Origin of the sequence: Nostoc sp. KVJ20 (genome assembly GCF_001712795.1) — a bacterium.
GTDB lineage: Bacteria > Cyanobacteriota > Cyanobacteriia > Cyanobacteriales > Nostocaceae > Nostoc.
Map to the genome: position 1 here is coordinate 1 of NZ_KV757553.1, position 57671 is coordinate 57671.

Annotated in this window: 49 protein-coding genes and 1 pseudogene (1 of these 50 running past the window's edge); 11 read left to right on the top strand and 39 right to left on the bottom strand. The window is 41.8% G+C overall.

What is annotated here, in order from left to right:
- Positions 1-865: 865 nt before the first annotated feature.
- The gene (locus tag A4S05_RS03375; RefSeq protein WP_069068414.1) at positions 866-4561 is read right to left on the bottom strand and encodes a WD40 domain-containing protein; all 3696 of its coding nucleotides are present in this window, start codon (positions 4559-4561) and stop codon (positions 866-868) included.
- Positions 4562-4680: 119 nt separating this feature from the next.
- Between A4S05_RS03375 and A4S05_RS03380 the strand changes: the two genes are divergently transcribed.
- Positions 4681-6522 carry an adenylate/guanylate cyclase domain-containing protein gene (locus tag A4S05_RS03380; RefSeq protein WP_069068415.1) on the top strand — a complete coding sequence of 614 codons (1842 nt, stop codon included), beginning with the start codon at positions 4681-4683 and terminating at the stop codon, positions 6520-6522.
- Between the two features lie 241 nt (positions 6523-6763).
- Entirely contained in the window at positions 6764-8347 is a 1584-nt protein-coding gene (locus A4S05_RS03385; protein WP_069068416.1) for an alpha-amylase family glycosyl hydrolase, read from the top strand.
- An 82-nt stretch (positions 8348-8429) separates the two neighbouring features.
- On the opposite strand, the gene A4S05_RS03390 is transcribed toward A4S05_RS03385, so the two are convergent.
- Positions 8430-9014, bottom strand: coding sequence for a hypothetical protein (locus A4S05_RS03390; protein ID WP_069068417.1), 585 nt, complete (start codon positions 9012-9014; stop codon positions 8430-8432).
- A gap of 155 nt (positions 9015-9169) precedes the next feature.
- Between A4S05_RS03390 and A4S05_RS03395 the strand changes: the two genes are divergently transcribed.
- Positions 9170-9841: a Coq4 family protein gene (locus A4S05_RS03395; protein WP_069068418.1), complete on the top strand. Its 672-nt coding sequence runs from the start codon at positions 9170-9172 to the stop codon at positions 9839-9841.
- Positions 9842-10153: 312 nt separating this feature from the next.
- On the opposite strand, the gene A4S05_RS03400 is transcribed toward A4S05_RS03395, so the two are convergent.
- From A4S05_RS03400 to A4S05_RS03425, 6 genes are all read right to left on the bottom strand, one after another.
- Positions 10154-10528, bottom strand: coding sequence for a hypothetical protein (locus tag A4S05_RS03400; protein ID WP_069068419.1), 375 nt, complete (start codon positions 10526-10528; stop codon positions 10154-10156).
- Positions 10518-11525 (bottom strand): LLM class flavin-dependent oxidoreductase, encoded by a 1008-nt coding sequence (locus A4S05_RS03405; RefSeq protein ID WP_069068420.1) that lies wholly within the window; start codon positions 11523-11525, stop codon positions 10518-10520. The genes A4S05_RS03400 and A4S05_RS03405 overlap by 11 nt, the downstream gene beginning before the upstream one ends.
- Before the next feature lie 136 nt (positions 11526-11661).
- Positions 11662-12024, bottom strand: a complete 363-nt coding sequence (locus A4S05_RS03410) for a hypothetical protein (RefSeq protein ID WP_069068421.1) — start codon at positions 12022-12024, stop codon at positions 11662-11664.
- A 423-nt stretch (positions 12025-12447) separates the two neighbouring features.
- Positions 12448-12759: a hypothetical protein gene (locus A4S05_RS03415; RefSeq protein WP_069068422.1), complete on the bottom strand. Its 312-nt coding sequence runs from the start codon at positions 12757-12759 to the stop codon at positions 12448-12450.
- Between the two features lie 2 nt (positions 12760-12761).
- Entirely contained in the window at positions 12762-13043 is a 282-nt protein-coding gene (locus A4S05_RS03420; protein ID WP_069068423.1) for a hypothetical protein, read from the bottom strand.
- A gap of 39 nt (positions 13044-13082) precedes the next feature.
- Positions 13083-13505 carry a hypothetical protein gene (locus tag A4S05_RS03425; protein ID WP_069068424.1) on the bottom strand — a complete coding sequence of 141 codons (423 nt, stop codon included), beginning with the start codon at positions 13503-13505 and terminating at the stop codon, positions 13083-13085.
- 1162 nt (positions 13506-14667) lie between these two features.
- On the opposite strand from A4S05_RS03425, the gene cysK reads away from it, so the two are divergent.
- Complete coding sequence (gene cysK, locus A4S05_RS03430) at positions 14668-15627, top strand: cysteine synthase A (protein ID WP_069068425.1); 960 nt, start codon at positions 14668-14670, stop codon at positions 15625-15627.
- Between the two features lie 74 nt (positions 15628-15701).
- On the opposite strand, the gene A4S05_RS03435 is transcribed toward cysK, so the two are convergent.
- The 9 genes from A4S05_RS03435 to fdxB all read right to left on the bottom strand — a co-directional run bounded on the left by A4S05_RS03435 (position 15702) and on the right by fdxB (position 23512).
- Positions 15702-16172: a GAF domain-containing protein gene (locus A4S05_RS03435; protein WP_084226965.1), complete on the bottom strand. Its 471-nt coding sequence runs from the start codon at positions 16170-16172 to the stop codon at positions 15702-15704.
- Positions 16173-16798: 626 nt separating this feature from the next.
- Positions 16799-17278 carry an ArsC/Spx/MgsR family protein gene (locus A4S05_RS03440; protein ID WP_069068426.1) on the bottom strand — a complete coding sequence of 160 codons (480 nt, stop codon included), beginning with the start codon at positions 17276-17278 and terminating at the stop codon, positions 16799-16801.
- A gap of 95 nt (positions 17279-17373) precedes the next feature.
- On the bottom strand, positions 17374-17985 hold the full coding sequence (locus tag A4S05_RS03445; RefSeq protein WP_069068427.1) for a cysteine dioxygenase family protein: 612 nt from the start codon (positions 17983-17985) through the stop codon (positions 17374-17376).
- Positions 17986-17990: 5 nt separating this feature from the next.
- Positions 17991-18161, bottom strand: coding sequence for a hypothetical protein (locus A4S05_RS41315; protein WP_176726902.1), 171 nt, complete (start codon positions 18159-18161; stop codon positions 17991-17993).
- 129 nt (positions 18162-18290) lie between these two features.
- The gene (locus A4S05_RS03450; RefSeq protein WP_069068428.1) at positions 18291-18776 is read right to left on the bottom strand and encodes a hypothetical protein; all 486 of its coding nucleotides are present in this window, start codon (positions 18774-18776) and stop codon (positions 18291-18293) included.
- A gap of 135 nt (positions 18777-18911) precedes the next feature.
- Positions 18912-19508 (bottom strand): cytochrome c oxidase subunit 3, encoded by a 597-nt coding sequence (locus A4S05_RS03455; protein WP_069068429.1) that lies wholly within the window; start codon positions 19506-19508, stop codon positions 18912-18914.
- 351 nt (positions 19509-19859) lie between these two features.
- A complete protein-coding gene (gene ctaD / locus A4S05_RS03460) occupies positions 19860-21548 on the bottom strand; it encodes a cytochrome c oxidase subunit I (protein WP_069068430.1) in 1689 nt (562 codons plus the stop codon).
- Between the two features lie 153 nt (positions 21549-21701).
- Entirely contained in the window at positions 21702-22691 is a 990-nt protein-coding gene (locus A4S05_RS03465; protein WP_069068431.1) for a cytochrome c oxidase subunit II, read from the bottom strand.
- A gap of 527 nt (positions 22692-23218) precedes the next feature.
- Complete coding sequence (gene fdxB / locus A4S05_RS03470) at positions 23219-23512, bottom strand: ferredoxin III, nif-specific (protein ID WP_069068483.1); 294 nt, start codon at positions 23510-23512, stop codon at positions 23219-23221.
- Positions 23513-24441: 929 nt separating this feature from the next.
- Between fdxB and A4S05_RS03475 the strand changes: the two genes are divergently transcribed.
- The gene (locus tag A4S05_RS03475; protein ID WP_069068432.1) at positions 24442-26031 is read left to right on the top strand and encodes a helix-turn-helix domain-containing protein; all 1590 of its coding nucleotides are present in this window, start codon (positions 24442-24444) and stop codon (positions 26029-26031) included.
- A gap of 186 nt (positions 26032-26217) precedes the next feature.
- Here A4S05_RS03475 and A4S05_RS03480 read toward each other — a convergent pair whose 3' ends face one another.
- Positions 26218-27195 carry a sucrase ferredoxin gene (locus tag A4S05_RS03480; RefSeq protein WP_069068433.1) on the bottom strand — a complete coding sequence of 326 codons (978 nt, stop codon included), beginning with the start codon at positions 27193-27195 and terminating at the stop codon, positions 26218-26220.
- A gap of 1285 nt (positions 27196-28480) precedes the next feature.
- Here A4S05_RS03480 and A4S05_RS03495 point away from each other — a divergent pair.
- Complete coding sequence (locus A4S05_RS03495) at positions 28481-29095, top strand: Uma2 family endonuclease (protein WP_069068436.1); 615 nt, start codon at positions 28481-28483, stop codon at positions 29093-29095.
- Between the two features lie 32 nt (positions 29096-29127).
- The gene (locus A4S05_RS03500) at positions 29128-30117 is read left to right on the top strand and encodes an ROK family protein (RefSeq protein WP_069068437.1); all 990 of its coding nucleotides are present in this window, start codon (positions 29128-29130) and stop codon (positions 30115-30117) included.
- Here A4S05_RS03500 and mazF read toward each other — a convergent pair.
- The 13 genes and pseudogenes from mazF to A4S05_RS03565 form a co-directional block, all read right to left on the bottom strand.
- Complete coding sequence (gene mazF, locus A4S05_RS03505; RefSeq protein ID WP_069068438.1) at positions 30083-30439, bottom strand: endoribonuclease MazF; 357 nt, start codon at positions 30437-30439, stop codon at positions 30083-30085. The two genes, A4S05_RS03500 and mazF, sit on opposite strands and share 35 nt — an antisense overlap.
- Positions 30426-30662: an AbrB/MazE/SpoVT family DNA-binding domain-containing protein gene (locus A4S05_RS03510; protein ID WP_069068439.1), complete on the bottom strand. Its 237-nt coding sequence runs from the start codon at positions 30660-30662 to the stop codon at positions 30426-30428. The genes mazF and A4S05_RS03510 overlap by 14 nt, the downstream gene beginning before the upstream one ends.
- A gap of 356 nt (positions 30663-31018) precedes the next feature.
- Positions 31019-32122 (bottom strand): glutamate 5-kinase, encoded by a 1104-nt coding sequence (proB, locus tag A4S05_RS03515; RefSeq protein ID WP_069068440.1) that lies wholly within the window; start codon positions 32120-32122, stop codon positions 31019-31021.
- A 286-nt stretch (positions 32123-32408) separates the two neighbouring features.
- The gene (locus A4S05_RS03520) at positions 32409-32948 is read right to left on the bottom strand and encodes a YqeG family HAD IIIA-type phosphatase (RefSeq protein ID WP_069068441.1); all 540 of its coding nucleotides are present in this window, start codon (positions 32946-32948) and stop codon (positions 32409-32411) included.
- A gap of 53 nt (positions 32949-33001) precedes the next feature.
- Positions 33002-33259, bottom strand: a pseudogene (locus tag A4S05_RS03525) (hypothetical protein); the annotation flags it as partial.
- Complete coding sequence (locus A4S05_RS03530) at positions 33238-33780, bottom strand: hypothetical protein (RefSeq protein WP_256090808.1); 543 nt, start codon at positions 33778-33780, stop codon at positions 33238-33240. The pseudogene A4S05_RS03525 and the gene A4S05_RS03530, both read right to left, overlap by 22 nt.
- A 233-nt stretch (positions 33781-34013) precedes the next feature.
- On the bottom strand, positions 34014-34586 hold the full coding sequence (locus tag A4S05_RS03535) for a DUF3727 domain-containing protein (RefSeq protein WP_069068442.1): 573 nt from the start codon (positions 34584-34586) through the stop codon (positions 34014-34016).
- Between the two features lie 143 nt (positions 34587-34729).
- Positions 34730-35206 carry a Holliday junction resolvase RuvX gene (gene ruvX / locus A4S05_RS03540; RefSeq protein ID WP_370684387.1) on the bottom strand — a complete coding sequence of 159 codons (477 nt, stop codon included), beginning with the start codon at positions 35204-35206 and terminating at the stop codon, positions 34730-34732.
- Position 35207: 1 nt separating this feature from the next.
- Positions 35208-36464, bottom strand: a complete 1257-nt coding sequence (locus A4S05_RS03545) for a GNAT family N-acetyltransferase (RefSeq protein WP_069068444.1) — start codon at positions 36462-36464, stop codon at positions 35208-35210.
- A 204-nt stretch (positions 36465-36668) separates the two neighbouring features.
- The gene (locus A4S05_RS03550; protein WP_069068445.1) at positions 36669-36875 is read right to left on the bottom strand and encodes a hypothetical protein; all 207 of its coding nucleotides are present in this window, start codon (positions 36873-36875) and stop codon (positions 36669-36671) included.
- 150 nt (positions 36876-37025) lie between these two features.
- A complete protein-coding gene (locus A4S05_RS03555; RefSeq protein WP_069068484.1) occupies positions 37026-37517 on the bottom strand; it encodes a hypothetical protein in 492 nt (163 codons plus the stop codon).
- A gap of 112 nt (positions 37518-37629) precedes the next feature.
- A complete protein-coding gene (locus A4S05_RS03560) occupies positions 37630-39768 on the bottom strand; it encodes a pentapeptide repeat-containing protein (RefSeq protein ID WP_069068446.1) in 2139 nt (712 codons plus the stop codon).
- A 182-nt stretch (positions 39769-39950) separates the two neighbouring features.
- Positions 39951-40295, bottom strand: a complete 345-nt coding sequence (locus A4S05_RS03565) for a hypothetical protein (RefSeq protein WP_069068485.1) — start codon at positions 40293-40295, stop codon at positions 39951-39953.
- Positions 40296-40508: 213 nt separating this feature from the next.
- On the opposite strand from A4S05_RS03565, the gene A4S05_RS03570 reads away from it, so the two are divergent.
- On the top strand, positions 40509-40709 hold the full coding sequence (locus tag A4S05_RS03570) for a hypothetical protein (protein WP_069068447.1): 201 nt from the start codon (positions 40509-40511) through the stop codon (positions 40707-40709).
- A 236-nt stretch (positions 40710-40945) separates the two neighbouring features.
- Entirely contained in the window at positions 40946-41377 is a 432-nt protein-coding gene (locus A4S05_RS03575) for a hypothetical protein (protein ID WP_069068448.1), read from the top strand.
- Positions 41378-41419: 42 nt separating this feature from the next.
- Here the strand turns inward: A4S05_RS03575 and A4S05_RS03580 are convergent, their stop codons facing one another.
- The 6 genes from A4S05_RS03580 to petB form a co-directional block, all read right to left on the bottom strand.
- Positions 41420-41791, bottom strand: coding sequence for a hypothetical protein (locus A4S05_RS03580; protein ID WP_069068449.1), 372 nt, complete (start codon positions 41789-41791; stop codon positions 41420-41422).
- Positions 41792-41835: 44 nt separating this feature from the next.
- Positions 41836-43023: a glycosyltransferase family 4 protein gene (locus A4S05_RS03585; protein WP_069068450.1), complete on the bottom strand. Its 1188-nt coding sequence runs from the start codon at positions 43021-43023 to the stop codon at positions 41836-41838.
- 10 nt (positions 43024-43033) lie between these two features.
- A complete protein-coding gene (locus A4S05_RS03590) occupies positions 43034-44047 on the bottom strand; it encodes a GDP-mannose 4,6-dehydratase (RefSeq protein ID WP_069068451.1) in 1014 nt (337 codons plus the stop codon).
- A 546-nt stretch (positions 44048-44593) separates the two neighbouring features.
- Positions 44594-45037, bottom strand: a complete 444-nt coding sequence (locus A4S05_RS03595) for an ATP-binding protein (protein ID WP_069068486.1) — start codon at positions 45035-45037, stop codon at positions 44594-44596.
- 430 nt (positions 45038-45467) lie between these two features.
- Positions 45468-45950: a cytochrome b6-f complex subunit IV gene (gene petD / locus A4S05_RS03600; protein ID WP_069068452.1), complete on the bottom strand. Its 483-nt coding sequence runs from the start codon at positions 45948-45950 to the stop codon at positions 45468-45470.
- Between the two features lie 255 nt (positions 45951-46205).
- Positions 46206-46853, bottom strand: a complete 648-nt coding sequence (petB, locus tag A4S05_RS03605) for a cytochrome b6 (RefSeq protein ID WP_069068453.1) — start codon at positions 46851-46853, stop codon at positions 46206-46208.
- Between the two features lie 406 nt (positions 46854-47259).
- On the opposite strand from petB, the gene ctpA reads away from it, so the two are divergent.
- The gene (gene ctpA, locus A4S05_RS03610; protein WP_069068454.1) at positions 47260-48504 is read left to right on the top strand and encodes a carboxyl-terminal processing protease CtpA; all 1245 of its coding nucleotides are present in this window, start codon (positions 47260-47262) and stop codon (positions 48502-48504) included.
- Between the two features lie 138 nt (positions 48505-48642).
- Here ctpA and A4S05_RS03615 read toward each other — a convergent pair whose 3' ends face one another.
- Positions 48643-54969, bottom strand: a complete 6327-nt coding sequence (locus tag A4S05_RS03615) for an ATP-binding sensor histidine kinase (protein ID WP_069068455.1) — start codon at positions 54967-54969, stop codon at positions 48643-48645.
- Between the two features lie 362 nt (positions 54970-55331).
- Positions 55332-56066 (bottom strand): MBL fold metallo-hydrolase, encoded by a 735-nt coding sequence (locus A4S05_RS03620; RefSeq protein ID WP_069068487.1) that lies wholly within the window; start codon positions 56064-56066, stop codon positions 55332-55334.
- A gap of 270 nt (positions 56067-56336) precedes the next feature.
- On the opposite strand from A4S05_RS03620, the gene A4S05_RS03625 reads away from it, so the two are divergent.
- Positions 56337-57671, top strand: the 5' portion of a protein-coding gene (locus A4S05_RS03625; protein WP_069068488.1) for a site-2 protease family protein. It continues 192 nt past the right edge of the window; only the first 1335 of its 1527 coding nucleotides appear in the window; its start codon is at positions 56337-56339; the stop codon falls past the right edge of the window.

The following is a 57671-nucleotide window of genomic DNA, read 5'->3' on the forward strand; positions in this document are numbered from 1 at the left end:
ATATTCAGTCTACTTCAGTAGACTTTAGCTATGAGCCAGAGAATTCATTCTCTGGTGGGTTATGAAGCCCGCAGCGAAGCTATTTTTGGCTTAAGTTGACACCAGTGAGCAATGTGCTTTACCCCTATATTTGGTATTTTCTGTCAATGCGTAAGTCCTAAAATTATCAATCTTCAAGTCATTTTGACAAAATTTAGCTTGCTGGTTTAATCAAAGCTATGATTTTAAATTTTTGCTAAGGAACCTCATACGAATAAATTACCTTTTTTAATCGCTGAACCCCTACTAATCAAGGTTATTTTTTTTTCAAAGGAAAGTTATTTCACGACTCCTAATGTACTTAAATAGTTTTTTGTAATTTGATAACTTTCTTCTAAAAATGTATTAGATTGATTATATAACCTAACTTGTTAATTACAAAAGTGCCTATATAAGGTAAAGACAAAGATAAAAGCTCTCAGGTTAAGCATAAAACCTTTACTGGTGACTACATGAATTGATTTGGGTAATTTTTGAGTAATGATACTAAAAGTCGTCTAAATATCAATACCTTATTCCCCAAAGCAAATCCTCACAACATTACAGGCAAGCAAAACGGGGCAATTAATGAACATGCGTGTCAACTTAAGCCAAAAATAGCGTACTGATTAGTTGTTCACCCGCCAGGGAATATAATTAAGAGACTAAATTGCTCAAGTTTACTGAAGTAGACTGAAAATTTTCGCGCTCTTTAGTCCTCTTCAGAGGAATTTAGCTATGAGACGGGGATTTACAATCCCTGGCGGACGTGAGGTTTCGCGTTAAGTTGACACCAATGATTAATGAATTGCCCCCCGTTATGACTATTGTTTGCGTAAGTCCTGAATTAAATCTCGAAAGCACCTAACGCTTTGAGGACATCTTTTTGAGCTATCGTGATTCCTGTTACGCCTGTAATATTGGTTCCTTGATAAGGTCTGTCAGGATTGAGTGTTTTCAAAGATTCACCCGTTTGGGCATCCCAAATCTGAATAGTTCCGTTTTGGCTGCCGCTAGCGATCGCATAATGTTCTGTAGATTTGCCAAATGCGATATGCGATCGCATTGCATGAGGCAGGACAGGCAACACTTTCAGGCAAACTCCTGTATGTCTATCCCAAATTCTCACTGTTTGATCTAAGCTGCTACTTGCCAAAATATCACCTTCTGGACTAAAGGCGACTGACCAAACACTATTACTGTGTCCCTGAAATATATTCAGACATTCACCTGTATCAACCGACCACAGGCGCACTGTTTCATCTTCACTAGCGCTACTGAGAATTTGCCCATCTGGACTAAAAGCGATCGCTTGGACTCTACTAGTGTGTCCTTCTAAAATTTGGAGACATTCACCAGTGGAAATAGACCACAAGCGAATGGTTTGGTCTTCGCTACTGCTAGCGAGGATTTCACCATTGGGGCTAAAGGTAACGCACCAAATCCAACTGGAATGACCTTGCAATATATTCAGGCATTTTCCTGTATTGATAGACCATAAGCGAATGGTTCGGTCGTCACTGCCGCTTGCTAAAATTTGTCTATCAGGACTAAAGGCAACTGATTGCACCCAATTTACATGACCTTTCAAAATTTGCAGACATTGCCCTGTGCTAACTGACCAAATACGAACGGTGCGATCGGCGCTGCTACTGGCTAGCAAATCTCCATCTGGGTGAAACACTACGGAAGTTACCCAGCCACTATGTCCGGTGAATTTTTTCAGGCAAGTCCCCGTAATGACATCCCATAATCTCACGGTTTGGTCTGTGCTACCACTGGCAATTTGACCATCTGCATTAAAAGCAACTGAAAATACCGAATTACTATAGCCTTTTAAGGTTTTAAAGCATCTACCTGTGCTGACATCCCATAGCTTTACAGTTTGGTCTGTGCTACCACTGGCAATGGTTTGACCATCTACGTTAAAGGCAACTGAAAATATAGAATTGGTGTGTCCTGGTAAAATATTTAGGCATTGCCCTGTACTAGTTTCCCAAATTCTGACTGTTTTATCGTCGCTGGCGCTGACTAGCATTTGAGCATCGGGGCTAAAGGCTACTGAGCGGACGCGATCGCTATGTTCTTGTAATATATTGAAGCACTTTCCAGTACTAACTTCCCAAAGTCGAATCGTGAAATCGGCGCTACCACTGGCTAGGGTTTGCCCATCTGGACTAAAGGAAAGTGACCAAATGCGATCGCTATGTCCTTCTAAAATGCGATCGCATTCTCCGCTAATTTTCCAAAGTCGAATCGTGAAATCGGCGCTGCCACTAGCTAGAGTTTGACCATCTGGACTCCATGATACTGAGAGAATTCGATCAGTATGACCCGACAAAATTTTATGACAATCCCCAGTGTTGACATTCCATAATCTTATTGTTGGTTCATCGCCTCCACTAGCGAGGATTTGACCATCGGCACTAAAGGCAACTGACCAAATCGAACTTGTATGTCCTGACAAAGTTCTCAGACATTTACCAGTGTTGACATCCCACAGCCGAATCGTTTTATCACTACTACAACTTGCTAATAATTGCCCATCTGGACTAAAAGCAACTGACCAAACCCAACCCAGATGTCCGGCAAAATTGACAACAAGTTTCCCTGTTGCAACTTCCCAGATCCGAAGCCCACCTTCTGCATCTCCCGTAGCTAACAATGTTCCATCTGGGCTATAAGCAATGCCAGCAAACACCATACCAAAGGTTTCAGCAAAAACACACTGACTCAAATCAGAATATTCAAAATTAACATTATACAAATTCACATCTTGTAAATAGGCTTGCCAAATCGTTAAATTTGAAAAATTGTAGTTAGTTAAAGTTGATTGTAATTGACAAAGTAAATTTAAAATATTACCACCTGCGTATCCAGTTTTAAGTGACGATGTGCCTCGTAGCTTTGTTAAACATTGAGTTAGTATATTTTCAATTGCAAGCTTTTCACTTACTTCTATTAATAAGGTATCAAGTAATAAGCGTTCCAGAATCGGCTTCAGGATGAAACGAACTTGCGTTTCTCGCACATAATCTTTTGCAGTAGCTCTGAGTAACGCATGAGTTTTGAACAGCAGATTTTTTTGTTCAGCATTTGCTTCTAAACCTGCCAGAATTTCTTGACACACTTGAGTAACTAATTTCTCAGTGACATATTCCATCACCATCGGCTGAAGTGAAAACTGTGCCGGATGTTTTGCAATCAGTGTCAGCTTGTTTTTCTCAATTAAAGAGCGCTGCTCTAACGATTCTAGAACGTCAATTAATTTCTGTGGCGATATCGGGGGAAAAATATCTGATCGCAGTTCTGAAAATGAAGCAGAATCACGATAGATAGCCAGCCAATAAATCACTGCTTTCTCAGATTCAGAAAGCCGTTCAAATTGCTGATCAATTAGATTACGAATATTACCAAAAACAAATGTTTGCTGATTAAGAAAATCAGAAAGACTGCCATCAAACAAGTTTTGAATCGTAGTCGCTATAATTTTCAATGCTAGAGGATTTCCTGCATAACCTTCAATCAGCCGATTCCATTCTGTTGTTGAGCCTTGAAAGTTACCCTTTAACTGCAAAAGTTCTTGTGCTTCTGTTTTCTGCAATCCACCCAATTGAAAAACTCGAACGGGTAAGCTTGCTCCTTCTAGGAGGCGAACTTCTGGAGGCTGATCTCGACTTGTTAGTAGTAAACAGCTTTGATGACGAATTTCTCCAATTTGTCTAAATATTTCGCCATAAGCTTCATAGCCTTCGATATAAGATGATTTAGATTTATCGTTGTGTTGTAAGATGGTTTCAACATTATCAAATATTACTAAACAACGCTGCGATCGCAAATAATGCAACAGACGCGAAATTTTGCCTTCAACGGTTTCTGGATAATCAATTTCTTGTTGATTGGATAATAATTTCAATAACTCGGTTAATATCTCTTGTACAGGTGGCGCATTTCGCAGACTTCGCCAAATTACCCATTTAAACTCGCTCTGTAATTGTTGCGCCAGCTTGATAGATAGAGAAGTCTTTCCCATCCCACCCATTCCTAACAAAGCCACAAGCCGACAACGATCGACTAAAATCCACTGCTGTAACTGAGCTAGTTCTGCTTGTCTTCCGTAGAAAAAATCAACATCGATTGCATCTCCCCAATCTTGATACGAAGTCTTGACTTCTGTAATCAGTAAATTATTAGTAACTTTTACTCTCGTTTCTTCTTCGTGATTATTAAATATATTCTCTTTCTCTGGAATCGATTGTGCCGTCACATTTTCTATTTTAAATCGACGCTCAATTGCGGTTCTAAAACTTGTCTTATTAACTTTTTCTCCTAACACTTCTGAAAGGAGCTTCCATAGCTTCGGGCCAATATCATGTTTTAAGTAAGTTGGAGAATAGCCATAAATATCGGCAATGCGATCGTAACTTTGGCGTTCCAAAGACCAAGACTCACGCAACATAGCTTGTTGGAGATCGCTCAAATGAATTCTTGACTTGGCGAAAACGAGAGAGTCTGTAAATGCGAGTGCTTGATCGATATCCATTGCTGCGATCGACAAAAGTTAAATCCACTTAAAATTCTATAAGTAGAATGTGATAATTTATTTATCAGATAATAGCAAAAATAATATGCAATATTTTACAACTTCTTTACATAAAGCTTATGATTCAGTCATTAATTAGTCGAATTTGGGAATCACTTTTACGCTTACTATTACAGAGAATTACTCTTGTACTCACGCTGATGTTATGTGCTGCGATCGCGATCGCAATTTCTAATATGTCTGGGCTTTCATCGAGCTTGATTAAATCCCAAGCAGTTCAAAATGCTGCCTTAAATGTCCAATCATTGACTCAAGCTTTTGACCTCTATAGCGCCGCCGCCGCAGATCGAGCTAAACTCGTGCCTGGAGTTACCGTTACCCACGCTTACCTCAATACCAAGGGTGCAATCCCCTTACCCTCAACTTTTGCGATCGAGCTTGGTGAGCAAATTAGTGAAAAAAATTCTGAAATGTCTGTACGACTGTACAGTAACTATCCATATCCTTGGCGCACGACAGGGGGAGCAAAAGACGAATTTGAGCGCGATGCACTCAACTTCTTGAGAGAAAACCCTCGTCAAAAATTCTATCGTCTTGAGAAGAAAAATGGAAACACCACTTTGCGCTATGCACAAGCCAGTCTCATGAAACCAAGTTGCGTAACTTGTCATAACACAGACATCAATAGTCCAAAGAAAAACTGGGAAGTAGGAGATGTTGCTGGAGCCTGGGAGATTTCTCAATCTCTCGATAATTTAGTAACCAAAACCAACCAAAGTCTCCAAGGAACCTTCGCTATGTTAGGCGGTATGTCAGTCTTAGGACTCTCAGGATTGACACTTGTTGTTGGGAAACTCCGAGAAAACGCGAGAAGTTTAGAGCATAGAGTTAGAGAACGAACCACAGATTTAGCAGAAGCCAACACTGAATTAGAAAAAAGAAACGAATTAATTCGCCAAGTTTTCGGACGATATTTGAGTGATACGGTTGTTGCTAACTTGTTAGAAAGCCCTGAAAGATTAAAACTTGGTGGTGAACGACGCAAAATTACTATCCTCACCTCCGACTTACGAGGCTTCACATCTCTCTCAGAACGCTTTCCTCCAGAAGAGGTAATTCACATTCTCAACCTCTATTTAGAATACATGGCGGATGTGATTAATCATTATCAAGGCACTATTGATGAGTTTATGGGAGACGGTATTTTAGTCTTATTTGGTGCCCCGATCGCTAAAGAAGATGATGCCCTCAGAGCAGTTACCTGTGCTTGTGCCATGCAGTTAGCAATGGGTGGCGTGAATGAAAAAATGAAAACCCTCGGCTGGCCACCATTAGAAATGGGGATTGGGATTAACACAGGTGAAGTTATAGTCGGCAATATTGGTTCTGAGAAGCGGACTAAATATGGAATTGTCGGCAGTCAAGTAAATCTCACCTATCGAATTGAGTCATATACTAGTGGCGGTCAAATTCTCATTTCCGAGCAGACTTTTCAAGAAGTCGGTTCAAGCGTCAGAATTATTGGACAAAAGCAAGTTCAGCCGAAAGGTGTGAGCCAAGAAATTACCATTTATGAAGTATATGGTGTGGGTGGACGATACAATCTTTATTTGCCCAAAGAAGAAGAACTATTTTTTCCTGTTCCTCAAGAAATTCCGCTTTTATACACTATTTTGCATGACAAGCAAATGGGGAATCCGGTCTTTTCCGGGCGTTTAGTCAAACTATCAACAAAAGGAGCCGAATTACAGGTAGATATTCCCAATGTGATACCACCTAAATTAACGAACATTAAAATTAATCTTTTTACGTCTAAAAATTCAACCCAAGTGAGTGAAGATATCTATGCCAAAGTTTTAGAAAAAGTGGCAGGTAGAGGAAGCTTTTATATTCATTTTACGGCTGTTCCTCCTACACTATTAACTCAGTTTAATAATCTCTACCAGATAATTTCTCAATAACTTAATTCAACAGAATATCAACTAGAACATTCTTGTATAATTTTGCCTCATTTTAACAAATAGACAGTCCGCTTTATAGGAAAAACTCTGCATCTCTTTGCGCTTTTATTGGCGTTTAAACTAAAACCTATCATTAAAAAATTGAGTTGCAAAATACCTCTGTGGGTTCATGAAAACTGTAGGTACTTTTTATAACATTTAAAATGCATACTTCCATTTTCCTATCTGTGCGTAGATCCTCATGGCTAAAGTTGAAGAATTGACACCGCAGCAACTCTCCGAAACAGACCTGAAACCACGAGGGAGAGTTTATACGAGTCCTATCAGTTGGCGCGACCAGTTTTTGTACCAATTGGTATTAGATAGATTCAGTGACGACAATGAAAATCAAAGGGAACTGTTTGATCACACCAACCTTTCAAAATTCCAGGTCAAAGACAAAGCCGACTGGATGGCAGCAGGGACAAAGTTTGTTGGCGGTACTCTCAGGGGAGTTAAGAGTAAGTTAGATTACTTGCAACGATTGGGAGTAACAACACTGTGGATTAACCCACCTTGGCGACAACGTTCTGATTTAGAAGCTTACCACAGCGATCGCATTCAAGAATTTTTAGATGTTGACCCCCACTTTGGCACTCGTCAAGATTTAAGAGATTTGATTGATGCTGCCCACGATCGCAGGATGTATGTCATCCTAGATGTAACATACAACCAGAGTGCTGATAACTGGTTTCACAGAAATGATGTAATTGCAGCTTTAGCCAGAGTTTATCAATATTGGATTGCTCTTTCTGACTGCGATGGTTTGCGGATAGATAGCCTCAAGCACGTTTCTCCCGAAGATTCCCGCAAATTCTGCACAGCTATCCGCGAGTATGCCGAATATATCGGTAAAGACAACTTTTTACTGACTGGGGAAATAACCTCCGGTAGTATGGCTGGTGCATACATAGATATTATTGCCCGCAATCTCAGTGCTGTATTAGACATCGCGCAGACTCCTAATGAATTGGCTGCATTTGCAAAAGGTTTAGTACATCCCAAGCAATTTTTCGATTTGTATAGCGAAAACAATCTCGCTGGAGAATACCGCCAAACGGGGATATATCATGTCTCCATCTTGGATGATTATGAGATGTCATCCCGGACTAATAAGCAGCGATTTGCCGCAAACAGTAATGTCCCTAATCTCTATGAACAAGTTGCTCATGCTGTCGGTGTGCAATTAACTATGCCAGGAATTCCTGCTATTTATTATGGAACAGAACAGGCTTTTGATGGCAATGAAGGCTATCACGATTCCAGCATAGAAGGCGGAAGGTTTGCGGAAGATAGATATATCAAAGAAGCAATGTTTGGCGGTGCTTTTGGCGCATTTCAAACAGCAGACTGTCACTTCTTCGATATCGATCATCCTACCTATTTGCGGATAGCTGCGATCGCACGTATCCGTAACAGTCACGATAAAATTGGTAAAGCATTGCGCCGTGGACATCACTACCTGCGCGAAACATCCTTTTATAACTCCCCCTTTTCGATTCCCGGACAAGGCGAATTAGTTGCTTGGTCACAGACTTTATTTGACACAGAAGTGTTGATGGTACTAAATACCAACGGCTTAGAAAATCGCGGTGCAGAAGTGACAGTAGATACTTATATGCATCCTCAAGACTCTACTATGACCTTTTTATACAAAAGCGATTGGAGCGATGCCGATTTACGCAATCCACGACAGCACCAAACTGTACGTGTAGAACATCATAATGACCGTCGCGCAACTGTGCGAATTGATTTGCCTCCTTCGGGAATGGCGATTTTGGCGTAAGCTAACACCAGCATTTGGGCAAAGCTTTGGTTTTATCAAAATGCTTTGCCCCTGCAATTAAGAAATATCTACATTCTAATTTTCATCGAAATTTTCGTAATGGTTTATGTCCTTCTTGTAGACAATTTGTAGGCAAATCATTGCCACTCACTTTAAAGTCAAAACATGACAAAAAAAGATAGTTATGACTACCAACGAAATATCCGATACAGCCAATAATTAAAGTGATCGCAATCAATTTTATAATCAGATTTTTAGACAGATGAATAATGTCTTCATTAATAATTGCAAAAACCATGTAGAGGGTATAAGGTAGGCAAATCACATAAACAACAATTCCTAAGCCGAGACTAAGTATTTTTCGCAAAGCACCCGTCGTAGAAATTTCATGGAAAGGCACAAAAGGCAGGATAAACCACAATGTAGGGATACTCATCAGCAGTAATCCTGGCCATCTAATTGGTGAACGGTTGCGTGGAAGTAAAAGGCACGCTAGGAGAGTTGCTGATGAAGCTACCCAAATCAAGAAGATTTTCTCAAAGAAAATAACTTTAAAGGCTCCCAAGTTAAAGCTGAGATCCCACATACTTAGAGCTAATGTAATAGCAGCTAAGAGAAAGATCTTGATTTTTAGCTTAGTGTACTGCTCCATTTTTTTATCATTCATCTCTTCTTTGAGATAGTGTTTTTACTTAAACATATTTCTAGCAAAAACTTTCACTAAATACCTCTGAAGATTCATGAAAAACTGGATAACTATATTCCAAAATTGAATACTCAGATTTAAATGAGCCAAATTATATCTCCAAGTAGATAATCACTATGGACAATATAATTAATTACAACAACGATAAAGGACTCCTTGCTTACATTCAATTTCTAGCATCTAGCGCCCAAAAAATTGGAGATGGTAATACTGATAGAGTATTTGACTTCGAGGACGCACTCGACCAAACAGAAATGGCACAGCTAGCTGTTGATGAACTAAAAAAAATCCCTGAAGTCAAGGCATTATTTACAGAACGCTGGCTACCAGCCCCTTTCAATTTAGATGATTTAGCCAAACTCCCAGAAGGGACTTTAGGTAATGTTTATGCCAGAGGAATGAAAGCCAGAGGATTTGATCCCTATTTTTACAAAAAAGTTCCTGTTGTTGATGACATTTCCTATCTCAAAATGCTTTGGAGATCCACTCATGACATATATCATGTAGTTGCTGGATTTGACACCGATTTAGTTGGTGAAATTGGTCTACAAGCTTTTTTCTTAGCTCAGACTCCAATACCTATCAGCGTCATGCTTTTGAGTTTGAGTATGGTAATAATTAGCCTTTATCAACCGACTAATTTTAAAGCTTTAATGACAGAAATATCTCGTGGCTACAAGGTGGGTTCTCATACTCCAGGCAAGTTTATCGCGCAAAAATGGGATCAACTTTGGGATGTACCAGTCAGTGAAATTCGTGAGCATCTGGGAGTATATTCTACTCCGTAAAACTGCTAATTTAAGAACAGATATGTTGAAGAAGAAAATTCTAGATCCAAAGACGCGATAAATCGCCGTCTCTACAAGGATCAATCTTTCTGTCTTGATGACGATTTATCGTGTCTCTTGTCTTAACCGAACCATATTGAGAGTACGCGGACTCGTTAACGCTGCAAAGCACTGCTTTTTCGGTCAAAATTAATTCTGACTCCTGAATTCTGACTCCTGAATTCTGTTCGAGAAAAATTGCAACACCCTGCACTTTAGGAGTACAGGGTGTAAGACAGCTATATTTTGTGTGATTCCCAGCTTCTATTTACCTCAAAGCCAATCTCGATAAGCTGATATTTCATTTACGCTGATTTCAAATGGCATTCCCTTGCCAAATGGCGGATAAACGCGGATTTTACCATTGCTAGCAAACCGCTCTAACCTATTACCCAACTGGGCAATATTGCTGACAATATGCCAGTAAGATACTAAGTCAGGGCAATCAATAATTAATGTGAGGATGCTAGCATTTGTTGTGAGATACCACTGACAATTAGACAATAGGACTCGCGTAATGCGATCGCAGGCTAGAAAAAAGCATCTGCCAGCAGACTGTTCTAGCTCCATTTGCAGCATTCCATCCTGTTTTGTTACCTCAGTGGGAGGTAAATCATCGGGAGGAAGCAAGTATAGTTTAGAAGACATAATTTCGCACCTCTTGGTTGTAGCGCGTCAAACTGTCCAGGTTTTTTTGCAAATCCGCAGACGAGGGTTTGAGTGCTAGCGTACCTAAATCTAATTCGTCCTGAAATTTCTTGATTTTGTCTCGACAAGTCTCCACATCACCGATAATTGAATTCTCAATCAAATAATCTTCATCGAAACAAATATTTGTGCGATCAAATGGTTTTTGGTTGGGATTCGCACTATTTTGCAATACTTGAGCCGTATTAGCTTTCATTTTCTGGCTAAATTGGCGAACGAAAGGCAATGCCTCACTCACAGCCTCATCAAATGTTTTGCCAACAAAAAAGAAGCGTGCCAGCACCAACTTTTCCGCACCACTAGAATTTAAGGCTCGATATTTGGCAACAGTATCCTTCAATCTGTGTAGGGAAAATGGCGGCCCACCCATCAAGCTGAAGGAATGTTTAGCGGCAAACTCGATACCATCATCCCCACCAGTGGCAACATACACTGGTATTTGACTCTGCAATGGTTTTGGGTATATTGTCAGGCGATCGCACTGATAATACTTACCGTTAAATGATACATCAGTTTCATATAACAGCTTGTGAATCAGTGCGATCGCCTCTAGCATTTTAGGACGGGCTTCACTGGGGAGTGTCGCAAAATGCTTGTTTTGTTGGGGAAAGGGGCCGCCTTTCGCAACTCCAAACAATAATCGTCCATTGCAAAGGTTATCCAGAGTGGCAATATCTTCCGCTACCCGAATCGGGTTATGGAATGGCAGTAACACCGCCGCCGTCCCCAATTGGATAGTTGAAGTCAATCCCGCCAAATGTGCCATTAACAGCAACATAGACGGGCTGAGATTGGATTCACTAAAATGGTGTTCACTCACCCAGGCTTCCTCAAAACCTAAGCTTTCTGCCTGTTTTACCAGCGCGACTTGCTCAAACATGGCACGACGAGCATCTTGGTGATAATTATCGTAATTGCAGAAAATTCCAGTTTTCATTACTTGCGTTAATACTTTGTACTCACCGTAGGTGCTGGCTATTCTGGTTTGTAGTAAGCACTTTAGTGCTTAAATATTTGAAGACTAAATTCCTCTCTACAAACACATTTCCCCTCTTAATTAATGCGATGAATTACTAAGTTGCAACCCACTGCAACTCCAACCATAGGCGTGGGTTGTTCTCTTTTACCTTCGACATCGGATCGCGCAACAATCGCTTGGCATTCATGCAGACAACCTGGATTAAACCCATATTGTCTGCTACTTCTCTGAGTATTTCTTTTTGAGCTTGCACACAGGAAATCATTTCGTCAGAGCAATAAATTCCTATATATTGCAAACGTCTGGCAGGTCGTCCCCAAAAACAGGTGATGACTTTCACATAACACCCATCCAGCAATTCCCCAACTTGCGGATAGTAATGGTTGACGACTCTTGTGAATTCTTTAGCTAAGATATCTTCAGCAATCATTGGAACTGATATTTCTGTAGCGTCCATCACGCTATTTAATATAACATAATTTTGTCAGTTAAATATGACAAAATAGCCTAACAGGGTTAAATAAAATCTTAAATATTAATTGAATAATAATTCAGGAGTCAGAATTTAGAATCAAGATGCGATGCTCAAAAATACTCGCTATCTGCTTTTTCAGTCAGAATTAATTATGTTATACCATTTCACTCAAATCTTGATACATATAGATTTTTCGTAGGGGTTTAGCACTGCTAAACCCTTACCCATGTATTTGTATCATTATTAAAGTGAAATAGTATTAGCGGTAACGTGGCGTTTAGCCCATTCTGACTCCTGACTCTTGAATTCTGCTCAATAAAAAAAGAGGTGTACCTTATTTAGGTATCACCTCCGTGCGTAAAGCATCTTTATTGTTGAATCCTAACTTTTGAATTTTAATTATTATTATCGAGCATTGCGTTCACAAACTAAAACCTCTGCTACGATATCCGGCACATTCATACAGTCTGTAAATCCTTCAGAACCACGAATTGGTGATATGAATGTATAGTTTGGATCACACTCTCCATTGTCATATACTTGAATAAACCACCGATCGGGAAATCCTTCTACACCTAGTTCCACAGTGTACCAACTCTCGCCAATCAGACGAGAGTTAAAGATTGTGAACCACTCTCTATTTTCTTCTGAGATATTCCAATCTGCCATGAGCAGTTCTAAAGCTATTTGTCCTGCATCCGTTGAAGTCAACAGCATTTTTACTCCTTATTTGCAACTTCAGTATTTGCAACTTCAGTACTGGGAACTTCCGGGTATAAACCCAATTCTTTAGCTAGTTCACGCGCCACAAAAAATAAAAATTTTGCACCATCTTGATTGCCTTCATGGGCAAACATAGTTGCTACTTGTAACATTGTTTCTACGAAACCAGAATCAATCAATTCTGGCTTTGATTCCAAAATTTCTGGTTCTTGGCCATTAGGACATCTGAGTAATTCGTCAATCAGATTAAAATACAGTTGTTGGCGTTGTTCTGACATGGTATTTTTGTTGATTTGATTGGGTAAATTGTGAATAGGTTACTGTTCGATACTTTGCTGCCACAGCCTTTCCAACATTTCAACTTGTTCTTTTAAAACAGCAGCACGATGAACAAGATACCTGTCGTAAAAGAGAATCCCTAACCCAACACAAATCGGGGTTAACAAGAAGAACCATTGCAGGATAGTAGCAAATTTATATTGTTCAGCAACAGTCAGCATTTGATGAACCACATTACGATCAGAGGATTGAATGTTAGTCTGAGGGGAATGTGTACCCTCTATCCGGGGAGCCAAGGCGGGAGAATCTGTATTAGTGTTGTTAACTTCGTAAGCTAAATTCTGGGATTTTATTAACTCCAGATGTCGCTCCCAAATTATGCCAAATACTACTAGCCCTGGTGAAAGCACTGCTAAGGTAACGACGAAAACTGTAAGGACATTTAAAAGTTTGGCTTTCATCTTGGCTCTCCCTTGCTAGGTAGTATGCACCCCAATACTTCTCGGATTTTGGGGAAAAGGGGAACGGGAAAGGGAAAAGAAAAAATCTTTACCCCTTAACCTTTAACCTTTAACCTTTTTCCCAAACCCGATTCCGAGTTAAAAGTGATTAACCGAGAAGTATTGATATGCACCCAGTAAGAAAATATCTTTTGCTGTTTAGCTAAAGTAGTTATATATTTCTACCTCTGAAACAGTTTTGATATTAAAATATGTGTAAACGGTAATTTTCATAATTGTTAGTTCTCAGTTATTTTTCTCATCACCACTGATCACTGACTAATGAAAATTTACCAACTTTTTCACAAAATGTCGGATTATTCAGTCAGAAATAACGCACTTAGATTCTGGAACCTGCTTGCATCCTACTCTCAAAAGAGAGATTAAGAAGTCCCCCCTAGTTCACTCAGCTTGCGCTCAGGAATGTTGGGGGGTAGAGGGGAATCTCTGCGTAAATCCTATACGATTTATATCAGCCCCTCTCCACCAAACAGTTTACCCTAGCCCTGTTAAGATTATTAAATTCATTAGAATAGTACTCAAAGGCTGTAATTCCCATCTGATAAGTCTTATAAAAATTAATTGGGGTATGGGTGCTAGTGTTTTTGAGACGAGGCTCTAGTGTTTTCGAGGTGGGGTTCTGGTGTTTTTGTACTCAACCTAAATGCAATGTAGACAATGATTAAGGACTGTTTTTGATGCAATTTTGGACGGGCAAAATCTGCACTCAAAAGAGAATACCAATGCCTCTTGATCAAGATAGACTAATAATTTAAGAAAAGCAATTAAATGTTTTGAAAGCAAATTATATTTCCATAACAAATAGAAAAAATGGTGAAAATTATTCATATATACAGAATTACAGAAATCGAATCTCAACCAAAGAGACAATAGTCAGCAATTCCAAATGGTAAAATAGAAGGATGCTTCCCCAGTCCTCTGCTGAAGTGAGAATCAATGGGAACATCTTATAAAAGTTCTTCCTAAACTTTCATATTTTGTGGTTTAGTTAGAATACATAGTATATGCACTCATTGACACTACACTACAAATTAAATACACAAAAGCTTATTGTTATAAGTAAATACTCTGTACTAAGATTTAGGATTTTAGGAGTTAAATAATGCGGATTGCTCAAGACATAACAGAACTGATCGGACGAACTCCTTTAGTTCAATTGAACAAGATTCCTCAAGCTGAGGGAGTAGTAGCAAGGATAGTTGTCAAATTAGAAGGTATGAACCCAGCGGCTTCGGTGAAAGACCGCATTGGTTTAAGTATGGTACTCTCAGCAGAAGCCGCTGGCTCAATTTCCCCTGGAAAGACTATTTTAGTTGAACCCACCTCTGGTAATACAGGAATTGCTTTGGCGATGGTAGCAGCAGCGCGTGGCTACCGTTTGATTTTGACAATGCCAGAGACGATGAGCCAAGAACGACGAGCTATGCTGAGAGCTTATGGTGCATCTTTAGAGTTGACACCAGGTGCAGAGGGAATGCGGGGAGCAATTCGCAAAGCCGAAGAAATTGTGGCTAATACTCCCAATGCTTTTATGTTGCAACAGTTCCGCAACCCTGCTAATCCCAAAGTTCACCAGGAAACTACCGCCGAAGAAATTTGGGCCGATACAGACGGGGAAGTAGATATCGTTATTGCTGGTGTAGGTACTGGTGGGACGATTACTGGGATTGCAGAAGTACTCAAACAGCGCAAGGGGACTTTTAAAGCGATCGCAGTTGAACCCAGCAACAGCCCAGTTCTCTCTGGTGGTGAAGCTGGCTCACATAAAATTCAAGGTATCGGTGCGGGATTTATCCCAGATGTTCTCCGCCTAGAATTAGTTGATGAAGTAATTAGAGTCAGTGATGAACAAGCGATCGCTTATGGACGACGCTTGGCAAAAGAAGAAGGCTTATTATCTGGGATATCCTCTGGTGCAGCTTTGTGTGCTGCGATTCAAGTAGGTAAACGTCCAGAAAACGCCGGACGTTTAATCGTGATGATTCAACCTTCCTTTGGTGAACGTTACCTCAGCACACCTATGTTTCAAGATTTGTCCTTAGAAACTGCTGGGGTGCGTTAAGAAGATAAGGGGCAGAGAGGCAGAGGGAAAGGTGCAGAGGAAAAGAGTTTTCCCCCTACTCCCTTGCCTCTTTTTCAACTGACTATTTTCCGACTTATGGCCTCTCCAATCTCCATCAATGTCTCTTCCTCTTTGGGAGTAAATTCGTAGGGAATCGGCTTGGCAATGCCCAAAGTTCCATGCAATCGGCCATTCAACATCAGAGGCACCGTGATTGAGCCTTCTACCTTGGTTTCTTTTGCTGAGGGTATAGCCACCCCCGATTCGTCGGTTTGCAGGTTGCAAATCTGTACAGGTCGCTTGCGTTCGGCGGCGACACCGGCCATCCCTTTGCCAATGGGAATTACCGTCATTTTAGGCAACAGGAATTCTGGAATACCCTGGTAAGCCTTTAGGTGCAACAACTGGCTGTCCTGATCCAGGGTATGGATAGTACCTGTAGAGCAGTCAAAAGCGCCCAGGATTTCAGCCAGCAGGCCATTCCAGCCGATGGCAGATCCTTCGTCAGCCAAGGTTTCAAAAATGGGTTTGGTATCTAAAGTCATAATGGTAGAAAAGTTTTTTAGAGTTCCATAATTATTGTGAATTTTATGTCACACTTTTGTAATATAACTCCGAAAAATTGTAGGCTTAACTCACTTTTTGGAGCAAACGATTGAAATTATGGTTATTTAGGGACTTCCAAGTAAAAAATATTCCATTGGGATTGTTGATCGTTGACGGTTCACAGTCAACAGTCAACAACTTTAAGCGGAATAATTTATTTTTTGGAGTTCCCTAAGATAATGCCACACTATAGCAATCCGATAGCGAAGCGGTAGCGAGTCTTGTCTACGACACGCTACGCGAACGAGCGTCTTTGATTTCTGAATCACTCGTAGAGTTAAGGGACTGGGTATTGGGGACTAGGGACTGGGAAGAAGGAATAAAGGTGTACTGAGTTTTGTTCAAAAATCAAATATGATTCCTATAGATAAATCCAAATATTAATAATTAAAAATTATAAAGCTACAAATAGAAGCCGAATGGCAGAATAACCCAGAATCCCCGCAATTAGATTGCGGGGAGTGCGTTAAAAAGACTAATTCACTCCAAAGTTGTATATTGAGATTTGGGAGCATCGTCGCATCTCAAACTCAATAACTCACGATTTTAACGCAAATATCCTGTACTAATGTTTACAGTTGCCTTTCTTTTGGTGTTCATGACCATGTTCATGATGACCATGACCGTGGGAGCAGCCTTGCAAATTCTCTTTCATCAGATTGTCGCTAATTTGTTGCAAGGATTCATCCACAGCTTGTAAGCCAATCCAAGCATCAATCTTTTGTACATCAAATCCTACCTCGCGCTGTTCGCCTACTTCTAACAAAGGACGGCGAATCAACAACGGCTCTTTCAGCATCAGCGCCAAAGCGGTTTGTTCATCCACTTTTTCAGGAACTACCTCACCAGATTTTACCTTTGGGGCGGAAGGATTAAACCATTCAGCTACGGGGCGATCGCCAAAGAATGAGCGCAACCGTTCAACTGTCCAAGGTTCTGTTAGCAGGTTGTATGGTATCACCTCATGACCAGCAGCCGTAAGCAAAACTTTTTGCTTAGTACCACCTTTACAGCCTGGTTTGCTATAGAAACTTACTCTCGCCATGAAATTATCTCCTAATTACTCAATTGTTTGTAGTTGGCGCTTTAGCGCTAAAACGCCAACTACGAACCGATGAAATTAATCCCAACGATTCCTAATTAAAAATTCCTAGCCTGATGATTCACTAAGTCAAACTCAAATCTCTCATCTGGATCAGTTTCGCCGTAGATATTAAAAGTCACAGTTGGTTCATCTCCCATTGCTTCTACGCTGTGAATTGCATCGGAAGTGAAGCTAATAATATCCCCTGGAAATAGAGTTATCTCTCCCGTCTGTTCAATTTTGTCCTGAAATTCTGGGTTATTAGTGCGTCGCCAAAAAGTATTTTTTTCCTCACCTTTTAACACCGCCACTATTCCCCATGTCCCATGATTATGAATGGTTGATCTGGTTCCCGGTGCAAATGTTACTGTTTGCACCGTCAACGGAAAACCCAATTCATCATATAGGAGTAAAACAGAGTTTCCCGTTTTGGGTGAAGGCTCTAAATTTTGACTTTGCACCCAGTAGGAATTTACTATCAAGCGCCTTACGAGCATCCGAATTTCTGGCAGACAATTGGCTTCATTGTCACCACTGTTGAGAACATCTTCCACCTCAGTTAAAAACCGATAAAGGCGGTAATTTTCTCTCAATAAATCCCATGCTCTCACAGATTTACAGGCTTGATACTGACCGTCCCCCGTTAGCAGCCAATCCCTACCTTTCATAACTTTTAAATTGATAACGGCGAAGATTGGATAATCAGGATCGGAGAGACATTAGGAATATTACCTACAGGAAGTTTAGTAGGTATGGTGATGGGAGGAAAGATAGAGTTACTATCAGTAGTCGCTCCTAACAGCGAGTAAGAAGAATATGATCTAGTAGATAACCAATTGTTCATGATTGTTCACCTTGATTTTTGATTGCTGACTAATTAACGAACTTTGGGGGTTTAAGTCCCCAGCAAGACAGGCAGCCCGTTTTGAGTCGGGGTCTAAATCTCCGTCACAAAACGTAATTGCGAATTGTTTTAATCATCTTCTTCTGGCGGACGTGTCAAAATATCCAGCAGAATCCCAGCACCAAAATCATTCTTGTCGTCTATCTGTTTGACTCTGGTACTGATTTCTTTTGCTTCCTCGATTGCCCCTAAATTTGCTAGTACTAATCCAGAAGCAGCATAAGCGTTTAAGTACAATCGAATTTGTGGGTCTTCTTTGCGATTGACTAATATCAACTTAAGTTGCTCCCAATCATCAGGTAATTTTTCTATTTCTTTAATTTTATCTAATAATTTGATTGTTGTTTGTAGTGCAAGAGAATAATTATTTTTATAATAGAAAAATCTATATGCTGCTACTAAGACATCTGTATTTTCACCAGTCTGTGCTAAAGCTTGTTGAATATACTTTTCCGACTCTGATGTGTTTTCCCAGTTTTGTGCAGCTAAAATTAATAGATTTTTGATGTCTTCTGGAACCTCGAACCATGAGAATTTGTTTGTATTAGCTTGCATATTGGTAACTGGGGAGTGGGGAGTAGGGAATAGGGAGTGGGCAATAACTCAGCATAATTACGAATTACGTTAGCGCAGCGTTAGCGACGCAGGAGCGTCATTACGAATTACGAATTGTTAATGCCCCACTCCCCTTTAAAACAAAGTAAGAACGTACACCAAGGTGAATAATACAATCCAAATAATGTCTACGAAGTGCCAGTAAATTTCTGTCATTTCGATGAAAGTATGATTGGTTGCAGAATATTCACCGGGAAGACGCGATCGCCACAATACTCGTAAAATCAATAACAGTCCCACAAAAACGTGCAAACCGTGGAACCCAGTCATGATATAAAAGCAGTTGGCGAAGACGTTGGTAGTCAGTCCGTATCCTAAAGTTGAATACTCATAAACCTGACCACCCAAGAAAATTGCCCCCATGATTGCAGTAATCGCATACCACAGTTGCATTCCCTTGACATTATTCTTTTTAATCGCCTTATCACCGAAGTGAATCACGAAACTACTAGACACCAGAATAATGGTGTTAATTGTCGGCACAAGTAGTTCTACTTCAGTTTCTTCTGGAGGCCAAACTGCTGTAATACCTCTAAAAAACAAGAAAGTGGCAAAAAATCCGCCAAACATCAAGGATTCAGAGGCGAGGAATGTCAAAAGTCCCCAAACTCTTAAATCGGGATGTTCTTCGTGTCCTGCACTGTGATCTTCGCTTGTCGTAGCTATGGTCATATTGTTTACCCTTAAAGGTGAAGCGTCGGGCAATTGAATTCTTCACAATCTTGATTCTCTTGTGGGATGGGTGTCTCACCCGTCTTAGATTCAGGGCGAGCAGGATGCCATTGGTGTCAACTTAAGCCAAAAATAGCGTACTGATTGGGTGTTGTTCACCCGCCAGGGATTGTAAATCCCTGACTAATTGCTCAAGTCTACTGAAGTAGACTGAAAATTTTTGCGCTATGAAGTCCTCTTCAGAGGACTTTAGCTATGAGACAGGGATTTACAATCCCTGGCGGACGTGCGGTTTCGCGTTAAGTTGACACCAGTGGCTTTTCGGCCCACCCCACAAGAGTTATTTCATCACTAAGCACTAGCTTCCGGCGTTGCAGATGTCTCTACTTCATTACTATGACCATGACCGTAGTCATAAGGGCCATGAGTCACAACAGGCAACACTTCCCAGTTTTCAATTATGGGTGGTGAGCTAGTTGTCCATTCTAATGTCAAAGCTTGCCAAGGATTATCACCAGCCAAAGGCCCTTTCAGCCAACTGTAAATCATGTTGATGGCGAAAGGAATTACCGATATCCCCAAAACAAATGAACCAAAGGTGCAAATTTGATTGAGGTCGATAAATTGGGGGTCATACATTGCCACTCGTCGGGGCATTCCTTTCAAACCCAACTCGTGCATGGGTAAAAAGGTCAGATTAGTACCGATGAAGGTGAGGGCAAAGTGAATCCGTCCCCAGGTTTCATTCAGCATTCGTCCGGTCATTTTGGGGAACCAGTGATAAATACCGGCGTAGATACCAAACACGGAACCGCCAAACAGAACGTAATGGAAATGTCCAACAACATAATATGTGTCGTGGACGTGAACATCAAAGGGGGCTGTTCCCATCGTCACACCACTTAAGCCGCCCATGACAAACATGGATAACAAGCCAATGGCGAAAAGCATTGCACCGGTGAAGCGGATTTTACCACCCCAGAGGGTAGCAACCCAGGCAAAAATCTTCACGCCAGTGGGAACTGCAACTATGAGGGTGGAGATGGTGAAGAACATCCGCATCCAGCCGGGTGTACCACTGGTGAACATGTGGTGTACCCAAACGAACAAACCCACAACGCAGATGGCTACACTAGAATAAGCGATCGCTTTATAACCAAAAATTGGCTTACGAGCGTGAACTGGAATTACCTCCGACATGATGCCGAAGATGGGCAGAATCATTAAATATACTGCCGGGTGAGAATAAAACCAGAATAAGTGTTGATAAATTACAACGTTTCCACCTGCATCTGGTTTAAAGAAGGAAGTGCCAAAGTTGAGGTCAAACAACAGCAGAACTAAACCGGCTGCTAATACAGGTGTGGAGAGAAGCGCCAGGATGGAGGTTGCCAAGATTGCCCAGCAAAACAGGGGTACTTGATCCCATTTCATGCTAGGAACCTTCATCATCAAAATGGTGATCACAAAGTTCAGTGAACCCAAAATTGAAGAAGTTCCTACCAAGACGATCGCAAGTATCCACATAGTTTGAGCGATTGGTGCTGTCACCAAACTCAATGGTGGGTAAGCTGTCCAACCAGATTGCGAACCGCCAAAAATGAAACTACCTAATATCAGTAATCCGGCTGGTGGGTTTAACCAAAAGGCGATCGCATTCAGCTTCGGGAAAGCCATATCCCTAGCACCAACCATCAACGGCACTAAATAGTTACCAAATCCGCCAATAGCGCTAGGGACAATCCACAGGAAGATCATGATCGTCCCGTGATTGGTCATGAAAGCGTTATACAAATTGGGGTCGAGTACGTCTGCATCTGGTGTTGCTAATTCGACACGGATAGCGATCGCCATCAGTCCGCCGATGAGATAGAACACAAACGCCGTCACTAGGTATTGGATACCAATAACCTTGTGGTCAACATTAAATGTAAAATAATCTTGCCATTTCCACGCCTTCGGATGAGAGGTGTGGCCAGCCACCATTTCCGGTTTATTTCCTTCTGGTGGAGTATTCCGTGGAAATTCTACCTGTGTCATATTTTTTACCCTTATGCAAAGTCCAGGGTTAAACGTCCTGCAATTTTAGATTTTGGATTTTGGATTTTGGATTAAAAGAATTTTTTGGTTTATGCCTCAGTGGCGTAGCGGAACCAATCTAAAATCGTAAATCTAAAATCCAAAATCGTTTGACTAATGACCAATGACCATTGACTCTAGAGTTGCTGCACTAATTCCCATTTCATGGGTGTGGGGTGCGAGAAACTCTGATGTTGATAAGTCAGCTGGATTAATTGCAACAACTTGATTTAGGTTTTGTTGTTGAGCAATCTGGTTTTCTGTCCGCCAGTTATCATATTCTTCCGGTGTGTGGACAATTACCTGTGTCCGCATTGAACCGTGATAACCGCCGCACAACTCAGCACAAACTACGGGATATGTACCTGGTTTGGTGGCAACAAATCTTAGTTCGGTGGGGATACCAGGAAGTGCATCTTGCTTCAAGCGGAAGTTTGGAACCCAGAATGAATGAATTACATCTTGTGCTGAAAGGTTGAGTTGGACATCAGCACCGACGGGTATGTGCAATTCCCCAGAGGTAATGCCACTATCAGGATAGTTAAATATCCAGGCATACTGTATGCCTTTGACATCAACAACTAAGTCGGCTGGTTTCCCCAGGGTTTGAGGAGATGCGCCAATCCCAATTGTTGGGGCAATTGTTGGAGCAGTTGTTGCTTCAGAAGCATCACTTAATGTAGCTGCAATCGCTGTTCCCGACTTATGAGCAACATGAGCTGCTGAATGAGGATGACCGGCAGGTTCAAAGCCGCCCATTTGGTTAAAAACATCTACGCTGTAGATGCCCAAACAGAGAACAATCACTGTTGGAATTGCTGTCCAGAAGATTTCTAAGGGAACGTTACCTTCTATTGGCAAACCATCGGTATCATCACCGCGACGGCGACGAAACTTCACCAAAAAAACTACAATTGTTCCTTCTACCACCAAGAAGAGTGCGATCGCAATGGTAAGCATGACGTTGAAAAAACCGTCTACCAAAGGCGCTTGGAGCGATGCTTGCACCGGCATCAGAGTATGATTCTGACCAATCCAAATACTGATTGCTGTAACTACTATCCCAGCAACCAGAGTCCATAGTGAAACAGGAACTTGTTGCATACATGCTACCTGTGTAAACAGTCTTTAAAGGTGTGATTTTCTGGTATTAGGTTTTAGGGGAGAGTTTACAGGTTACAGGTAATAGGAATTCATCTATTCCCTGTAACCTGTACCCTATTCCCTTGTTCTTTCCCATTCCCTATTACCCATTTCCTTTTCACTTATTAACTTTCTAACGTGTAGCCATAAAAAAAGGGGGAAACTTCCAGATTTTTTCCATATCTTTCCCCCAGAAAATTACAAATTATATTTCAACTAATACCACAAAGTTAGCCCCCTGCTTTCCAAAAAGCTAGTTGTTCCAAGAGGGCACTGTTAGTCCTAATATTGATTAGGCTATATTAGCAGCAAGTTTAAATTTGTTAATAGCTAGCATTTTGCGATTTACGGATTTGTTTACTGTGAACTTTTTATTAGTTTCAGTAAATATTTTGTATTCCCCTCAAGTTACCTTGCCTATTGCTATAGCGCTTTATACAAACAGTGCCTCCTTGAATGAACAACAATTTTGACTAACTTCAAAAACCTTAATTGTTTAATACAACATGGGTGTAGCAATTCTTGGGGCAAATCCGCGAACAAGCTTCACAACCAATACAATTCTCTGGAGAAGTAACTGCCATTACTTTCCGTTCGATTTCTTCATCATCTTCATCTTCCACAAATTCGCCTTCTTCATTGAGCGCCTTCAAACCTAGCACATTGTAGCCGCATACTTTAACGCATCTGCCACAGCCGATACATTTATCCTTGTCAATTTCTTGAGCAAATTTTGGTGTCCAAGCCTTACCACCAAATGTCAAACCTGTTAGTTGTGCCATGAATAATTCCTCGGCAATTTGCCTGTAAATCTGTTTGTGCATTAATCATCATATTATCCTAACCTTTTCTTTTTTTTGTATTAAAAACTTACTTTTATCTCATCAAAAATCGATGACTTTGAACACAATCGCGCATTGTTTTTTATTTAAAATAATAGATGAAAGTTATTGCCAATAATTATTATGCATATTTGGTTAGAAACCTAAGCTCTCAGCCCCAAATCCTAGTAGATAATGGCGATAAGTCAAAACCTCTCTCCTTGTAGAAAAGAGGTTTTCCAAATAAAAATGATGATATTATTTTTCAAATATATTTAGGTTTAGGCAGATATATATAGATAAACTGTATACACAAATACAAAAAAATATGTTCGTGAGTTACAGTTTGGTATATGCAATATGTATTTTATCAAGCAATAATTTTGAATTCGCTTTTAATTCAATTATTTAGATAAATGATGACATTTTTCTATCACATGAAGAAATCGAATTGATTTATGAAGGAACTGTAAATTTGATGGCAGAATATGATCATGCATTAAATATTAAAATTATTAATAAATCAGATGAAATCAAATCGCCACAGGCTTAAATATGTCCTAAAAACACTTTATGGTCAAATCTAAAATGTTCATTAAATACGTAATTAAATAAATGTTAAGGTTTTTTTCTAAGCTCGACACGAACAAATTAATCATTTTTTTCATGAAATGTATAGTTAATAAAGAAGTTTTATCAGGCTCGGTTTAAAAGCCTTAAATAGCTTCCAATTGGATGCAAAGTCAAAATATGGATGTGGGAAGTGAATTTGGTGAGAAAAAATTATTCTTGCCAGAAAGATAATGTGGTGGCGAGTCATGAATAAACAGGACTCATCCAGGGGAGAACTGAGACAGACATCTCAACGATTAGAGTGGGAAAAGAGCCTTATGCCTTATACAATTCCTAACAACAGTTGCGTTGGATGTGACAACTGCCGCCCCCAATGTCCTACGGGTGCAATCAGAGTAGAGGACAATGAATACTGGGTTGATCCTGGTCTTTGTAATAATTGTGAGGGCTATTATCCAGAACCACAATGTGTAATAGCTTGTCCAACTAAGTCTCCCATTCCTTGGCAGGCGAAAAAGGGGAGATGCAAAGTGGAACCGAGAGATGCTACCAGTTTAGACTTGTTTTCTAATGGTAAGAATAATCCATTTGCTTCTGCGATCGCAATTTGGGAAGCTTGTAATGTACTAGCGCAACGCACATCACTACATTGGGAAACCGATGAAGAAGGCTACATCAGTTATGGGCGACAAGTCAATCAAGGCCGAGGTGCGATCGCTTTTCACATCCAAGATCCCTTCAAAGTTAACGACAAAGCCACAGATATAGCCGCAATTGAAGGGCTTGACATCAGAGCCACTTGCATACATCTGATTTTTGCAGCTTACGCCACAGCCTTAGATCAACCTTGGGAGCAAGAATTTGCGATCGATGAGCGACAAATTGAGAAATATTTGGGGATGGAGAAACGCAAAGATTTAAGCAAAGCTGCCAAACTAGCTTTGATGAAAAATCTTGTCCAGCAAGCTTGTTCCCTGATTATCTCCATTGACTGGCCCCAACAAGGCCGAATCAACGGATTCTCAGTTACAAACAGCCGCTTATGGCACTTAGTAGACATTCAACACCACTTTCAAGAAGACAATCTCGGATGCAAATATCTGATTGGGCTAACTTTTAAAATAAAAGCAGGTTTATGGGCACAATATTTCTTAAATAAACAAGCGTGTAAAGAGCGAACCGCCTTCTATCAATACGGTAGTCTCCCCAAAACGCTGCTAACCACAGTCATGAGCATTTGGCAGCAACATGAAGGCGCAGTCCGACTAATGCTGTGGTTGCTGTTTAAAACCAAAATGGGCAAAGAACAACGCATCACCATTCCTACTTTGCTGCGTATTGCTTACGGTGAAGAAAAAGTCGCCCTTGCATCCAGACAACGGGAAGAACGCAAACGTCTACTGCGAACCTTTGAAAGCGATTTGGAAATTCTCAATCACTATGGAATGAAGCCACTTTTCGATCCAGTTACTTACCCACCAGAAATTCAACCTTTGTGGGCGAAATTAATTGATCTTCCCGAAGATCCAGATGAAGCATTAGAATTTTGGACTAATGACGGTGGTGCTGAAACTCGCCTCACAGACACAGGCCCCCGTGGTAAATGGAATCTGCTCATGAATGCGCGGATTTTGGCTTTTGAACTTCCAGCAGAATGGGAACAGCAAATCTCAGAATCAGAAAAAAAGCAACGACGAACTGCTAAAGCCAAAAAGAAGCCTAAAGCTACAAATGATTTACTAGGTGAACAGATTTTGGAAGCGCGAAAAAATTTGAATCTTTCCCAAAGAGAGTTGGCAAAACTCACAGGTAAAAGCCAAAGCTGGATTCGAGATATTGAAAGTGGTCGGTTAAAGGCCAAATTAGAAGACCAAATACTTTTAAGAAAAGTCTTAAATATGACTTAATCTCGATTCGGAATTTAAACGCAAAGGGGCGCAGTAGACGCTTTTGCGGCTTGCCGCAGGCTGGGAAACGCAGAGGTACACAGAGATTTTGTTACGAATTTGTGCAGCGTTATACCAAATTTAGCAATCCTCTGCGATCCTCTGCGCTTCCCTTTGCGTCCCTCTGCGTTTAAAAGCTCATCTCTTTTATGTACTATAACTCATAACCTTACTAGATGTAATCCAGAGACTACCTACAGCATATTTAGTAACTACCAACTCTCGTGTAGCATTACATGAACTCTTCAGTTGTTGAGTCTTAGTTTCATCTTTCACCAGTTTAGCCTGGTAAGTGTAGAAAGAACCAGAAGGCTTTTCAAAACTTAGTTCAGCTAGGATAGTATTATTGTCTAAACTTTGCTCCAAAATTTTGCCTGCAACTTTGTAGTTAAACCAATCCCATCCATTGCAGAGGATTAGTTCTCTTTCCAAAACCTGAAGTGCAGCAGGTAGAATTCCCCAGCCCCGATAGACTTTATTTAAGCATTGAATATCGCCAGTCCGAGTCAAAATTGATCTAAATGAATCTTGTTCGAGCCGACCATAGTATCTTCCTTCAGGCAAATCTATGACTGTTGGTGCAAACCGATGTCCACCAAAGTGCGATGATTTCCAAATTCGCACATTATCCAAGCACAAATCAGCATTACTCGCTGTAATTTTGAAGTAAAAAGGAGCGCCATATCTGGCACAGCACTTATCATGGCTACCGTGGGTACAAACTAAAATATCTCTAGTTGTACTAGTTTCTACCTCAGAATTAGAACTGATACCCCATAACCATTTTTGGACAACTTCTGCTACTTGCTCAATATTGTCTAGCTTAAACTCTTGCTTATGGTATCCATTACTTAAACCTTCTTTTTTTTGATAAATCAAAAGCGTAGTGTGGTTTATTTTGTGTGATACATCATTAGCAATTAAGAGGAATCTAATCGGTAATTTAGCACGCTTCACTTCATCTACCAAAATCCTTAAATTCTGGGGCACCCATTTGGAATTCAAGGCTTCTGATGTCCAAGGTAAAGGACACTCAACTAAAATATAAGTTTGATAATTGGTGGCACTACCAATAACATCTTCTCCTACTTGCTGTGAATCGTCAGAACAAAAAAAAGTATTCATCTATCTATACTCATTAGCGTATTTTATGGACAAAAGGTATTACAAACTACAATTGTCTTCTGGGCTACAATATCCTTCAGTCAAGGAGATAAAAAAGAACAATATGTATTTCCCAGTCAAAACTAGGTAGCCACTTTATAACATCATTATTACTCAAAGTCTTTCCGGTTAATAAATTCTCCACAATAGAAATAAATAGCGTCAAGATAGATTTTTCCGTATAAGCGACGTTAATTTTGTATCTAGTTTTATTGTTATTTGGTATTTTATAAATTTTCACTTGCTGAAATTCGGCTTTTCTGAACTTGGTTTCTTTCTCTAAGTCAAATATATTCAATGCTGTGTGTATACGCAAAGTGGCTTGAAAAGTTACCAACTATTAGCTTACTTGCAATATCGATGTAGCTGATACTACAATTCAAGATATTGCTAGCAGCAACACACTTATTTAAAGTTTTGCTGAAATTATCTACATAACTAGTTACAAATCCTGTTTTTACACATAAAGATATAATTCTGTGCCGCTTTTGTGAAGAACATATTCCTAAAGGTAGATGCGGAAATATTTGATAAGTAGAGATCACTTTCGTAAGCCAATGCTGTTTTAAGACTTCTTCCACACTATCTGCTCTTAATGCATCTATAGAACTGTACATATTGCAAATAATTCTCAATTAGCCGAGAAAAAATAAAAATAACAAAGTCAGGGGTAAATCTTTTACTGCCCCGTACTCCATGTGCGATGTGTTAAGAATCAAAACTAGTGACTAATTATTAGCAGCGTCGCTGGGATTAACCTTAACAAACCTAGTATTTACTTTTTTACCTAATCTAACTTCCTGAAGTTAATGTCAGGGTTTGATGATAGGTATCTGCTTTGACTGTAACTGAAGTCAATTAGAAATGCAAGTATTTAGGAATCTTTATGGCTTCTTTACAGTTTGTTGCTTCCAGGAGGTTGGTTAAATCAAGCTTAACGGGCATTTGATAGTGGAGATAGCTGATTAGAACAAGTATTTATACTTTCAATATAATAGATAAAGTTTTGCAATTGTGACAAATTGTTGCTAGTCAGGGCGTATATAGGAATCCGGCTTGATTCCTGAATTTACTTACGTGGGTAGGGAATAGGGAATAGGATTTCAGAAGATTAAGGTGTACCGAATTTTTTTCAAAAATCAAATATGAGTCCTATATAAATACTATGAAAGTCAAAATAGATTGAATTATTCCAACGGAAATTGTGAATATTTTGATAAAGTAAAACAGATGTGGAGGTAAGATTATGATCCAAGCCTTGCCCAAATTACTCACCTTTAATGAATTTAGCGAATGGTATCCCAACGATGGTAAACGCTATGAATTACATAAGGGAGTAATTGTTGAAATGCCACCCCCAACCGGATCGCATGAAAAAGTTGTTGCGTTTTTGTCGCGGAAATTAACCGTGGAGTTTGATCGTCTTAATTTACCCTACGGAATTCCCAAAACAGCATTAGTCAAAACTCCTACTGCCGAATCAGCTTATTCGCCTGATGTGTTGCTGCTAAATCTTGATAATCTCGACAATGAACCGCTTTTTCAAAAACAGTCAACAGTAAGCCAAGCAGCATCAGTTCCAATAGTTATTGAAGTTGTTTCAACTAACTGGCGAGATGATTACTACAATAAATTTCGTGATTATGAGGAAATGGGCATTCCTGAATATTGGATTGCTGATTATGCTGCATTGGGTGCAAGAAAGTTTATTGGCAATCCCAAACAACCCACTATTTTTGTATGCGAATTAGTTGATGGTGAATATCAAATGACACCGTTTCAAGGTAACACCGCAATTTCATCACCTACCTTTCCCCAATTAAATTTAACCGCACAACAGATTTTTGATGCGGCTAACTAAACCACATCTTGCCATCATTTAAAGGTGAGTGAATGACATTAATTTTAGCTCTCGATTTTGGTGGAACTAAGCTAGCAGCAGCATTGGTAAATGTTGGTTCGAGAAAGTGGTTGCGTTATGAACGTCGTTTATCGCCAGTCGATGCAGATGCTAACACTGACTTAGAAATAATGCGATCGCTCATTTACTCTTTGCTAGAAGATGCAAAACCTGCTGCGATCGGTGTCAGCTTTGGTGGTCCAGTTGACGCTTCAACAGGGACAGTGCGACTATCTCATCATGTCGCTGGATGGGAAAATATTCCTCTCAAAAGGTTGCTAGAGGAGGAGTTTGGTGTTCCTGTTGGTGTAGATAATGATGCTAACGTTGCGGCTTTGGGTGAACACCGTTTTGGTGCGGGACAGGGATACGATAGCCTGTTTTACATTACTGTCAGCACTGGCGTGGGTGGTGGTTGGATACTCAATGGCCAGCCTTGGCGGGGTGCTGGTGGGATGGCTGGCGAAATTGGACACGTGGTTGTAGATCCGGCTGGGCCAGTTTGTTTGTGTGGTAAGCGGGGATGTGTGGAACGTTTGGCTTCAGGGCCTTATATGGCGCAAAATGTTAGGGAAATTTTGCAAACTAAACCGCAGAGGCGCGAAGAAATCAAAGGCGGAGAGGTTTTGCGGCGTTTGGTGGGGGATGATTTAACATTGCTGACGGGACAGTTGGTAGCTGAAGCTGCGGCGGCTGGTGATGATTTGGCAAAGGAAGTTTTGCACAAAGCTGCTTGGGCGCTGGGTGTGGGTATTGGCAATGTGGCGAACTTGATGAATCCGCAGCGCTTTGTGTTGGGAGGCGGTGTGACGAAGGCGGGGGAGTATTTTTGGCAAGTGGTGCGTCAAGTGGCGCGGGAGACGGCTTTACCGGAAGTTGATTTTGAAGTTGTGCCGGCGGTTCTGGGGGATGATGCGCCTTTGTGGGGTGGTGTGGCGATCGCTTCTATTATGGTAGAGGCATTAAAGTTCTCAGTAGAGTAATTACCTCAACTGTGACTTCAGCTGGTGCTTTGCAAGCAAACTCGGCTTTTCTTTCTTGCCAATCGAAAGACTTCACCTGGTCTGCCAGCACTACTCCTGATACTGCTAAACCTTCTGAAACAGGTACTTCAAAAGGATATCCCTTGACTTTTGTAGTAATCGGACATACCAAGACCAGTCGAACTCGACGATTATATTTAAGTGGTGAGATGACAAGAGCAGGACGCCTACCTGCTTGCTCACGTCCAATTTGAGGCGTGAAGTTTATCCAAATAATATCACCCTGCTTCGGTATGTATAATTCATATTCAGAATATTTCATGACCTACAGGCTTTCCACTGTCAATTTCACTATGTAAATTATCGGGTGTTACTCGTGACAGAAGTTCATCGAGGTCATGTACTTTTTCACTTAAGGAAGATAAGTTGCTCGTAATGCTTTGCAATGCTAAGGATTCTATAGATTTACCAGTTAACTCCGCAAGATGATGCAATTGCTCAAACAGAGATTCTGGAATTTCTAAGGTCAGCTTTTGGTTAGTCATCTTTGGAAAGATTTGATTATTGTTTTCTTTAACCTACTATTACTGTTGAATATCTTGGCGAAACTCTCTAATAGCTTCCAAGGAAGATGTTGAAGAAGAATTCAGAAGTCAGAATTCAGGAGTCAGAATGCAATCAGTGGGGGATTCAGACCCGCCACTGATTGAAGACCACCAAATTGAAAATTTGGTGGGGGTGCAAAAACGCCGCTTATTCATACACCAGTCGCACAAAATTCATTCTGAATTCTGGCTCCTGACTCCTGAATTCTGTTTGATAACAACAGACAACGATTAAGCACGGATAAATCTAATTATGGGAATAACTTACTTTTAACCATATTTATCTTATTTCCATTTTAAGTCAAAACCAAATTATCCCGGTGAATCGCGGTTTCCACACCTGGATAACCTAAAATCGTGGAAATTTCTCGTGAATGGCACCCACGAATCTTTTGCAGTTCATTGCTGTTGTAATTCACAAGTCCTCTGGCAATTTCGTTACCGTTGCTGTCACACAATTGCACCGCATCTTGTGTGTCAAATTCTCCTTCTACGGCTTTAATTCCAGCAGCTAATAACGATTTTCCCCCTAGAGAAATTGCCGCGATCGCACCTTCATCTAAATACAATTTTCCCGCAGGTACAAGTCCGTAAGCTATCCAACGTTTACGCGCCGAAGTTGGTTCTGGTTGCGGTTCAAAATGCGTCCCAATCAGTTCACCTTGGATAATTTTTTCGATATTCCGAGGAAATCGCCCTTGGGTAATTACAGTCCGCACCCCAGCCGCGATCGCAATCCTCGCAGCCGAAATTTTTGTCACCATCCCACCAGTACCCCACTGAGAACCTTGGGAACCTATTTGTAATTGAGCTAATTCTTTAATGCTACTAACTAGAGTGATTGGCCGCGCATCGGGTACAGAACGGGGATCGGCTGAGTACAACCGATCGACATCGGTAAGCAAAAATAGCCAATCTGCTTCTACTAAACTAGCAACCAATGCCGAAAGCGTGTCATTATCACCAAATTTTAGTTCGTCTATTGCTACGGTATCATTTTCATTGACTATGGGGATCACTCCCAGTCCCAGTAATTCCTGAAAGGTGTTGTAGGCGTTGAGATAGCGGCTGCGCTGTACTAAGTCACTACGAGTCAATAATACTTGAGCGATCGCCTGTTGGAGAGTAGTAAATAAATCATCATATATACGGATTAGCCTGCCTTGTCCAACTGCTGCTACAGCCTGTTTGAGTGCGATCGCTTTGGGACGTTCAGTTAAACCCAACCGCGCACAACCCACCCCCACAGCGCCAGAAGAAACTAAAATCACCCGATGTCCCTGGCGTTTTAAATTGCAAAGTGTCTCCGCCAAGGTAGCGATGGTAGAAAGTGCTAATTGTCCCGTTTCTGGTTGGGTTAGGCTAGAAGTACCGATTTTGACAACAATTGTTTTAGTCATTGGTCATTAGTCATTGATCATTGGTCATTAGTCATTGGTCATTAGTCATTGGTCATTAGTAACTGACGAATGACAACGGACAAATGACAAAGGACAAATGACTAAAGAAATTGTAAAGCGCCAATCCCTCTATGGTGAAGGTTGACGCTTTACGGGGTATATTTACTTAGTATGAGTTAGGGTCTTTTTTGGCTGACCCCATGTTATTAATACTTATGATCCCCGATTTTTGGGTTCCATAAAGATTCCTTAACTATTTCTTTAGATTTACTTTCCTGATCACTTCTCAACTTTTGTGAATCTTAGTTTTCTTGGGGGTGATAGAGGCTCCCAGAATTTCAGATATCCAAACTTCAAAGTTGCGGACGGGATGAGAGCGGAGAGCCGCGTCGGCATGAACAATCGGCTCAACTAAAATGGTAAACATTCCCAGGCGATTACCTGCGATGACATCGGTAAACAAGCGATCGCCTACCATACCCACTTGATGGACTGGTAGATCCATTCCCCTAAGTGCTGCCCTAATTTTGCGTCGGGAAGGCTTGGCTGCACCCAAGTAGTAAGGCAAGTTGAGCGATCGCGCAATGCCACCAATTCGTGCTTCACTGAGGTTGTTACTGACCAAGCATAATGCAGTACAGGTACGGATTTGCTCTACCCACTCTCGTAGTTCTGGGGAAGCTATCCCGACTGTAAAGGGTACTAAAGTTTCATCTACATCCAATACCAGCCCTTTAAGCCCGTATTTTTGGATAATATCTGGGGTTAGGTTCAACACTGAACCCTCTAAAATCAAATCAGGCTGTAAAAGATTGTTCCAGACCATAGTCAACAGTCAAATGTAGATAGCTAAGACAAATGAGCATAACCCAATATAGTTTAGTTAGTCGAACCCGATCCTGGAATATCTCCCTGAACACTTTGAGATAAAATCCCTAAAATTTTATCTATTTCTTTGATGTAATAATTACTCAAATCAATAAATATATCGTTTTCTTCTAACTGTAAAAATTTCCAAATATCCCCTGTTGTTACCGCGCCATAAATTTTTCTGATTTCATTTCCTTCTTGTTGATTAAATAACTGTGCTGCCAACATGGCTGCTGCACATTGACCTAATCCACCTTTAATATTTTCATCGAAAGCGACGGGAAACTCCATCCCCAGGTGTCTGTAGAGGGATAGTCGCCCCGTCGCTTGGGGCATTGGGCATTGGTAACTTCTTCCCCATGCCCCATGCCCCATTCCCTATGCCCAAAAACTCCATCCCCTTGTGGGTGGAGTTTTTTATTTTTGGCTTCAATAATAACCACTACAGGCACATTAATTGTTAGTTGCTCTTTAGAACGACTGATGATAAAGTCACAATAGCCATTCAGACCCTTTTCTGGATCTACATTAAAATCTGTTCCTGAAAACAAACTAATTGGATAATTAGCCCTGCGTCTTACCTCCAACAATATCGGAGTGATAATCATTTCTGAACGAGATTTTTCAGTATTAATTGCTAAAGCCAGTTCTGTAGTTTCTTCTAAAGAATTTTTGAGTTTTTCGCTTGCCTGTAGAGGTTCTATGTCCGCACATAAATCAGTTTCTTCATCAATGCGGATGCTGAATGACTTTTTAAATTTACTTAATGTAAAGTCGCTATAAGCCATTTTCAGCACCTCATAGCAATTTTGGATTGTAGATAATGAAATTGAAAATCCCTGCCAACTAAAATGCTTTTTTCAGGATTTTAAACAACATTAATTGTCGCAATTTAGTGTTAGTGTTTCATCACTTCCACATTTAATGAGACATGGTAAAAGGTTTAACTGGATTGTGATGACAATCAAAATTCCCAATTAAAAAATTCAAAATGAAAATGTAACATTTTGAATTTTTCATCTTATTCCACTTCATTAAAAAGATGTTCTTCCAACAAAGGCTGCACTTGGCGGAACTCCTCTGGAGAAAGTAATTCAGGTTCACCTGTTTTTGCTATCCGTGCAAAAAACAACAGTGGATCAAGCGGTGTATAAATTGCATACTCCTGATCTTCATCATAGAAGCTAGCGAGTAGCTGTAATTGCTCTGGCTCTAAATCTTCACCTTCGTCTTCGATTTCTAAGGTGAAGAGTTCTGATTCTTCAACTGGCGGTAAATCACCTGCAACTGTCAAAGCATAAGCTGTGTTCTTTAGTATCAAGTTTTGCTCAGATAGCACAGCTTGAGCATTAGCAAAAATTTGCTCAATTATGTTGTCGTCTTCTACTAGAACTGCTTCTTCTTCCTCATCGTCGCCTTCCCAAGAAAAAATTTCTACAGGTGAGTCTACAGGAAGAAGTAAAACGTATTCTTGTCCATCTACCTCCAGGGAATGCTCTATGTAACAGTCGAGCGATCGCCCTTTGTCATCGGTTAAAGTGATGGAACCCGCATGAGCGTTATCATTTTCTTCAGGAAATGGAGGGGAAAACATAGCCGAAATGTAAAAATTTAATAAATACCAGCAACTTTGAAAATCGCTTCACTATCATTAATGACATATTATGTCAATCAAATAGCTTTATACGTAGATACAACTGCTGGCTAATCGTTTTCAGAATATCATGTTAAAAGGTATCAATACTCAATAACCGCCACTGAACTACGGGAACTGGCACGCTTCACATCCAGCCATTGTTGCAAAATCAAAGCGGCTGCCTTGCGGTCAATCAAACCTTTATGGCGTGACGGGGAGCGGTTTTCAGCTATCAGCAGTTGCTCTGCTTGAAATGAAGTTAATCGCTCATCCACATATTCCACAGGCAGTTTTAGTGCTTTAGCAAGTCTTGTAGTAAATTTTTGAACTTGACGCGCTTGAAATCCTATTGAGCCATCCATTGAATAGGGTAAGCCCATAACTAGAACTTGCACTTCGCGTTCATTAACTAGTTGTCGGATTTGCTCGACATCCTGCTCAAAAGATGTACGCTCAATTGTGGTGATCCCCGTGGCAATTAAACCCGTGCGATCGCACCCAGCTACACCAATTCGCTTGCGACCAAAATCTAGTCCCAAGGCTGAAATAAACGGTTTTGCTTGCTCTTGGGATATCACACTAATTCTCCTGTTGTACATCTGCTGATTCAGGAATCGGCGATGCTTCAATGCTAGGGTTTTTTCCCGAAAAGTTAATCGGTTCTGACTTAATTGGCAGTGGTTTATCTGACAATGGCAGCTTTACTGGTTGTATCCATGACATCCCACCTGGTATGGGTTTACGTGCCGGTTGTAAACCTTGTAGCATATCAGTCCACTGGATTCCTTCTAGGGAGACGAATTTAGACTCCCGTAGCTTGTGCCACACAGAGCGAGACATAACTAATGTATGTTCTATGCGTTTTGCCCCAATTCGCTCCAAATACTCTTCTCGCTCTGCCTGATAGTCTGAGGAGGCTAATTGTAACCCTTGCTGGGGAAAATCTTGGGCAATACGAGCCAGTTGGGATAGTAATTCTGGATATAGCCAGGTGTAAGCAGGATGAACTGTCAGCGTTGCAGCATGGGGAACTTCACCCTTACGGTCAAGTTGCACCTGAAAATAGCCGATCGCAGCTTTGCGTTGGGGTTCAAATACGTAACCACTCACCACTTCTGTTTTGGTCAGCCATTGCTTCACTGCATCAGTTAAAGCGCCGAACAAGCTGGTTTTAAAGTCGCGGGTATTGCGGTCAAAAACTTGACGTACCAAAGGTGGCATCGATGCCGTATCCAGTTGATATAGCAACTGGGCATCAGCATTACTCACTGGCAAGAGATTGGGCAAATCTGGCTCTGCTTGTGCCAATTCAGCCAGTAATTCTGGCCCAATTTCCCAGTAAGTCATTTCTGCTAGACGCTGGAATCCATTTTGTCGATATAGTGCCAGCGCCTCAATGTCGTTAATATTAACTTCCAATAGCCAAGTGCGAGCTTCCAAAATCGATTCAAAGCAATGACGCAAAAGTTGCGAACCAATTCCTTGTTTATCGACACCACGCTCTAGTAGCACTTGATCAATCCGCCAAGTGCTGCGTGTCCGATTAAAGGGTGACACTTGAATCATTCCTAGAAGCAACCGCCCTTGCTCTGCTACATAGGCGCAGAGGCGATACTGGAGCGGGTTAGGAAACCAGCTTAAAAATTTGAGTAATCCATACCAGCGACGCAGCCTTTGCATCTGGCTGATGGCAAAACCTGCTCCCTTGGGAGTTAGGGCTGCGAATGACTCTTGAGTTATGCGCTCAATCCCGTCCAGATCCCGGTATTGGACTGGTCGGATAATAACGCTGAGGTTTCTGGGAAGTAATGAAGTCATTTTTATTCGAGCCGACATTTAGCCGTAACTAACTGCTCTTCAAAGGAACTGCTGCAATTATCTTAACTAGTTTCTGCTTTCTACTATTGTGCCAAAAGGGTGATTTTAGTAACTTAATACTTAAAGAAGCAGAAAAAGCAGACCTTGTGAGAACACCATTGGCATTAACCCAACAACATCTGCCCTTATTTTATTTGAATTTTGATTAAAACTTGTATATATTTATAGCCCTTGTCGAGAAACTAGCTTTTCAAAGTTGGCTTGGGTTTGATGGAGTAATTGCTGGCGACTATCTACCAGTGTTTGCTTCAGGGTTGGAACAAGATTGCGAGCTTGCAGAGTCATGTGAAGTTGCAGGTTGGCGACATATTCACTGAAATCTTGATTCATTTCATCTGCGCCCGCATCCGTCAATAAATTTGATTCCATTGCCACTGTGTTCTCCTGTGTTAATCCTGTGCTATCTCTCTTCATGACCAAAAACTATCACGTTGTTTGGACTAACTTCTTAATTTGCAATGAAGTTTAACGCTTCTTAGGGATAGGAATAGCGATCGCTATAGGATTTTCATCTGCCTATTAAAATCTCAAACCAACACCACCCTGTACAGAGATAGCTGTACCACCGCTATCACGGTAGGCATCAAAAGCAATGATGGCGTTGCCAAAAAGCACAGTATTGCTATTTGGGATCATATAATCAATGCCCGGTTGTAAAGCAAAACTAATTTTATCGCCCACAGGAGAAGAACCACCACCACCAGCCAACACTAATCCAGCGCCCAGGTAGGCATCAGTTTGCCAATTCAGGGGGAAATCGTAGGAAACCGTTGGCACAATTGCCGTATTATTACCAACTAACACTTGAGCGCGTAGTGAAATCGGTGCTTCCAAAAGCTTGTATCGTCCCGCTATCACCCCTCCGAGTTGAATACCATCGGTAACACCAATAGTGGGGCCTATACCGATATAACTACCATAGGCTACTTGAGCTTGTGCTGGTTTAGTACTCGCCAGACTCAAGACCAAGCCAGCCCCCAGAACTGAAACCAAATATGGAATATATTTCATAACCGAACTCCTCACACCATTTTGAATTTGGGCATTGGGCATGGGGCATTGGGCATTGGTTATTAATTCTTCTCCCCCTGCCTCCCCTGCCCCTCTGCCCCTCTGCTCCATTCTACGGGCAACGGGGATGAATGCCTCCTTGAGTACAAATGTATGCTAATTGCTTGGCATCTAAATTTTTTGCTTGAGAAAAATCAACACCTTGGACTACGGCAGATATTGAGCCTAAATCTGGGGTTTGGACAAATTGATCTGCTGGATCTTGTTTGCTAGGGGCGAGAATTGCCCCTTTAAAATCTGCTCCAGTGACATTCGCCCCCCGTAAATCTGCAAGACTCAGATCGGCATTTTGCAAGTTAACGTTTTCCATCTGGGCAGAACGCAAAACAGCACCAGCTAAACGAGTGGCACTCAGGTTAGCATTGCTGAGATTAGCACGATCCAAATAGGCTCCTGATAAATCTGCCCCTTGCCAATCAGTGTTCGTTAAATTGGCAAAGGATAATTGTGTTCCTATCGCAGTGGCGCGACCTAAACGCGCGGCGTATAGATTGGCTTCGTTCAATTTGGCGTCACCTAAATCAGCCCCAGTCAAGCTGGCTTTTTCCAAAACTGCGTTTCGCAGATCGGCTCCTACTAGTTGGGTGCTATTGAGTTTAGCGTCATATAGACGCGCATTGGATAAGTTAGCTCTATTGAGAGTGGCGCGGCTCAAGTCGGTACGGTTCATCAAGACGCGACTGAGGTTAGCATCAGTAAGATTGGCTTGCTGCAACTGAGCTTGGCTTAAATCAGCCATCACATCGTCGTAAGTATCCCAGCGTCCATCCTCACCCGCACTCCGGAAGCGGCTACCCTTAAAGCTGGCTTGGTTAAGATTTGCAGATTTAAACTTAACTCCTGATAAATCAAGGCTGTCTAGTACCAAGTTGAAGAAGGAACTTCCAGGAGTACCGCTTTGACCTAATTGGGTGCTACTAAGGTCAACGCCCTCGATTTTCCCACTGTAAACAGAGAGAATCTTGTTGATCGTCCGCTGGTTTCTTTGTAGCCGCCCTTGCCGCAATTCGCGCTCTTTGGTTGCAGTGCTACCCACAGATTCCAGTTCGCTAACCAAAAACTGATTCTTATTTTTTAATTCAGGGATGGCTTGAGGCCCAACAGTTGTCAAAGCTTGTTGAATCGTATCCAGAAGACTGGAGTTGGTTTCGCTAACTAATAAATCTGCCAGGAATTTAATGGATTGTGGGTCATTAAGACCACCCATAGCTAGAATTGCGCTTTGGCGTTGCTCATTAGTCGCCCCAGAGTTGGGACTTAATTGTTTGACAATTTCGAGGAACTGTTGGCTATTAATTTGCTGAGTTGCTCGCTGGGATTGTTGAATTTGGATATAAACTTGAGTGCCGATTAAAGTTGCCAACACAGCAGTCATACTCGTCAGCCCTACCCCAAACAAAGTTAGATTGGGATTTTGCTGTATCCGCCGCCACAGATTGGGCGACTTGTTGCTTTGGGCTACCGCTAATTCTTCATTTCCCTCTTGCCATTCTTCTGCTTCATCATTACCGCCAGCAGACTGAACTTGTCTGTTACTAGCTAAGAGCGCATCTATTGTATGAGTGCCTGCGAGTTGATCGTGCAGTGCGCGACGCCCCCGACGTGACGGTAAGCCTATCCCTTCACCCACAATCATTAACAAAGACAAAAATGTGAATAATCCTAAATTAGGGAAAGCAAAGCTGTAGCGCCACAGCAGATAGGCGATGGAAATGGGTACAGTCCAACGCCCAACTCCTTCTCTAATCACCACTGCGCCCAAACCAGGTGGCTTTCCTTGCTCGTTGACAACCCGCACTTTTAACCAACGTTTAGGAATTGTGCTACCAGTCTTAGCTAGTAAATATAATTGCCACCATGAGAGAGTTACAGGTGCTAACAGGGCGATCGTCCACAAAATATTAGTTGGCCATGCGACGTTACGGATGCCATAGCTCACAGGCAAAGCTAAGGGTCTAGCGATCGCTCTTTCTATTACTACCAGTACGGGATTAAGCGGCACTCGGTTCAGATCGCTTCTAGAATTGGCATAGACACCAATGCCGAAGGGAATCAACCCACTAGTAACAACTAGTGTGATTTCAGCCGCCCAAGCAGCAAAACGCCTGCTAGCAAGCAGCAGCGAACTGGCTCTTTCCGGTTGTTTTGACTGACCAGATTGATTACTTCTCCTGACAATTGGTGCCGTCATTGTATAATTTCCTTTGACATTATTTTTACGCCGCGATCGGCACAATTAAAATAGACTAAGCTGATCAGCAAAAAGAAAAGCATATTGAAATAGACTTTAGAAGTCATAAGTCAGGAACCGTTTGTATTCTGGCTCCTGACTTTCATAACTCCGGGCAGAGTGCAAAGTAAATGCATATCAACTTATTGCTTACGTTGAAAGCTACCAGACACAAAAAATTTGTATCCAACATACACTAACACTGCCAAAAGTGCCAGACTGATTACAGATGCAACTAGTTTAAACACTGCTTGCAGCATCGCCAACCCTACTAGCACCGTCACTCCCGCAACTACCAGCTTCTTCGTCCCAGATAAGCTGTTGAACCAAATCTTAAACCGCTCCAGTTGCAAGTTCAAGTTGGCAAAAACAGACTGAGGCGTTTGTTTTGGCTCTTGTGGTTGAGGAACCGCCCCCGGTGGGGAATTAATCTCTGCCTCTAGCTGATTGAGGCGACGCTGTAAGTCTTCTTCTGGTTGAGGATTCATCAATTTTTCTACCTCAGTTAGCACACTTATCCAACAAACCAGCCAAATTCTATTTTTGGTGGTTGTTTTAGTGATTTTAGCTAATGTCTGTGCCTGTAAGACCTGTCTGCACAGGGAAAAATTATGTTTTTTTCTTGTTGCCTTCCAGACATCATATTTCTCAGGAGTTACGCAAACAATAGCCGAAACCCTTTTTTCAGGTAGGGGCAATTGATGAATCATTGGTGTCAACTTAAGCTAAAAGCCTTTTCAAATCTCGTTTCCAGCCTCTGGGCTGGAAATGCTACTCTTGGCGGCTCTGCCGCCAGCAAGGGAGGCGGAGCCTCTAAGATGGCATTCCCAGCCGGAGACTGGGAACGAGACACGAGACAATATCTAAAAGCTTTTTCTAGACAGGCTTTCAGGTTAAGTTGACACCAATGTTGATGAATTTCCCCCTACAGCATGTAGTTTTGCGTAAGTCCAATTTCTGATGTAAAGACTTTGCATTGCAACGTCTCTACACACATCTATCAAATCTTCACAAACAATCCTTAACTGAACGGTATTGCTTTATACGGCAGATTTTGGAACCAAGACGGCTTGCCGTCGTCTATTAAATCAGACTATATAACAATATTGCTCTAAAAAAATCTGGAGCATTAATTAAAATGAAGACGCTTAGGCTACTTGCAATTGTTCCCACAGCTTTGGCGATGAGTTTGGTTTTCACTGAGGCTAATTTGGCACAAACACCAACAATCCAAATTAATCGGAATCTCCAATCAGATCCACTGATTTTGAACGGAAAGTCTGGGGGAACTGTGAAAAGCAATTGTGGCAATATTACCACTGAACCTAATCAAGTGATCCAGGTTACGGAGTCACTACCTTATTTGCGATTAACAGTAGAGAGTCAAGGGAAACCAACGCTGTTGATCGACGGGCCTGGAGGGCGCTTTTGTGTATTAGCAGATAGTTACTCTGGAGGGAAGTCAGAACTTTCTGGTTACTGGCAGGCAGGAAAATACTCCCTGTACGTGGGCGAACTATCACAACGAGAGTATAACTACACCCTCTCAATCTCGCAAAAAAATAAATAGTAATTAGTCATTTGGACTTCGCTAATGACTAATTACTAATGACTAATCTTCCAGCGATTTGGCTGGAACTTCCACAGCAGTGACATCAATTGTGCCTTCTGGTGTGAAGCGCTGAAAATGACTATCTTGTACTAAAAGTGACTCTCCACAGTTAGGACACTGCAACTGACTATTGTTTAAACCTGTAAATTCATATCCACAGACGGGACACTGATCGGCAACCAAGTTGCGTTGTAGCCACCAACGAAAGCCAAAAAAAGCCACAATAGGTGCCAAAAACAGCAACCCGACAATAATTAGTAACGAATTGACCAACCAACCCAAGCCCAGTGATGCCAGCAACCAAATAACTGCCAGCAGAGTGAGCCAAGGTCGGAGATTTAAAAGGTTCAATTGAAATGACTTAAAGCTCATTTTTTAAATGTCGTCCTGCTCTCCTTCTAGGATAGCGATTTTAGTCATTTGTTATTGGGACTCAAAACTGAGGATATAAGCATTTTTTGCAAGTGCTGTTGGAAGGCATCTATGCCAAACAGAGCGATCGCTTGTTCTCGCAGCCACTTTCCATCACATCGCTGGTCATCCCCTTGAAGCATTTCTATACAAGCTGCTGCTACGGCATCAGGACTGCGGTGTGGTACTCGCCATCCCAGTTTACCATCTTGCAAAGGGTCTGCGGAACCATCGTCGTCACCGGATAATACAGGTACTCCACAAGCCATTGCTTCCAGATAAACAATGCCAAAGCCTTCTTGCGAAGGCATAATATAGGCATCAGCAAGGCGGTAATGTTGCATTAATTCTTCTGTAGCCACGAAACCAGCAAATACGACGCGATCGCTCACACCCAAATCTTTTGCTAGCTGCGCCAATCGTGGTTGGTCATCACCGCGACCAATTACCAAATATTTGACTTCTGGAAAAACCTGAGCGATTTGTGGTAATGCCCGAATGGTGACATCTACACCCTTATAAATATCCCCTGACCATAACCGCGCTACTGTCATTAAAACTTTAGCACCAGTTAAGCCATATTTCTGGAGTAATTCTGGCTGCTTGGAACCAGGTGTAAATTTATCTCCATCAATTGCACAAGGCATCATCTGTACCATTTTCGGGTTTAGACTATTAGCAACACAAGCGCGATCGCGGCTGTAGCGACTAATTGTCCAAATTCCAATTGCTGAGATCAAGGCGCGACGTTCTTGATTTTTCAGCGGTTCCCAGACTTCTTTACCGTAAGTTAGTACAGTGTAAGGAATCCCCAAAGGCTGGCAAAGAGTTTGTACTAGTACTGCTAAGTTTATATGACCGCAGAAAACTTGCTGGGGACGGCTTTGCAACAGACATTTAAGTAAAGCCGCTGCCATTTGTAGTCTCCCCAAATAGGGAGACTGATTTTTAAAGTAATGAAATTTTAAGTTCTCGTCTTCAAACGCATTTAAGCTATCAGGACTATCTCGTAGCAAAAAGACTTCTGCCTTGTAGTCTTGGCTTAATCCCAGATAAGCGCGAAAAATATCTTTTATATATGATTGAATACCACCTTCGTGAGCAAAAATTTCTAAGAACACGAAGACATGGTTAGTTTTTTTGTTAACTTTATCACCTAACTTGAGGTTTTCTGCCACTGTAGTGATGTGCATATTAGATTATTTAAACTCGCGGTAAGGGTGCGATGCCTGTGGCAAGGACTTCATCCAACGCACCACTCTGTAAGCGCTCCAAATCTGTTTTGACCATTTTTTCTAAAAGTTCCTCAAAGCTCACTTGGGGTTCCCAGCCGAGGTTTCTTTTCGCTTTACTGGGGTTAGCTACTAGTTGAAAATGCTCATCTTGCCGCAACAAGCTGGTATTTATGACTACATGTTGTGTCCAATCCAAGCCGACAGACTCAAAAGCTGTGGCAACTAAATCTTTAACACTATGCAGTTTACCTGTACCAATCACATATTCTTCGGGTTCATCAACTTGCAACATCAGCCACATTGCTTCTACGTAATCTCCCGCAAACCCCCAATCGCGTTTGGCGTCTAGATTACCCATTTCTAAGGTGTCAGTTAAACCCAATTTTATTGATGCGACTGCTAAAGAAACTTTTCGTGTGACAAACTGAGGTGCGCGTAGAGGAGACTCGTGATTATATAAAATTCCGCTACAGGCAAATAGTCCATAGCGCTGTCTGTGATGCACCATCGTCCAGTGAGCGTGCATTTTAGCCGCAGCATAAGGATTTTTAGGACGAAAAGGAGTTTCCTCATCTTGAGGCGAGAGGAATACATCGCCAAACATTTCTGAACTGCTGGCTTGATAAAATCTGGTAGACAAACCAACTTTTCGTACTGCTTCTAAGAGTCTAGTAGCTGTACCAGTTATCAAGTCTAGGGTTCCCAACGGATCGTTCCAGGAGTCGGGGACAAAACTGGGAGCCGCTAGATTGTAAATTTCTTGGGGACGTAGTTGTTCAACTGCGGTCAACAGCGCTGCACTATCCCTCAAGTCAACCGTAAAAATTTCTACCTGATTTGCCAGTGTGCCCAGTTTTGTCAAATTCGGTTGTCGATGTGGGGGTACTAATCCTACAACTCTATAACCACGGTTGAGAAGCAAATGGCTGAGATAGTAGCCATCTTGACCAGTAATTCCTGTAATTAGGGCTGTCTTAGTCATATTTTCTCCCCTACTCTCTCTATCTCTTTAAGCACAAAATGGCACTTGTTGGAGAACAAAAATAAGGCTCTCAACACTGCTGACAAATCTTAACAAGTGAGCTAGTGTAACTCGAATGCTATCTTTACTGTATTCACTAATTTTTTTTATACAAAAATATTCTTGGAAATTTTACAAAAAAATCATAATTACTAAGCAATTTCACGTAAAAAATATATTACTCCAATTCAAATAATTTTGAAAAAGGAGTATACTCTTATCAATCAAATAACTTTATATTTGAGCAAACACCCCTTCTGCTGGTGCTTCTGTTTTAAAGTGAGTGGCTGGAATTTAGCAGCAGCGACACAGGAGAAGTTTTGTTTGTCTTGCTCTTAAGTATAACCAAGCTAGCAAGAGCATCTGTCTGCGATACGCTGCGCGAACGTAGAGAAGACTTGTCTTCGCACTCTGCCGATACTCCTTCCCTACGCTTCGCCTCCGCTCAAAAGCCAAAATTGGCATCAGAAGTATTCTTACCTTCCTTTACCCTTGACTACTTCACTTTTACTTTTGTGCTTCTACAGAGTATTTGACGATGAGCAGGCAATTTCTACCATCTGTACCGCGTTCGTATACAACACGGTCTGCCAAGCGCCGGAGGAGAAACCATCCATACCCGCCTACTTGTAGAGTACCTGGGGCTGGCTCTGCGATCGCATCAGGATTGAAAGGTTTTCCATAATCCCAAATTCTAATCTCTAGTCGGTCAATCCACAGATAAACATTAATCTCAATGGTTGTTTCCGGCGGTAAAGCATGATGAGCGTGACGAACAGCGTTGGTAAAGCCTTCTGCTAATGCTAAATTGAGGCGATCAAGTTGGGTTTTTGACCAGCCAAGTTGAGACAAATGTTGCAGACAAAATTGCTCAAACCATTCTTGCACCTGGTTTAGGAGCCTGAGTTCGCTCTTAACCGTCAGATGGTCTTGCTGCACTATAGTAAGCATTAACTGTGACTTGAATATAAGTAAACCCAAGTTGCTAGTTATTAAATTTTGCGCTACTCGCAAAATTTCTCTGACATAAAAAAATCTAAATTTACATATTTTGTGTACCAAAATACAAAACATGAAGGATTTTGGCATTCGGAGGGTTGTAACTAGCAACTTACGTTAAGTAAGTAAAAAATGTTTGTATTTGTTGACTCTTGGTAATTTGAGATTTTGGAAGAGTTTTTTCATCCAAAACTTCAAAATCCCAAATGGAATCTGAATTATTTCAGAATTCAGAATACAGATCAGAGTTTAATTCTGAATTCTGGCTTCTGAATCCTGAATTTGTTTCCTGTTAAAATTGACGCCTGTTAATTGTTTTCAAAAGCACATCTGCATCTGCTCTTGAAACTCACAGGCGTCAAAGCACTTTGTGGTGACTAATTTAGAATAGTCCCAAGGTCAAAGATTTATCCAATGGCAAAGCAGCGCCAATACCTAGCCACAGGGTGACAAGAGTACCAAAAAGGAATACTGTGGTTGCAACTGGACGGCGGAAGGGGTTTTGGAACTTATTCACGTTCTCAATAAAAGGAACGAGGATTAGACCCACTGGTACAGAACCCATTGCTAACACTCCTAAAAGTTTGTTAGGAAGCGATCGCAAAATTTGGAAGACTGGATACAAATACCACTCTGGTAAAATTTCCAATGGTGTGGCGAAAGGATTTGCTGGTTCACCGGTCATTGCTGGATCTAGCACGGCTAGAGCCACAATCGCAGCGAAGGAACCCATGATCACAATTGGAAAGACGTAAAGTAAGTCATTAGGCCAAGCGGGTTCACCATAGTAGTTGTGACCCATGCCTTTAGCGAGTTTGGCTCTTAACTGAGGATCGCTCAGGTCAGGTTTCTTTTGTGTTGACATTTTGAAATGTGCTCTCCTGCTTAAGTTAAATTAAAGCATTTGTGAAAGCTATCAGCTACTAGGCAACCAACAGGCGGCAAACAGCGTTTGTATATCTACAGTCAGCCGCCTGGAGGGTGTCTACAGCTTTAGGCTTCAGATACAAGTATTTGTTTTTTGGAACTTATGTGCAATTAATTTCTTGTGTTTCATAAGTTTAAAACAAACAACTCGATCTGAAAACTGACAAATGTTGCCTTTCGCTAATAGCTGAGATTACAAAGGCCCGGAAATACCTTGCTTGCGGATCATCAAGAAGTGAAACAGCATGAAGACTGCAATTAACCAAGGCAATACAAAGGTGTGGGCGCTGTAGTAACGAGTTAGTGTTGCTTGACCAACACTCGAACCGCCGCGCAACAGGTCAGAAATCAGAACGCCAACCACGGGAATTGCTTCTGGTACGCCGCTAACGATTTTCACAGCCCAGTAGCCAACTTGATCCCAAGGTAGAGAATAGCCGGTAACTCCGAAGGAAACGGTGATCACAGCTAGGATGACACCACTTACCCAGGTGAGTTCGCGGGGCTTTTTGAAACCACCTGTAAGATAAACCCGGAAGACGTGCAAAATCATCATCAACACCATCATGCTCGCAGACCAGCGATGGATGGAGCGAATTAGCCAACCGAAGTTTACTTCATTCATGATGTACTGCACTGAGGAGAAAGCTTCAGTGACTGTTGGCCTGTAGTAGAACGTCATGGCAAATCCAGTAGCAAACTGGATCAGAAAGCAAACCAGGGTAATTCCACCCAGACAGTAAAAGATATTGACGTGGGGAGGGACGTATTTGCTAGTAACATCTTCAGCGAGCGCCTGAATTTCTAGGCGTTCCTCAAACCAGTCGTAAACGTTGGCCATACAATCTCAAGTTCCTAAAAGTCGGTTGCGGTTGATAAATTCCGAAGTTCTGAATCGGCAGAAGCCTTCGCTCAGACTTCTCTCCCAATTAGCAAGTTTGGGATTTTAGTAAAGGGGAGTTTTTTTGTTTGCTTTTTAGCTTTTGGCGTGCTAAGAGACTTCAGAAACTTTACACTCTGTAAAGATAGAATATATTGCGATCTCTTTACGCCCCTACACACAAAATAGTGGACACAAAGTAGATTTTATCCTTTGGCGAGTGGATACGATGCATCAGTTGACTGAACAACTTGATGAGAAAAATGCACCACTTCTATAAAAAAAGTAACATAATCGAGAGATAGATTTCATCAACAACAGGGGAAGTGAGCATTTATAGCCAATTTGGGTTGAGGTGGAATTGATAATGGGGTTCATGAACAAACAAGTCTTTCGGGTTGGATTTTCATTGCTAATGGCGTTTTGGTTGGCGTTGGGTACGCTCACCCAGCCGGCTCTAGCTTTGACGACGGAACAAAAGCTGGTTTCGGAAGTTTGGCGAATTGTTAATCGCACTTATCTAGATGAGACGTTTAATCATCAAAACTGGGCAGCAGTCAGGCAAAAGGTTCTGGAGAAGCCTTTGGCAGACTCAAATGCCAGTTATGCGGCAATTGGGAAGATGCTCAAGAGCCTTGACGATCCTTTTACCCGCTTTTTAGATCCAGAACAGTACCGCAGCTTGCAGGTAAATACTTCCGGGGAATTGACTGGGGTAGGATTACAAATTGCTTTGAATTCTGAGAATGGGAAGTTAGAAGTAGTTGCTCCTATCGCCGGTTCACCGGCAGATAAAGCGGGGATTAGACCACGCGATCGCATCCTCAAAATTGAAGGCGTCTCTACAGAAAATCTCACCCTTGATGAAGCTGCAACCAGAATGCGCGGGCCGAGTGGTAGCCTTGTCACTTTACTGATCGAACGGGACGGAGAAGCAGAAACAGAAATTAGACTAACACGCGATCGCATTGCTCTTAACCCTGTGGTTTCCGAATTGCGTGTTTCCACTGACAATACGCCTATTGGCTACCTACGACTGACTCAATTCAATGCCAACGCCTCAACGGAATTGGCACACGCTATTTCTAGTCTAGAAAAAAAAGGGGCTGCTGCCTACATTCTAGATTTACGAAATAATCCTGGGGGGCTATTGCAATCAGGAATTGAAATCGCCCGTCTTTGGTTAGACTCCGGCACTATCGTTTACACTGTTAACCGACAAGGCATTCAGGGCAGTTTTGAAGCCTTTGGCCCAGCCCTGACAAACGATCCTCTGGTGATTTTGGTGAATCAAGGAACTGCTAGTGCCAGTGAGATTCTCGCCGGCGCACTCCAAGATAATGGTCGCGCCCAGTTGGTAGGCGAAACCACCTTTGGAAAGGGCTTAATTCAATCCTTATTTGAATTATCAGATGGTTCGGGCTTGGCAGTCACAATTGCTAAGTATGAAACTCCTCAACACCGGGATATTAACAAACTAGGTATTAAACCGGATACAGTGATTTCCCAAGCAGCCATTAACCGCGAACAGATTGGCACTGAAGCGGATCTGCAATATCAAGCAGCAGTACAACTTTTGGTGAAAAATTCGGTGGTGGCGGGAAAGGCATGAAGAGTGATGAGTAATGAGTAATGAGTAATGAGTGATGAGTGATGAGTAGGAAATCTCACTTATTACTCAGCATTCACAAAGGCATAGTTAGGGCAGGGGCAAGTTATTTTTATCCTAGAATAACTGCGATTTTCTCGTTTATATCGACAATGGTAGCTGAATCACAAATTCAGTTCCTTCGCCAAGTTGAGAATTAACTTCGATCGCTCCGCCATGTTTTTCCACAATAATTTGACGGGCGATCGCAAGTCCTAATCCTGTTCCTTTGCCAACAGCTTTCGTCGTAAATAAATGGTCAAATATCTTTTGTTTTACCTCTTGAGCCATTCCCTTTCCATTGTCAGCAATTGTAATTTTTACACCTTTAATTTCTAGTGATGTTTTAATTATGATGCGGTTAGGATTAATTTTAATTTCCTCAAAACTCCGATTTGTATTTGATTCATCCAATGCATCAATTGCATTTGCTAAGATATTCATAAATACTTGATTTAATTGCCCAGGAAAACACTCAACTTGAGGTAAAGTGCTGTATTCAGTTATCACTTCAATTGCTGGACGTTGCTCGTTAGCCTTGAGACGATGTTTCAAAATTAAAATCGTGCTGTCGATGCCTTGATGAATATGAAACGGCACTTTATAATCTTTGTCGGCACGGGAGAAAGTTCGTAAACTGGTGCTGATATTTTTTAAGCGATCGCACGCCATAGTCATAGAATCAATCATCTTGGGCAAGTCTTCTAAGCTATAATCCAAGTCGATTTCTTCGGCGTGGTGAAGAATTTGATCATTTTTGTTGGGTAAACTTTTTTGATAAAGCTTTAAGTGTTCAAAAATATCAGCAACAGTGGGTTTAGCTTGCTTGAGACTAGCAGCAATAAAACCAAGGGGATTATTCATTTCGTGAGCCACACCAGCAACTAGATTCCCCAGTGCTGACATCTTTTCACTTTGGACAATTTGTAATTGGGCATTTTGTAAATCGTTCAATGCTTGTTGCAAATCTTGTGATTTTTGCTGCAAGGCAAGTTCAGCTTGTTTGCGATCGCTAATATCTCGCATTACAACCACCGCACCGGCTTTGTTACCCGCAGGATCGAAGATCGCTTGTCCGCTAGCTAACAAAATTCTCGTAGAACCATGCTTTGGCGCAATTACCATTTCGGCATTTTCGACTATTTCCCCTTGCAAGGCGCGAAACAAAGGAATTTCGGTTTTTAATAGAGGTGTTTTACCATCAAGTTGATAAAGATCGAAGTATTCTGCCCATTCTTCTGCTGGTAATGATTCTACTGGTAAGCCATGAAATTCACGAGTTGCTTTGTTAAATAGAGTCAATTTACCATTAGCATCACAAACAACAATCCCATCTGTAATATTGTGAATGATGGCATTCAAAAACTCTCGTTCTTTGGCTAGAGATGCTTCAGCCTGTTTGCGTAAGCGCAGCTCGTTGTAGACATTGCTAATATCAATCACCACTCCATCCCAGACGATTGCGCCATCGACTTGCCGCTCTGGCCGAGCAAGAGATTGAATCCATTTGACGGTTCCTGAAGGCAGGATAATCCGACATTCTATGTCAAATGGTGTCAGATTTTGAGCAGAGTAGGCGATCGCTTGGGCAATAGCTGGCTGATCGTCAGGATGATTCATGGCGTAAAGGCTATGCGTCCCTGTCATCACTGATTCTGGTTCTAAGCCATACAAGTCCAAACAGCCAGAACTAACGTATGGCGTTGAAGTTGAACCGTCAGCCGCTAACCGGAATTGGTACACCATACCAGGAATATTATTTGTCAAATTTTGGAAGCGGATTTCACTAGCTTGCAATTTTGCTAGAGATTGTTCCAACTGTTGAGCATAGTTCTGGGAATTGCGGTAAAGGCGGGCATTTTCCACAGAAATGGCAGCTTGAGCGCAAAGTAAGTTGAGTAGCTTGACGCGATCGCTTGTAAATGCTCCAGTTGCCAAATTGTTTTCCAAATACAAAATGCCTAGCAACTTACCCTGATGCAAAATCGGGATGCACAAGATGCTTTTGGGCTGCTGTTGCTGAATATACGGGTCATTAATTAATTGCGGATGCACCGTGGCATCAATAATCACTACTGGTTGTAAGTTGCGTTTGACGGTATTAATTAAGCTAACTGGTAGATCGGGGGAGTCTTCAACAGGCTGTGGGTTCGACAACATTGGGTAAAAATCAACTTCAGCAGTTCCTTTGTTCTGTAGAGATGTGCCACCAAAGGAAAGCTGGGCTAACGCCTGAATTAGTAAACCACCTGACTCCAAAAGCATGAACACACACTTATCAGCTCCGGCATTTTCAATGACGATATGCAGCAACGTCGAGAGCAGCTTTTCGAGTTCGATTTCGCTAGAAAGGGTTTGGGAAGCTTTGAGAATAGTAGCTAAATCTAAAGCAACAGAGACGTTGCTACTACTGGAAGTGGCAGAACTGGTGGAGGTGATACTTTCTAATGTGAAGATAGTTTCGTTAGTTGAGAGGGGAGAACGAGTTGGCTGGAGAATGGGAGCGAGGAGTTGGGGATAGCGTCGTTCCAAATCGGCGACTTTGGCTTTAGCTTCCCAACGAGCATAGCCGTAGTAGGCTTGGGTCATGTATTCTTGAGCAATCCGCTCTTTGCCCCAGTCGAGGTAAAATTTGGCAGCTAGTTCATTGGCAAGTGCTTCTTCTTGGATGTAATCGTTTTCTTTGGCTCCTTTGATGGCGCGATCGTACAAATCTATTGCCTCGGCTTTGTTGCCTTGGACTCGTTCTCGTTCCGCCTCGACTAGATAAAACTTGTGCAAGAAATTCATCGGCGCATGAGTTGCCCAGTCTTTGAGTTTTTCTTGATTTGCAGCGATACATTCCTTGATTGGCTGCTGTTCTGGGGTTGAAAGTTCTCCCAAATATGCTATTTGGGCTAAAGATTCATAGAAATGAAAGATGGGTACATATAAAAAAGCCAGGACAGCATCCAAATACCGTCTTGCTTGTTCAGCCTGTTCTACGGCTTGTTTAAACTCTGAAAACAGATAAGACAGAACTAGTTTGTTAATCCACAGCAATGCTAATCCGGTGCGATCGCCCGCTGTTTCATGTAATGGAAGTTGATGCTGTTCATTGTAGGCTGCACCGCTCAACACCACTACTTCATCCCCATTCCCCATTAAATTCAGCAAAATTTGTCGAATCACCTGGGAATAGGTCAAACTGAGATTTTGCTTGAGGTGCTTGAGGGCTTCACAATATCGGGCAAGTTCTGACTCCAGTTGCGTTAAATTCTTTCCAGCAAAATAGGAGTAAAAACCGTAATTATACGCAGAGTAACCCGCAAAAGCAAAATCGCCTACATCTAAACAACTACAATAAGCTATCTGCAAGGGGTTTAATGTCTCACGCAGGTGCATTTTCCAATGCCTTGTGTACACATAGACTAGTAATAAAGTTTTCCCCTTCAATTCGGAATTTTGCTGACGTGATAGCAGATCGAGGGCTAACTGACCGAATTCATAACCTAATTCAACCTTTCCGAACACACCACACATCAATATTCCATAAGAGACATAGCTAAAGGTCGAGGTTGACTCATTGCCATATACAACAGACAAATAAACCTTTTTTAAAATCACCAATAAATACAGTAGTGGCTGATACAGATAGGCGCAGGGTGCTACTGATGTCAAAATTCGAGCCGCTGCCAGGATGTTTGCATTCTTTGCTTCGCTGAGGTTGAGTAACTCACCAGGTTGACGCTCTCCAATCGCATCGGAAACGGTACTAAAGGCAGCTGCCACATCTTCCTGGGTAGGATCTGCGGGCAGTTCTACTCCTAATTGCTTTAAAATGGCAAGTGCCGCTGCGATCGCTTGAGAAAATTGACCCTGGGCTGTGAATGCTTCAATCTTCACTTCATAGACGCTAATTTGAGCTAACGGAGTTTTGGCGTGATTCAAGACAAGGCTGGCATTAGCTGCCATCTGCTCTAAATCACCACTCAGATAGGCGGCTTCTGTGGCGACTTGATGGAGTGCTAAGGTCAACTCATACTGATGCTGCCAATTGTTTTGGGCAAGTAACCCAATGCCTACCTGAGCATATTTACAGGCGGCAGTATAGGCTGTGGCCGCCTTTGCCTTGCGACTTGCCATCAGGTTAAATTCGGCTAATGTTTGACGTTCTGCGGATTGGGCGATCAATTCAGTCGCAATATTGAGTTGACTGACTATTTCAAAAATCCGTTCTTCTCGGTTGCTTTCGGGAGTATTGCTTAAGAGTAACTGTCCAATCTTCAGGTGAACGGGTTGTTTTTCATCGGCGGGAATTAGTGAGTATGCTGCTTGTTGCACCCGGTCATGTAAAAATTTATAAGTAACTGTCATTTGTCCTTGGTCATTGGTCATTTGTTTATGACTATTGACAAACGACTCCTGTTGATAAAACTTATAAACTTCATTTTGGGGTATAATTAAACCTTCTTGTAAAGCTTTCCATAAACTTGTAGCCGTTTCAATTTGCGATTGTTCAGAAACGATCGCCAATGTCTTCAAATCAAATTGATTACCAATACAGGCTGCCAGTTTCAAGATATCTTGAGTGTTGGGTGGCAATTTCTGAAGTTGTTGTGCCACAAATTCCACCACGTCATCAGTGAGAGCGAGCGATCGCACTTGTGCTACATCACATTGCCAGAAACCTATCTCCCAATCAAAGGTAATCAGCCCATCCTCATGTAGCGCTTTCAAAAACTGAGTTGTGAAAAAGGGATTACCTTGGGCTTTTTGATAAACCAACTCTGTCAATGGCAATGCTTGGCCTGTTGCACAACTGAGGGAGTCGGCAATTAAATGGTTCACATCTACTTGACTCAAGGGATCTAGAGTTAAAGTCTTGACGCAGGAAGATGCCTTTTCAATTTCATCTAACGTCAACATCAGTGGATGAGCTGCAAACACCTCGTTATCGCGGTAGGCGCCAATAATGAATAGATAACCCCAATCACTCTGAGTCATCAACAGTTTCAGCAAATTGAGCGATGCCGAATCTGCCCACTGCAAGTCATCAAGAAACATCACCAAAGGATGCTCTCTTGTGGTGAAGACTTGAATGAACTTTTGGAACAGCAGATTAAAACGGTTCTGTGCCGCACTACCCGATAATTGTGCGATCGCACCCTGTTTGCCGATCAGCTGCTCTAATTCAGGAATTACCTCGATCAGGAGTTGCCCGTTGTCTCCAACTGCCGCTAAAATCTTGCTCTGCCATTGCTTCAGTTGGGTATCACTTTCACTGAGCAACTGTCCCATCAGGTCACGAAAAGCTTGCACAAAAGCAGATAGAGGAATGTTGCGGTTGAACTGGTCGTATTTGCCCTTGATGAAATAGCCGTTCCACCGGACAATTGGCTTATGTACTTCATTGACAACTGCGGTTTTACCAATACCAGAGAAACCTGCTACTAGCATCAGTTGGGAACCACCATTAGCAACATAACCAAAGGTATCCAGTAACGTTTGCACTTCCGATTCTCGCCCGTAGAGTTTTTCGGGTATGAGGAAGCGATCGCTGATATCTCGCTGTCCCAAATCAAACCAGGTGTGCTTACCTGTTTCTCGCCACTGTTCTACGCAAGTCACTAGGTCATGTTTAATTCCTAGCGCACTCTGATAGCGGTCTTCGGCGTTCTTCGCCATCAGTTTGCGGACAATTTCCCCCAGCATCAGGGGCAAATCGGGGTTGAAATCGCAGAGAAAGGGTGGTTGTTTGGCAATGTGACAATGCAGCAATTCCATCGGCTCATTGGACTCAAAGGGTAATTGTCCACTCAACAGTTCAAAGAAAGTTACGCCTAATGAATAAAAGTCACTGCGGTAGTCAATACCCCTGTTCATCCGTCCGGTTTGCTCTGGTGACAGATACGCTAGCGTTCCCTCTAGTCCTTTGGGACTTTGGATCTCCTGGGTTTCTCGTGGTAAAAGCGAGGCAATACTGAAGTCAATCAGCTTGATTTGTTTGGTCTGAGGGTGAATCAGGATGTTGGCTGGTTTAATGTCTTTGTGAATGACACTCTGTTGATGCAACTGGTGTAAGGTGTCTAATAATTGCAAAGCAATGGGTAGGAATTGCTCTAATGTCAGTATTTTTCCTTGAGTAAATTGCCGCAAGGAAACACCACCAAAGTCTTCCATGACTAGAACATAGCCATTATGATAGGCTTCCAGACTATAAGGTTTGATAATGCCGGAAATATCTATGTTTTTAGCGATCGCATATTGGTTGCGAAACTGTACTAATTCGCTAAAAGTCGGGTATTCTCGTTTTAAGAGCTTGATGACAACTGGCAGGCGATCGCATTCTCGAACTGCCCGATACACTTGGGTGCGAGAACCTAAATATAGTTGTTCTATAGTTTGGTAGCCAGCGATCCTTAAAGTTCCATCAACTTTGGCGCTCATAAGTTTTTACGAGAATATCTGTATACTAGCGTTATAATTCCCAGGACAATATCTTGGTTAACAAACGTTAGAAAACTGGTATTGAGCAAAACAGTTCCCAGTTCCGTTAGCGGTAGCTTTAACGCACCCGACAATTTAAGATTTACTTTATAAAAGGGTTTCTTACGCTCCTATTTTGTTAATTCCAAAATTTTCTCAAAATCAAAGTTATTTACTAACTGCCTTAACCCATTAGCTAAATGAGCAATGGAATGAGGGAATTTGATTAATTAATTGCAGAATTTGCTGACCATGAACTTTAGTTGCACAGTCACGTAATTGTGCTATCCATGCATCTGGCATAACTGCTAACTCCCTTACTTCTAAAGTAGAGGCTCTATCCGCAGCAAAGCTGGTAAATCTAGAGAGGCGAGGTGTTGATAAGCTTGATCTATGACTCGCTTGCCTCTAAGAAAGCCTGTATTAGCTCCAGGACAAATATACCGGAGAGTTTCTGGTGTAAAATGTTCTAACAATAATCGAAGACTCTGAATTTGCCTTGGCCAGTGAAAGGTTTTAGCTGACCGTAATAATGCTGGCTTGCCATGCTGATTTGGGAGTAAATGGCGACCAGAAAATAATATACCTCCAAATTCACCGTAGTAGAGGCAAGATGAGCCGGGAGAATGACCTGGTGTCCAAATCACTTGTGTTGCTGCATCAATGATAAATTCTTGTCTAAATGTAGTTACGGTTAAGCCTGGTAATAAATAAGCTTCTTGCTCTTGAATCAGCACCTCGCAGCCAAAGGTTTGCTGAAATTCGGCAGTCTTGCCAATAGCGCCGCGATGAGTGATAAATAACCAACGCACGCCTCCATGCGATCGCAAAAAATCTTGATTTGTTTGGTCTAAAGCAGGGCAATCTATGAGGATATTCCCTTCATTTCTTACAATAAAATAAGAGGTTCCCCCTAATGTGTCCCGATTGGGTGGAAAGGCAAAAATACTCTCTTGTGCGAAGTCCGATTGCAGAGAACTTCCGCTAGGAACTTCGTCAGGGAAGACAGCCCGTGGTGACTTAGTTGTATGACTTGGTTTTTGAGGTAAAGGGCACATGATCAAAGAACCGAAACTGAGGAGTTGTGGACAATCTGGTGGTAGTGTGGAAATTCTCAAGAATTGAACTAGGGATTGGGAATTGGGCATGGGGCATGGGGCATGGGACATTTGGGTATTAGTTATTCTTGTCTCCCAGTCCCCAGTACCCAATACCCATTCCCCTGTTAACCCTTGTGAAAAAAATTGGGATTTGAGGTCTGCCTTGTAGTTAATGCTATGGTGCTGAAGCTACTGGTAGGGTGTTTTGTCAAAATTACTGTAGATAACATGGCATTTTGGTTTCTGTTTATCCTCCTACTGGGGCTAGCTACCTATATAATGGTGCAGCACAGCGTCGCTCACATCACTCGGACGCCAGTATGGTTGTTGTGGCTGGTTTTAATGACACCAGCATTTCTGTTAAGTGGATGGACGCTGATATACGGGGCGAAACCACCTCCACCGCCAGGACTGATCATTTGGTCGTTATTTGTCTGCACACTGTTGTACTGGATGTTGTTTCACTGGGGGCGTCGAGTGCCAAGAGATACACAGACCGAAACTGAAGCCCAAGCCCAAGCTTCAGAATCACAGCCGACTATCCAGCCTACCCCAGAGCCAATAGTGCGTCCCATTGAGCCAACGGAAGAAACCCAACTGCGAAATTGTTTTCCTTGGTCTGTATACTACGTTCAAAATATTGAGTATCGACCACAAGCTGTGATTTGCCGTGGTCAGTTGCGAACTAAAGCCAGCAACGCCTACCAGCAGATTAAGACTAATATTGAAGCACAATTTGGCGATCGCTTCTTGCTGATCTTTCAAGAAGGTTTAAATGATAAACCTTTCTTTGTGCTAGTTCCCAATATTCAAGCTGCTAAAGAGAGAAATACATCACGACGCGACCAGGAACAGTTAACTAAACCAGGATTAGCACTTCTACTACTAGTAGCTACTTTGCTAACTACTACCTTGGTAGGAGTGGAAATTGCTGGTGTTTCTCTGCCGCCTCTCTGGGAAATTGGCTCTTTGTTCAAAGTTCTATCTAACCCAGATGTCCTGTTTAAGGGATTGCCTTATGCTTTAGGACTAATGACTATTTTGGGTATTCATGAACTTGGGCATTATTTGACAGCTAAGTTTTACAAAATTCGCTCGACGTTGCCTTACTTTATTCCCGTACCTTTCTTTTTGGGAACTTTTGGGGCATTTATTCAGATGCGTAGTCCAATTCCCAACCGCAAAGCTTTATTTGATATTAGTATTGCTGGCCCAGTTGCAGGTTTTGTTATTACTTTGCCACTACTAATATGGGGCTTGGCTAATTCTGATGTGGTTCCCATCACTGAAAAAACCCGACTTTTGAATCCTGATGCCCTTAATCCCAAATATTCGATTTTACTGGCGTTACTCTCAAAGTTAGCTTTGGGAAGTGAGTTAACAGCAAAATCAGCCCTTGACTTGCATCCAGTTGCAGTAGCAGGTTTTCTGGGATTAATTGTGACGGCGTTAAATTTAATGCCTGTGGGACAACTAGATGGAGGTCACATTGTCCATGCGATGTTTGGACAACGAACTGCGATGGTAATTGGTCAAATTGCTCGCGTGTTGTTGCTATTGCTG

Bases quoted from the DNA above. Each gene is read 5' to 3' on its own strand.
- A4S05_RS03375 (WP_069068414.1), bottom strand. From the start codon at position 4,561: ATGGATATCGATCAAGCACTCGCATTTACAGACTCTCTCGTTTTCGCC.
- A4S05_RS03380 (WP_069068415.1), top strand. From the start codon at position 4,681: ATGATTCAGTCATTAATTAGTCGAATTTGGGAATCACTTTTACGCTTA.
- A4S05_RS03385 (WP_069068416.1), top strand. From the start codon at position 6,764: ATGGCTAAAGTTGAAGAATTGACACCGCAGCAACTCTCCGAAACAGAC.
- A4S05_RS03390 (WP_069068417.1), bottom strand. From the start codon at position 9,014: ATGAATGATAAAAAAATGGAGCAGTACACTAAGCTAAAAATCAAGATC.
- A4S05_RS03395 (WP_069068418.1), top strand. From the start codon at position 9,170: ATGGACAATATAATTAATTACAACAACGATAAAGGACTCCTTGCTTAC.
- A4S05_RS03400 (WP_069068419.1), bottom strand. From the start codon at position 10,528: ATGTCTTCTAAACTATACTTGCTTCCTCCCGATGATTTACCTCCCACT.
- A4S05_RS03405 (WP_069068420.1), bottom strand. From the start codon at position 11,525: ATGAAAACTGGAATTTTCTGCAATTACGATAATTATCACCAAGATGCT.
- A4S05_RS03410 (WP_069068421.1), bottom strand. From the start codon at position 12,024: ATGGACGCTACAGAAATATCAGTTCCAATGATTGCTGAAGATATCTTA.
- A4S05_RS03415 (WP_069068422.1), bottom strand. From the start codon at position 12,759: ATGCTGTTGACTTCAACGGATGCAGGACAAATAGCTTTAGAACTGCTC.
- A4S05_RS03420 (WP_069068423.1), bottom strand. From the start codon at position 13,043: ATGTCAGAACAACGCCAACAACTGTATTTTAATCTGATTGACGAATTA.
- A4S05_RS03425 (WP_069068424.1), bottom strand. From the start codon at position 13,505: ATGAAAGCCAAACTTTTAAATGTCCTTACAGTTTTCGTCGTTACCTTA.
- cysK (WP_069068425.1), top strand. From the start codon at position 14,668: ATGCGGATTGCTCAAGACATAACAGAACTGATCGGACGAACTCCTTTA.
- A4S05_RS03435 (WP_084226965.1), bottom strand. From the start codon at position 16,172: ATGACTTTAGATACCAAACCCATTTTTGAAACCTTGGCTGACGAAGGA.
- A4S05_RS03440 (WP_069068426.1), bottom strand. From the start codon at position 17,278: ATGGCGAGAGTAAGTTTCTATAGCAAACCAGGCTGTAAAGGTGGTACT.
- A4S05_RS03445 (WP_069068427.1), bottom strand. From the start codon at position 17,985: ATGAAAGGTAGGGATTGGCTGCTAACGGGGGACGGTCAGTATCAAGCC.
- A4S05_RS41315 (WP_176726902.1), bottom strand. From the start codon at position 18,161: ATGAACAATTGGTTATCTACTAGATCATATTCTTCTTACTCGCTGTTA.
- A4S05_RS03450 (WP_069068428.1), bottom strand. From the start codon at position 18,776: ATGCAAGCTAATACAAACAAATTCTCATGGTTCGAGGTTCCAGAAGAC.
- A4S05_RS03455 (WP_069068429.1), bottom strand. From the start codon at position 19,508: ATGACCATAGCTACGACAAGCGAAGATCACAGTGCAGGACACGAAGAA.
- ctaD (WP_069068430.1), bottom strand. From the start codon at position 21,548: ATGACACAGGTAGAATTTCCACGGAATACTCCACCAGAAGGAAATAAA.
- A4S05_RS03465 (WP_069068431.1), bottom strand. From the start codon at position 22,691: ATGCAACAAGTTCCTGTTTCACTATGGACTCTGGTTGCTGGGATAGTA.
- fdxB (WP_069068483.1), bottom strand. From the start codon at position 23,512: ATGGCACAACTAACAGGTTTGACATTTGGTGGTAAGGCTTGGACACCA.
- A4S05_RS03475 (WP_069068432.1), top strand. From the start codon at position 24,442: ATGCCTTATACAATTCCTAACAACAGTTGCGTTGGATGTGACAACTGC.
- A4S05_RS03480 (WP_069068433.1), bottom strand. From the start codon at position 27,195: ATGAATACTTTTTTTTGTTCTGACGATTCACAGCAAGTAGGAGAAGAT.
- A4S05_RS03495 (WP_069068436.1), top strand. From the start codon at position 28,481: ATGATCCAAGCCTTGCCCAAATTACTCACCTTTAATGAATTTAGCGAA.
- A4S05_RS03500 (WP_069068437.1), top strand. From the start codon at position 29,128: ATGACATTAATTTTAGCTCTCGATTTTGGTGGAACTAAGCTAGCAGCA.
- mazF (WP_069068438.1), bottom strand. From the start codon at position 30,439: ATGAAATATTCTGAATATGAATTATACATACCGAAGCAGGGTGATATT.
- A4S05_RS03510 (WP_069068439.1), bottom strand. From the start codon at position 30,662: ATGACTAACCAAAAGCTGACCTTAGAAATTCCAGAATCTCTGTTTGAG.
- proB (WP_069068440.1), bottom strand. From the start codon at position 32,122: ATGACTAAAACAATTGTTGTCAAAATCGGTACTTCTAGCCTAACCCAA.
- A4S05_RS03520 (WP_069068441.1), bottom strand. From the start codon at position 32,948: ATGGTCTGGAACAATCTTTTACAGCCTGATTTGATTTTAGAGGGTTCA.
- A4S05_RS03530 (WP_256090808.1), bottom strand. From the start codon at position 33,780: ATGGCTTATAGCGACTTTACATTAAGTAAATTTAAAAAGTCATTCAGC.
- A4S05_RS03535 (WP_069068442.1), bottom strand. From the start codon at position 34,586: ATGTTTTCCCCTCCATTTCCTGAAGAAAATGATAACGCTCATGCGGGT.
- A4S05_RS03545 (WP_069068444.1), bottom strand. From the start codon at position 36,464: ATGTCGGCTCGAATAAAAATGACTTCATTACTTCCCAGAAACCTCAGC.
- A4S05_RS03550 (WP_069068445.1), bottom strand. From the start codon at position 36,875: ATGGAATCAAATTTATTGACGGATGCGGGCGCAGATGAAATGAATCAA.
- A4S05_RS03555 (WP_069068484.1), bottom strand. From the start codon at position 37,517: ATGAAATATATTCCATATTTGGTTTCAGTTCTGGGGGCTGGCTTGGTC.
- A4S05_RS03560 (WP_069068446.1), bottom strand. From the start codon at position 39,768: ATGACGGCACCAATTGTCAGGAGAAGTAATCAATCTGGTCAGTCAAAA.
- A4S05_RS03565 (WP_069068485.1), bottom strand. From the start codon at position 40,295: ATGAATCCTCAACCAGAAGAAGACTTACAGCGTCGCCTCAATCAGCTA.
- A4S05_RS03570 (WP_069068447.1), top strand. From the start codon at position 40,509: ATGAATCATTGGTGTCAACTTAAGCTAAAAGCCTTTTCAAATCTCGTT.
- A4S05_RS03575 (WP_069068448.1), top strand. From the start codon at position 40,946: ATGAAGACGCTTAGGCTACTTGCAATTGTTCCCACAGCTTTGGCGATG.
- A4S05_RS03580 (WP_069068449.1), bottom strand. From the start codon at position 41,791: ATGAGCTTTAAGTCATTTCAATTGAACCTTTTAAATCTCCGACCTTGG.
- A4S05_RS03585 (WP_069068450.1), bottom strand. From the start codon at position 43,023: ATGCACATCACTACAGTGGCAGAAAACCTCAAGTTAGGTGATAAAGTT.
- A4S05_RS03590 (WP_069068451.1), bottom strand. From the start codon at position 44,047: ATGACTAAGACAGCCCTAATTACAGGAATTACTGGTCAAGATGGCTAC.
- A4S05_RS03595 (WP_069068486.1), bottom strand. From the start codon at position 45,037: ATGCTTACTATAGTGCAGCAAGACCATCTGACGGTTAAGAGCGAACTC.
- petD (WP_069068452.1), bottom strand. From the start codon at position 45,950: ATGTCAACACAAAAGAAACCTGACCTGAGCGATCCTCAGTTAAGAGCC.
- petB (WP_069068453.1), bottom strand. From the start codon at position 46,853: ATGGCCAACGTTTACGACTGGTTTGAGGAACGCCTAGAAATTCAGGCG.
- ctpA (WP_069068454.1), top strand. From the start codon at position 47,260: ATGGGGTTCATGAACAAACAAGTCTTTCGGGTTGGATTTTCATTGCTA.
- A4S05_RS03615 (WP_069068455.1), bottom strand. From the start codon at position 54,969: ATGAGCGCCAAAGTTGATGGAACTTTAAGGATCGCTGGCTACCAAACT.
- A4S05_RS03620 (WP_069068487.1), bottom strand. From the start codon at position 56,066: ATGTGCCCTTTACCTCAAAAACCAAGTCATACAACTAAGTCACCACGG.